The following is a 57671-nucleotide window of genomic DNA, read 5'->3' on the forward strand; positions in this document are numbered from 1 at the left end:
CTAGATAATCGCGCGCTACGGGGATCAGCGTTCGTTGGTCCATTTGACTTAGGTAGAGACTTGTCCTGGACCGTTTGGGGAATCATTTAGCCCCATCGGAGTCGGAACAATGCTCGCCAACTTGGCAAGAGTGGTCTGTAGGGGCGGTTTTTTATGCCGCCTGCCTCACGGGCCCTTTAACTGGCCGTTGGTTTTTTGATCTGTTTTCGGCGAGGGTTGCTCGTGATTGTTAGTCCCTGTAATGCACCAAAATTGTCTGCCAAACGGTTACGAAGCGCACTGGTAGCAGGCTCTGCACTGCTCTGCCTGTTCAGCGCCGGCCAGCTTTGGGCATTCGATCTGGATGATGTGTCGGCCAAGGCAAAAGAGCTGGCCGGGCAGAAATACGAAGCCCCGCGCAGTAACCTGCCGAACGAATTCCGTGAGATGAAATTCGCGGACTATCAAAAAATTCGCTTCCTGACCGAAAAAGCCGAGTGGGCCGATCAGAAAACCCCGTTCAAGCTGTCGTTCTATCACCAGGGTATGCATTTCGATACACCGGTGAAAATCAACGAAATCACGGCTAACACCGTCGAAGAGATCAAGTACGACCCAAGTCGTTTCGATTTCGGCGACCTGAAGTTCGATCCTAAAGCCACCGAACAACTGGGTTATGCCGGTTTCCGTGTGCTGTTCCCGATCAACAAGGCCGACAAGCAAGACGAAGTCATGACCATGCTCGGCGCGAGTTACTTCCGCGTTGTCGGTAAAGGCCAAACGTATGGTTTGTCCGCTCGCGGCATGGCCATCGACACCGCATTACCGTCTGGCGAAGAATTCCCGCGTTTCACCGAGTTCTGGATTCAACAGCCAAAACCGGGCGACAAGCACCTGGTGATTTTCGCCCTGCTGGATTCGCCTCGCGCTACCGGTGCCTATCGTCTGACCCTGCGTCCGGGCAGCGACACCGTTGTCGACGTCAAAGCCCAGATGTTCCTGCGTGACAAAGTCACCAAGCTGGGTGTTGCACCGCTGACCAGCATGTACCTGTTCGGCGCCAACCAGCCGTCCAAGGTGCTGAACTATCGTCGCGAACTGCACGATTCCAGCGGTCTGTCGATCCATGCCGGCAACGGCGAGTGGATCTGGCGCCCACTGAACAACCCGAAACACCTGGCCGTGAGCAACTTCTCGATTGAAAATCCGCGCGGTTTTGGCCTGCTGCAACGTGGCCGTGACTTCAGCCACTACGAAGACCTCGACGACCGCTACGACATGCGTCCAAGTGCCTGGATCGAGCCAAGCGGCGATTGGGGCAAGGGCTCCGTCGATCTGGTAGAGATTCCGACCGCCGACGAAACCAACGACAATATCGTTGCGTTCTGGAGCCCGGAAAAGCTGCCTGAGCCTGGTCAGCCACTGGATGTCGCTTATCGCATGCACTGGACCATCGACGAAGCTGCTATCCACGCGCCGGACAGCGCTTGGGTCAAGCAAACGCTGCGTTCCACTGGTGACGTGAAGCAGTCCAACCTGATCCGTCAGCCGGACGGCACCGTCGCTTATTTGGTGGACTTCGAAGGCCCGTCCCTCGCGGCGTTGCCGCCAGAGGCGGACGTTCGCAGCCAGGTCAGCGTTGGCGACAATGCCGAACTGGTCGAGAACAGCGTGCGTTACAACCCTGAGACCAAGGGCTGGCGCCTGACGCTGCGCATGAAGATCAAAGACCCGGGCAAGTCCACCGAGATGCGTGCTGCACTGGTCCAGAATATCGTGCCAGCCGACCTCGCCAAGACCTCGCTACCGTTGTCCAGTTCTTCTGTTGCCAAGGCCGACAAGGTCGCTGCCAAGCAACAAGAGAAAGAGGACAAGGAAGCCAAGCAAGGTGAGGCCAAGCAGGCCGACGTTAAACCAGAAGCAGATGCCAAGGACAAGGCCAACAAAGACGCCAAGCAGCCTGCTGCTGCAAACGCGGCCCCAGCCACACCGGAATCGGCATCGACTGAAGAAGTCCTGACCGAGACCTGGAGCTATCAGTTGCCTGCCGATGAGTAATTCTCAAGTACAGCCAGAAACGCTTGCAGAGTATCTGGCGCATCTACCGATGACCGACGAGCAGCGCGCGGAACTCGCGGGCTGCAAGTCGTTCAGCGAACTGCACCAACGTCTGTCGTCCCAGGTGTTCGACGCCCCGACCGACGCCGCCCAGGCGTCGGTCGGCAAACGCCTGACCCTGAACACCGCCGAAGAGTTGCAGGACGCCGAAATGCTGGTGCTCGACACCCGCGGTCGCGTTTGTCTCAAGGCGACACCGCCGATCCGTCGGACCAAGGTCGTGCCGGAGCCGTGGCGCACCAACATTCTGGTGCGTGGCTGGCGTCGTCTGACCGGTCGCACCAACCCGCCGGCTCCGCCGAAGGATGAACGCGTATTGCCGGCAGCCCGCTGGCGCACCGTCGGTTCGATCCGTCGCTACATTCTGTTGATACTGATGCTCGGCCAGACCATCGTTGCCGGCTGGTACATGAAAGGCATCATGCCGTACCAGGGCTGGTCGTTCGTCGACCTGAACGAAGTCCTGCATCAACCGCTGACGCAAACGGCCACGCAAGTGCTGCCGTATGCACTGCAAACCAGCATCCTGATTCTGTTCGGGATTCTGTTCTGCTGGGTATCGGCCGGTTTCTGGACGGCCCTGATGGGCTTCCTCGAGCTGATCACGGGGCACGATAAATACCGTATTTCCGGTAAAAGCGCCGGCAACGAGCCCATCGCCAAGGACGCGCGTACCGCACTGGTGATGCCGATCTGCAACGAAGACGTGCCGCGTGTGTTTGCCGGTCTGCGGGCGACTTTTGAGTCGGTTGCGGCCACGGGTGATCTGGATCGCTTCGACTTTTTCGTACTCAGTGACAGCAACGACGCCGATATCTGTGTCGCCGAACAGCAGGCCTGGCTGGACGTTTGCCGCGAAGCCAAAGGCTTCGGCAAGATTTTCTATCGCCGCCGCCGTCGTCGTGTAAAACGTAAAAGCGGCAACCTCGACGATTTCTGCCGTCGCTGGGGTGGTGACTACAAATACATGGTCGTGCTCGATGCGGACTCCGTGATGAGCGGCGAATGCCTGACCAGTCTGGTGCGCTTGATGGAAGCCACCCCGGACGCCGGGATCATCCAGACCGCGCCACGTGCGTCGGGCATGGACACCCTATATGCGCGTATGCAGCAGTTCGCGACCCGTGTTTACGGTCCGCTGTTCACCGCCGGCCTGCACTTCTGGCAGTTGGGCGAATCCCACTACTGGGGCCACAACGCGATCATTCGGATGAAGCCGTTCATCGAGCATTGCGCCCTGGCGCCGTTGCCCGGTAAAGGCGCGTTCGCCGGTGCGATCCTGTCCCACGACTTCGTCGAAGCAGCGCTGATGCGCCGTGCGGGCTGGGGCGTGTGGATTGCCTACGACTTGCCGGGTAGCTATGAAGAATTGCCACCGAACCTGCTGGACGAACTCAAGCGTGACCGTCGCTGGTGCCACGGTAACCTGATGAACTTCCGGCTGTTCCTGGTCAAGGGCATGCACCCGGTGCACCGTGCGGTGTTTCTGACTGGCGTGATGTCTTACCTGTCGGCGCCGTTGTGGTTCTTCTTTCTGGTGCTGTCGACGGCGCTGCTGGCGGTCAACACACTGATGGAGCCGCAGTACTTCCTCGAACCCCGCCAGCTTTATCCGCTGTGGCCACAATGGCACCCGGACAAGGCGATTGCGCTGTTCTCGACCACGATCGTGTTGCTGTTCCTGCCGAAGTTGCTGAGCATCATCCTGATCTGGGCCAAGGGTGCAAAAGAGTTCGGCGGCAAGTTCAAGGTGACCTTGTCGATGCTGCTGGAGATGCTGTTCTCCATGCTGCTGGCGCCGGTGCGGATGATTTTCCACACCCGTTTCGTGCTCGCCGCCTTCCTCGGCTGGGCCGCAACCTGGAATTCGCCACAACGTGACGACGACTCCACGCCGTGGAGCGAAGCGGTCAAACGCCACGGTCCGCAAACCTTGCTGGGCTTCTTCTGGGCCTTGCTGGTGATCTGGCTGAATCCAAGCTTCCTCTGGTGGCTGGTGCCGATCGTCGGTTCGTTGATGCTGTCGATTCCGGTGTCGGTGATTTCCAGCCGTGTCGGTTTGGGCCTGAAGTCCCGTGATGAGAGCCTGTTCCTGATCCCTGAGGAATACAATCCGCCACAGGCGCTGCAGGCAACGGACCAATACACCCATGAAAACCGTTATCACGCACTGAAAGACGGCTTCATCCGCTCGGTGGTCGATCCACAGCAGAACGCCCTGGCGTGCTCGCTGGCGACTTCGCGCCATGGTCAGGCAGAGCCGATCGAATGGTTGCGGGTCGAACGGGTTCGCCATGCGCTGAAAGCCGGGCCTGACGGTCTGAACAACAATGAGCGTGTGCAACTGTTGAGCGACCCGGTGGCCTTGGCTCGCTTGCATGAGCAGGTCTGGAGCGAAGGCCACTCCGAGTGGCTGCAAGCCTGGCGTAAATCGGTGAAAGCCGATCCCCACGCGCCGCTGCTGCCGCTCAAGCCACTGGGCTCACAACCTCAGATGGCATGACAAAAAGCCCCGCTAAATTAGCGGGGCTTTTTTTGCCTGAACGTTGCCAAACACTTGTGCAAACGAATGAGTGCGTTAGGATCCGTCCCCGAATTGGTGCGCCCGGACAACTTTCTGTTCGTATCTGCCGGTTTCCAAAGGGAAATCTGCCGTTTGCGCGCCCCACAAAGCAATGGGTTTGGGGACATGATGATGAAGAAGTATCTCTCGATGCTGCTGGTTGGCGTCACGGCATTGGTTGCTGTCAGCACGGCACAGGCGGGTGCCATTGATGAAGCGGTCAAGCGTGGTACGTTGAAAGTCGGCATGGACCCGACCTACATGCCGTTCGAGATGACCAACAAGCGCGGCGAAATCATCGGCTTCGAAGTCGATATCCTCAAAGCCATGGCGAAAGCGATGGGCGTCAAACTGGAGCTGGTCTCCACTGGCTATGACGGCATCATCCCGGCCTTGTTGACCGACAAATTCGACATGATCGGCAGTGGCATGACCCTGACCCAGGAACGCAACCTGCGCCTGAACTTCAGCGAACCCTTCATCGTGGTCGGCCAGACCCTGCTGATCCGCAAGGAGCTGGAGGGCACCATCAAGTCCTATAAAGACCTGAACAGCGCCGACTATCGCATCACTTCCAAGCTCGGCACCACGGGCGAGATGGTCGCTAAAAAACTGATCTCCAAAGCCAAATACCATGGCTACGACAATGAGCAGGAAGCCGTGCTCGACGTGGTCAACGGCAAGGCCGACGCGTTCATCTACGACGCGCCTTACAACGTTGTGGCGGTTAACAAGGCCGGCGCTGGCAAACTGCTGTTCCTGGACAAGCCGTTCACCTACGAGCCATTGGCCTTCGGTCTGAAAAAAGGTGATTACGACAGCATCAACTTCATCAACAACTTCCTGCACCAGATCCACGAAGACGGCACCTACGATCGCATTCATGACAAGTGGTTCAAAGACACCGCTTGGCTCAAGGACATGGAATAAGGCCATTGGCGGCGGGGTGTCAGTAACACCGCGCCGCTCCAATCGCGAGCAAGCTCGCTCCCACAGTTGATCTGAGTGAACACAAATGTTGTGTCCGGCGCAGAAACCTGTGGGAGCGAGCTTGCTCGCGATGACGGCCTCCCAGGCAATACACCTCCCGGAACCTGCAATGAAACAGAAAAAAGCCCAATGGCCGTGGCACGTATTGACCGTGCTGCTGCTGATCGGCCTGGCCGGCGCGTTGTATTACGCCACCTCGCTGATGTCCTACGAATGGCGCTGGAACCGTGTGCCGCAGTACTTCGCCTACCACGCTGAGGAATCCCAGCGCGCCACGGATATTTCCACCGTCAGTGAGCTGGTGCGCAACGGCGATAAAGCCGAAGTGACCCTGCGCAATGAAGCGGGCGACGAGCAGCACCTGACCGTCGACGACAATAGCCTGCAAGTGGCCCGAGGCGACGATGTGGCCGAAGGTGATGTGATCGGCGTGACGCGGCATTGGGCCGCCGGGCCGCTGATGTGGGGACTGTGGACCACCTTGTGGTTGTCTGTAGTGTCCGGCGTGCTCGGGCTGCTGATCGGCCTGGCGACGGGCCTGTGCCGTCTCTCCAACAACCCGACCCTGCGCGACCTTTCGACGATTTATGTCGAGCTGGTACGCGGCACACCGCTGCTGGTGCAGATCTTCATTTTCTACTTTTTCATCGGCACCGTGATGAACCTGTCCCGGGAATTGGCCGGGATCGCCGCGTTGTCGCTGTTCACCGGTGCTTATGTGGCGGAAATCATCCGCTCCGGCGTGCAGTCGATTGCCCGTGGTCAGAACGAAGCGGCGCGCTCCCTTGGCTTGAGCGCAGGGCAGTCGATGCGCCACGTGGTGATGCCGCAAGCCTTGAAGCGTGTGCTACCGCCATTGGCCGGGCAGTTCATTAGCCTGGTCAAGGACACTTCGCTGGTGTCAGTGATCGCGATTACCGAGCTGCTCAAAAGCGGTCGCGAAGTCATCACCACGTCGTTCTCGCCGTTCGAAATCCTGTTCTGCGTGGCCGGCCTGTATTTGTTGATCAACCTGCCGCTGTCGAAAATCGCCAGCCGGCTTGAGCGGAGGCTCGCACAAAGTGATTGAAGTCCGCGATCTGGTAAAAGTCTTCGACACCCGCGGCCAGGTAGTGCGCGCGGTGGATAACGTGTCCACCCACGTCGCCAGGGGCGAAGTACTGGTGGTGATCGGCCCGTCCGGTTCCGGCAAGTCGACCTTCCTGCGTTGCCTGAATGGCCTGGAAGCGTTCGATTCTGGTTCGGTCAGCATCGATGGCCTGCAATTGGCCGATCCGAAAACCGACGTCAACGCCTACCGCCGCGAAGTCGGCATGGTGTTCCAGCATTTCAACCTGTTCCCGCACATGACGGTCCTGGAAAACCTCTGCCTGGCCCAGAAAGTCGTGCGCAAGCGTGGCAAGAAGGAGCGTGAGGCCAAGGCGCTGGCCTTGCTGGAGAAGGTCGGTATCGCGCAGAAGGCCAATGAGTTTCCATCGCGCCTGTCCGGTGGACAGCAACAGCGTGTGGCGATTGCCCGTGCATTGGCGATGGAACCCAAGGTCATGCTGTTCGACGAGCCGACCTCGGCCCTCGACCCGGAAATGGTCGGCGAAGTGCTGGACGTGATGAAGACCCTGGCCGTGGAAGGCATGACCATGGTCTGCGTCACCCACGAAATGGGCTTTGCGCGGGAAGTGGCCGATCGGGTGCTGTTCTTTGATCACGGCAAATTGCTGGAAGACGCCGCGCCGGCGGAGTTCTTCGATGCGCCGAAGGATCCGCGTGCGCAGGCCTTTTTGCGGCAGGTTCTCTAGCTTCAGCGCCTGTCAGGCCGCCATCGCGAGCAAGCTCGCTCCCACATTGGTTTTGTGATCGACACACATCCCCTGTGGGAGCGAGCTTGCTCGCGATGGCATCACCTCGGTCCGGTGTGAACCGAGGTATCCGCATCAAACCTTGAACTTGCCCACCAGCATCTGCAGATGCGTGCCCAATCGCGCCAGCTCAACACTGGAGGCCGCCGTTTCTTCGCTGGCGGCCGACGTCTGCTCGGACACATCACGCACGTTCAGCACGCTCCGGTTAATCTCTTCGGCCACGGCGCTCTGCTGCTCGGCCGCGGCGGCGATCTGCTGGTTCATCGACTGGATCGCCGACACGGTGCGGGTGATGCTTTCCAGCGAGCCGCCAGCGCGACGGGTCAGTTCGACGCTGCTGTCGGTGAGGCTGCGGCTGTTGTCCATGATGGTTGCGACCTGCTGGGTGCCGGTTTGCAAGCCGACGATGAGTTCTTCGATCTCTTCGGTCGACTTCTGGGTGCGCTGGGCCAGGCTGCGTACTTCGTCGGCCACCACCGCAAAACCGCGGCCGGCTTCGCCGGCACGCGCGGCTTCGATGGCGGCGTTGAGGGCCAGCAGGTTGGTTTGTTGGGCGACGGACTTGATCACGTCGAGCACGCTGCCGATCTTGTCGCTTTCGTGCTTGAGGTGCTCCATGGCTTCGGTGGAGTTGCCGACTTCCAGCGCCAGGCGTTCGATCTGGGCGATGGCTTCGCCTACCACTTTGTCGCCTTCTCGGGCCTGCTGGTCAGCGGCGACGGCAGCTTCGGAAGCTTCTTCGGCGTTGCGCGCGACTTCTTGCACGGTGGCCGTCATTTCGTTCATCGCAGTGGCCACCTGGTCGGTCTCGACTTTCTGGCTGTTGACCCCGGCGCTGGTTTGCTCAGTGACTGCCGACAACTCTTCGGCGGCGCTGGCGATTTGCGTAACGCCATTGCTGATGCCGCCGATCAGTTCACGCAAGCCCAGGGTCATGCCCTGCATGGCACGCTGGAGCTGACCGAGTTCGTCGCGGCGTTCGGAGACAAGGTTGTGGGTGAGGTCGCCCGCCGCGACACGCTCGGCGACTTTGAGGGTCTGGGTGAGGGGGATCACGATCTGGCGAGTGATGGCCCAGGCGGCGAGCATGCCAAAAGCGAGTGCCAGGGCCGTGGCCAGCAGCAGCATATCCCGGGCGCTGGCGGCATTGGTATCGCGAACGAGGGTTTGCGAGACGATCAGTTTTTTACTGACGTCGAGCAGGATGTCGCCTTGCTCGGCCATGCGTTTGAGGGCGGCGGCGTTCGCGACCTGGGAATCGCGGAATTGGCTGACAGCGGCGCGATAGGCCTTGAGCGAGTCGGTGGCCTGTTGCAGGTTGGCTAGATGCTGTTCCGGCAGTTTGGACGGCAGGCTTTCGAGGTTTTTCAGGGCGTTGTCGATGGCGTCCAGCGCCGGTTGTTCGGCCTCGGTCTTGTCGCTGTAGGTGTAGCCGCGGACCTGGAAGCGCGCTTGCTGGATCAGTTTGCTCAGGTCGATCACGCTGTTGAACTGGGCGACGCTGTCGCCTTGCAGCATGGCTTTCTCGACCTCAGCCACGCGTGCCACTGCGTTATCGGCGGTAGCGCCGAGTTTGTTGCGAGCATCTTCGCGGTTCGCACCGGCCTGGATCAAGGCGCTAAAGGCTTGTCTGTACTGAGCGACGGCGGCCAGTTGCTGGTCGATCTTCGCCACGTCGGCGGGTTGCTCGATCATCTTGCGGGCGGTTTGCAGGCCTGCATCGAGTTGGCCGAGCAGATCGTTGACGGCGCCGGGGCCCTGTTCGCCGCGACGCATTTCGTAATTGAGGCGGGCGATGCGCAGGTCTTTGGTCAGCTCGTTGACGCTGGAAATGAAGCCCAGCTTGTCGCCGCGATTGATCACGCCATTCAGGCCGGTCCAGCCGGTGAAGGTGATCAACAAGGTTAAAAGCAGCACCAGGCCAAAACCGATACCCAGTTTGCGATTGACGCTGATGTTTCCCAGATTCCCGGCTAGCCATCCGTACATGCTGCATCTCCCTCGGACCAAACATTGGTTTTATGGGAAGTGTATCGGCTGGGCGGCGACATTCTGTAGGAGCGAGCTTGCTCGCGAAGGACGTTAACGATAACGCGTCCTTCCTGAATAACCGCGTTGCCTCAAGTTTTTCGCGAGCGAGCTCGCTCCTACAGGGTTGTGCGGTGTTAGAAGAGGCGGGCCAGGAGTGCAGTGACCGCGGTTTCGACCCGCAGGATGCGCTCGCCGAGTTGCACCGGTTGCAGGCCGGCCTTGCCCAGCAGGTCGATCTCGTAGGGGATCCAGCCACCTTCCGGGCCGATGGCCAGGGTCACCGGTTCGTCCAGGCCGCGAGGGCAGGGCGGGTAATTGCCGGGGTGGCCGACCAGGCCGAGAGTGCCTTCGGTAATCGCTGGCAGACGGTCTTCCACGAAGGGTTTGAAACGCTTTTCGATGACGATGTCCGGCAGCACGCTGTCCCGCGCCTGTTCGAGGCCGAGAATCAGCTGCTCGCGGATGGCCTCGGGTTCGAGAAACGGGGTTTGCCAGAAGCTCTTCTCGACGCGATAGCTGTTCACCAGCACGATGCGCGGCACACCCATGGCCGCTACGGTCTGAAACACCCTGCGCAGCATTTTCGGCCTTGGCAGGGCCAGGACCAGGGTCAGCGGCAGCTTGGCCGGTGGCGGTTGGTCGAGTGTGACGCACAACTCGGCTTCATCGGCCTCCAGGCGCAGCAATTGGGCAGTGCCCATCAGTCCGCCAATACGTCCGACTCGCAGGCTATCGCCAACAACCGAACGGTGAACCTCCTGCATGTGGGTCAACCGGCGATCGCGCAGGATGACCCTGTCGGCCGCAATGAAGTCGGCCTCTTCCAGGAGCAACACATTCACGGCTGGGTCGCTGGCGGCTGGTCGTTGTGATCGTCGGCCGGTTGGTCATCCGGGTGTTCACCGCGTTTGCTGATCAAGCCGCCGAACAGCACGCCAATTTCAAACAGCAGCCACATCGGGACGGCCAGCAAGGTCTGCGAGAAGATGTCCGGAGGCGTCAGGATCATGCCGACCACAAAGCAACCGATCACTACATAGGGGCGGATTTTTTTCAGGTATTTGACATCGACCACGCCAATCCACACCAGCAGCACCACGGCCACCGGTATTTCGAACGCCACGCCGAAGGCAAAAAACAGCGTCATGACGAAATCGAGGTAACTGGTGATGTCGGTCATCATTTCCACGCCGGCCGGGGTGGCGGAGGCGAAGAATTTGAAGATCAGCGGGAACACCAGGTAATAGGCGAACGCCATGCCGGTGTAGAACAGCGCGATGCTGGATATCAGCAATGGCACCGCAATGCGCTTCTCATGCTTGTACAGGCCCGGTGCGATGAAGCCCCAGATTTGATGCAGGATCACCGGAATCGCCAGGAACAGCGAGACCATCATGGTCAACTTCAGTGGCGTCAGGAACGGCGACGACACGTCGGTGGCGATCATCGTCGCGCCGGCCGGCAAGTAGGCACGCAGTGGCGTGGAGACGAAGGTGTAGATCTGCTGGGTGAAAGCGAACAACCCGGCGAAGATGATGAAAATCGCCGCTACACAGCGCAGCAGGCGGGTACGCAACTCGGTGAGGTGCGAAACCAGCGGCATGTGCTGGTCGTTTTCAGGGAGATCGCTCATGGGGCTCGCGGCGGCAATGTTGGGTCGTTAGGGGCCGGCGCAACAGGCGCAGCCGCAGGTGTAGCAGGTTCAACCGGCGTCGTAGCAGCAGCGGGTACAGGCTGCGCAGCGGCTACAACAGGCGCAGGCTCGGCGGCTGGAGCATGAATTGCCTGCTCCGCCACCGGTTCGACCGTTTGGACCGGTGTGGCTTCCTGCTGAGTCGGCGAGAAGATCTTCCGCGCCTCCTGCTCCAAAGACAGGATGTGCTCGTTATGCAGTTGCCGACGAATCTCGTCGGCACCTATTTCACGTTCAACTTCCTGTTTGATTGCGTTGAAACTGCGCTTCAGACGCCCGATCCAAAGGCCGGCGGTGCGCGCAGCACCCGGCAGACGCTCGGGGCCCAGCACTAGCAGGGCAACGAGGCCGACGAGCAGCAGTTCAGAGAAGCTGATACCAAACATTAGTCAGTGCTCACACGTCTTTGCGGATCGGCTCTTCGACTTTTTGTGCCTGCACATCGATGGTGTGCGGCTGGTTCACGGACTGTGTGGCTTGTGGCTGAACAGGCGGAACTGGTTGGGCGGGGGTCACCGTCGGGTCGACTGGCTTTTCTTCATCGTTCATGGCTTTTTTGAAGCCCTTGATCGTCTCGCCCACATCAGTGCCGAGGTTTTTCAGTTTCTTGGTGCCGAACACCAGTACGACGACAACCAGGATGACGATCCAGTGTTTCCAGTCAAAAATGCCCATGTTGCTGCTCCTCTCTAATAATTGTTCAGGCGGACGGGCGCGAGGCTTTCTCGGCGTGTCCGGAGAGACCGAAACGACGGTCCAGTTCATCGAGTACAGCCTGTGGATGCTGCCCTAATTGGGCGAGCATGACCATGCTGTGGAACCACAAATCGGCGGTTTCGTAGATCACATCGCTGCAGTCACCGCTGATGGCGGCGTCCTTGGCGGCAATGATGGTCTCGACCGACTCTTCGCCGACTTTTTCCAGAATCTTGTTCAAGCCCTTGTGGTAAAGGCTGGCGACATACGAGCTGTCGGCGGCAGCGCCTTTACGCTCTTCCAGCACTTGGGCCAGACGGGTAAGAGTGTCACTCATGTGCGTGTCCTGGGGAATAGATAGCGTGCGGATCTTTCAGAACCGGGTCGACGGTTTTCCAGTCGCCGTTCTCGAAGACACGATAGAAGCAGCTCTGGCGGCCGGTATGGCAAGCGATGTCACCGATTTGCTCGACCATCAGGATGATCACGTCGGCGTCACAATCCAGGCGCATCTCATGCAAAACCTGCACGTGGCCGGATTCTTCGCCCTTGCGCCACAGCCTGCCACGGGAGCGCGACCAATAGATGGCGCGGTTCTCGGCAGCCGTCAGTTCCAGCGCTTCGCGGTTCATCCAGGCCATCATCAGGACGCGCCCGGTCTTGTGATCCTGGGCAATTGCCGGCACCAGGCCATCGGCGTCCCACTTGATCTCGTCCAGCCAGTTTTTCATCTTCGACTCCGCCAGCGGGCCCGACACTTCATTAGTCAGGTCCAACGTTGAAACAGTGTGCCAGTACGCAGCACAACTGGCTATCGGCGAACGACCAGATACAAACCAACGGCCATCATGATTCCGGCCGGCCAGTAAGCCAATTCGTTCAGCGGCCCGCCCACGGCCAGGATTGCACCGCCTGCCAGGTGAGCGGTGCCGAGCAGCCGCAGGAACCAGTCATCACGGCGCCGATGCCACGGTGGTGGCGGGTCGTAGGCATGGGGTTGGGACATGCGCTCGAGCAGGTCGCGGGCCATGTTCGCCAGGTGCGGCAGCTGTTCAAACTGGCTTTGCACGTTGCCGAGCAATGCTTTGGGGCTGACACGTTCACGCATCCAGCGTTCGAGGAACGGCTGGGCGGTGTTCCACAGATCGAGATCCGGGTACAGCTGACGGCCCAGACCTTCGATGTTCAGCAGGGTTTTTTGCAGCAGCACGAGTTGTGGCTGCACTTCCATATTGAAGCGTCTAGCGGTCTGGAACAGGCGCATGAGCACCTGGCCGAAGGAAATGTCTTTTAACGGTTTTTCGAAGATCGGCTCGCAGACTGTCCGGATGGCCGCTTCGAATTCGTTGAGTTTGGTTTCCGCTGGCACCCAGCCCGAGTCGATGTGCAACTGCGCAACGCGGCGGTAATCACGCTTGAAAAACGCGAACAGGTTGCGCGCCAGGTAATCCTGGTCTTCCGGGGTCAGGCTGCCAACGATGCCGCAGTCGATCGCAATGTATTGCGGGCTCCACGGGTTGACGGTGCTGACGAAGATGTTTCCGGGGTGCATGTCGGCGTGAAAGAAGCTGTCGCGGAACACTTGGGTGAAGAAAATTTCCACGCCACGCTCGGCGAGCATTTTCATGTCGGTGCGCTGGTCGGCCAGGGTGGTCAGATCGGTGACCTGTATCCCGTAGATGCGCTCCATCACCAGCACTTTGGGCCGGCACCAGTCCCAATAGACTTGTGGCACGTACAGCAGCGGCGAGCCTTCGAAGTTGCGCTTCAGCTGGCTGGCGTTGGCCGCCTCGCGCAGCAGATCGAGTTCGTCGTAGATGGTTTTTTCGTAGTCCTGGACCACGTCCACCGGGTGCAGCAGACGCGCGTCGGCCGAGAGTTTTTCGGCGGCGCGGGCGAGGATGAACAGCCACGCCAGGTCCTGGGCGATGATCGGTTTCAGGCCGGGGCGAATGACTTTCACCACCACTTCTTCGCCGGTTTTCAGTTGCGCGGCGTGCACCTGCGCCACCGAGGCCGAGGCCAGCGGTTCAACGTCGAAACGACTGAAGACCTCGCTGATCTTTTTGCCCAGCTGCTCTTCGATCAGCTTGACCGACACTTGCGAGTCGAACGGTGGTACCCGGTCCTGCAACTTCATCAGCTCATCGGCGATGTCTTCCGGCAGCAGATCGCGGCGGGTGGACAGAATCTGTCCGAACTTGATGAAAATCGGTCCCAAATCCTGCAATGCCAGGCGCAAACGCGCGCCACGGCTCAGGTCCAGCGTCTTGCGCGGGAACCAGCGCCACGGCAATACGTAGCGCAGCGCCAGCAAAAACCACGGCAGCGGCAGGGCGAACAACAGGTCATCGAGACGGTAGCGAATCACAACGCGCTGGATGCGCAATAAACGGCGGACGGCAAGCAGCTTCATGCGTTATCGCTTGGGTCGAGGGATCGGGAAAGGCGCTCGAAACGCGCCTCGAGACGTTCCAGATCAAGCTTGATCTGGTCCAGTTCACTGAAACGGGCTTCGGCTTCGCGCTGGCCGACGAGGGCGCGCGATTCTTCGGCCAGGTATTCGCCCAGATTTTGATTCAGGCTGGCGAAGCCCTGCTGGTACCAGCGTGCGCGGCTGCGCAGGTGACCGCCAACCAGTTGCGTAGCGACCGGGCCGAGCCAGCGTGCGAGTTCGTATTCCCAGTCCAGCTCAAGGTCCTGAAGGATCGCCGCCAGTTCCAGCAGCACGCCGCTGTCGCCGTCGAGTTCGACTTCTGGCGCGTGGAGAACCGACGTCTTGTCCTTGCTCATCGCCAGCTTCAACAGGCTTGAGGCCGGCGCACGCAAGGTGCAGTCGGCGCCGGTTTCCCACTGGGAGGCGAGCATCAAGCCTTCGTCGCTGGGCAGGATGAACAGCTGTAACGCCGGACTGCGGCAGTCGACGGCAATCACTTTGCCGCTCAAATGCGCCAGCCGCGGCAGCGCCGTGCTGTCGAGACGCAGCACCCGGTTCAGACCGAGCTCAACGCTGGCGAGCAGGCCGGCCAACAACATCAGGGTTTGATGCCGCGGTGCAAGGCGACAATGCCGGCGGTCATGTTGTGATAGGTCACCCGGTCGAAACCGGCTTCGACCATCATGGACTTCAGGGTTTCCTGATTCGGGTGCATGCGGATCGATTCGGCCAGGTAGCGATAGCTTTCCGAGTCGTTGGTGATCAGCTTGCCCATCAGCGGCATGAAGGCGAACGAGTAGGCGTCGTAGGCTTTGGACATCAGTGCGTTGGTCGGTTTGGAGAATTCCAGCACCAGCAAACGGCCGCCCGGTTTAAGCACGCGCAGCATCGAGCGCAGGGCGTCTTCTTTGTGGGTGACGTTGCGCAAGCCGAAGGCGATGGTCACGCAGTCGAAATGGTTGTCCGGGAACGGCAGCTTTTCAGCGTCGGCCTGAACGAACTCGACGTTGCCGGCGACACCCAGGTCCAGCAGGCGGTCACGACCGACCTTGAGCATGGATTCGTTGATGTCGGCCAACACCACCTGGCCAGTCGGGCCCACGAGGTGCGAGAACTTTTTGGTCAGGTCGCCCGTGCCACCAGCGATGTCCAGCACCCGGTTGCCCGTGCGCACGCCCGACAGTTCGATCGCGAAACGCTTCCACAGACGGTGCATGCCGCCCGACAGGAGGTCGTTCATCAAGTCGTACTTGGCGGCTACCGAGTGGAACACCTCGGCGACTTTTTCCGCTTTTTGGCTTTCCGGAACGTTTTTGAAACCGAAGTGAGTGGTGGGTTCGGCATCGCTGCCTTTGCGCTGATCAGTCATATCGCTGTCACCAGAAGAGAATGCGGGACATTCTAATCCCGGTGGCCTGCTTTGTCTTGGCAAGGCTGAAGGTAAGATAGGCAACCGCCGGGACGTTTTGCCGCACAGACGGTCAAGATGTTCAGGAAAGTATTCATAAAACAGGAGTCATTCGATGGCCCGTATTAGTGTTGAACGTGCCCACGGCCTGGGTAAGGAAGCGGCCCGCGAGAAGGCCGACAAGTTGGCGCAGAAACTGTCCGATCAATATGGCCTGGAGCCGCAGTGGTCCGGCGACACCCTGAACCTCAAGCGTTCAGGGGTTAAAGGTGCGGTGCATGTCAGCGAAAATTCGATCCGCGTCGATGTTGAGTTGGGCCTGATGATGTCGGCCATGAGCGGCATGATCAAATCGGAAATCGAAAAGGCCCTGGATAAAGCGTTGGTCTGATCTGGCCTTCGCATGAAATGGGATCAAATGTGGGAGCGAGCTTGCTCGCGATGAGGGCGTGTCAGTCGACATAAATGTTGTCTGATACACCGCCATCGCGAGCAAGCTCGCTCCCACAGTTTTTTGTGGTGTACCCGTGGGTTTATGTCAGTTGTTAGGGTGCCGTTTCTAATTTTTCTCCCTACTTTGTGCCTGAGCCCGACACTTCGCGGGCAGTTCCTCAAACCTTCTGCGCGTGAGGTGCACCATGGCCAAAGCTATTTTGAAGAAAAAAATCGACGCATCGACCACTGCTTTGGGCGACGTCAAATCCTACGCCCGCAAGATCTGGCTGGCAGGCCTGGGTGCCTACACCAAGGTCGGTCAAGAGGGTAGCGACTACTTTCAAGAGTTGATCAAGGCGGGGCAAGCGGTTGAAACGAAAGGCAAAAAAGTAGTTGCCGAGAAACTTGAAGCCGCTAATGCCGAGATCGACGAAGCGAAGAGCGAAGTGAGCACTTTCAAAGGCAGGGTCGAAGTTCAACTCGACAAGGTCGAGAAGGCTTTTGACTCGCGTGTTGCAAGTACCTTGAATCGTATCGGCATTCCGTCTAAACATGACGTTGAGACACTCTCTGCCAAGCTCGATGAGCTGACGGCATTGCTCGAACGCGTCGCGCGTAAATCTTAAGGAGAACGGGATGGCTGGTAAAAAGAACACCGAAAAAGAAGGCAGCTCGTGGATCGGGAAAGTCGAAGACTACTCCCGCAAAATCTGGCTGGCTGGTTTAGGCGTGTACTCGAAGATCGACACTGACGGCAGCAAGCTCTTCGATACATTGGTTAAAGACGGCGAGAAAGCCGAGAAGCTCACCAAGAGCGCTGTGAGCAAAAAAGTCGATGCCGCCAAGGACTCCGCTTCGTCGGCCAAGTCGCGCATCTCTGGCGTGAAAGATCGTGCGTTGGGCAAGTGGGATGAGTTGGAAGGGGCTTTCGATAAGCGCCTGAACAGCGCCATTTCGCGCCTGGGCGTACCGAGCCGCAACGAAGTCAAAGAGCTGCACAGCAAAGTCGATACCCTGACCAGGCAAATTGAAAAACTCACCGGTGCCAAGGTTGCGCCTGTTGCGGCTAAAACCGCGGCGGCCAAACCGGCGGCTGCTAAACCAGCCACCAAAAGCGCCGCCAAGCCACTGGCCAAAGCTGCCGCTAAACCAGCAGCCAAAACTGCCGCAGCTAAACCTGCAGTAGCCAAGCCAGCGGCCAAACCGGTTGCGGCTAAAGCAGCGGCTAAACCCGCAGCAGCCAAACCGGCGGCAGCGAAGAAGCCAGCGGTGAAAAAGCCGGCAGCGCCGAAAGCTGCTGCACCAAAACCAGTAGTGGCTGCCGCCAAACCGGCACCAACCCCGGTCAGCACAACGAACTCCGCTGCTGCTCCGACCCCTGCTGTTACCCCGACTGCCGCGCCAGCTCCATCGGCGCCAACCAGTCAGTCCTGATTTCAGGGCTCAAAAAAACGCCCGGCCTGCAAAGGTCGGGCGTTTTTGTTTGCGCACGAATTTGCGACCGCCACAGATCCACTGTGGGAGTGAGCCTGCTCGCGAAGGCGGGGTATCAGACGACATCAACGCTGAATGACACACCGCCTTCGCGAGCAGGCTCGCTCCCACAGTGGAATTTGTTTATCCAGTGGCATTGTCACTCGTGTTCTTCGAGGTATTGAAGTGCCAACCGCTCGGTCGCCACCTTGATCGGCGGCAGCAAGTGCGGCGCCACCAGCATCATGATCTGGTAAACCACCAACCTTACCTCGCCTTCACGATCCAGAATTCGCTGATAGTCCAATGAGAACAGCAGCGTCATGGTGATCTGTTCCACCAATTGCCCCAACGCCTGGGTGTCGCTGACCAACTGCTCCTGGGCCTTCAGCTGTGCCAGCAATGACGCCAGTGTGCGCTTCAGGGCATTGAGCAGATTGCGTATGCCCTTGGCCAGTTTCGGCAGGCGCCCGGCAAGGTTCGACAAGTCCTGGAACAGAAATCGGTAGTGGGCCAGGCGCTCGACGATCAGGTGCAGAAACAGCCAGTAATCTTCCGGTGCCAATTCCACGTCGGATGGTGGATCAAGCAGTGGCGTCAGTTCGCTCTGGAAGCGCTCGAACAGCCCCAGAATCAGCGGTTCCTTGCCGTGGAAGTGGTAGTAAAGATTGCCCGGGCTGATGCCCATTTCGTTAGCAACTTCCATGGTGGAAACGTTCGGTTCGCCCTTCTGGTTGAACAACTGCAGGGCACATTCGAGGATCCGGTCGCGGGTTTTCATCCAGTCTTCTTAGTAGTCATGCCAGGCCAACCCCGTCCCTGTAGGAGCGAGCTTGCTCGCGAAAAACGTTAACGATAACGCGTGCTGTCTGTTTTACCGCGTTGTCTTTTCGTTTCTCGCGAGCAAGCTCGCTCCTACAGTGTATGAGTGCTGGCCGTAGCGCATTGGGTATCAGCGCACGCGCACGTAAGTACCGGGTGCCGCCTCCATTGGTGGATAGTTCTGGTTGCCGAGGGCCATGTGGGTTTCTTTCTGTGCGCCTGAACGCTCCTGAATCCAGCTCAGCCATTGCGTCCACCAGCTACCGTCGACTTGCTTGGCGTCGTAGTACCAGGCCCGTGGATCGCCGCTCAGTTTCGTGCTTTCGACGTAATTGGCTTTTGGGTTGGTGGGCGGGTTGAGAATGCTCTGCACATGGCCGCTGTTGGACAGCACGAAGCGCCGCTCGCCCCCTAACAGCAGCGTCGAGCGATACACCGCATCCCATGGCGTGATGTGGTCGTTGATGCCGGCCACGCTGAAGCTGTCAACCGTGACCTTCTGCAAGTCGATCGGCGTGCCACACACTTCAAGTCCGCCAGGATGGCTCAACGGGTTGTGCTTGAAGAAGTCCAGCAGATCGCCGTGGAACGCTGCCGGCAGACGCGTGCTGTCGTTGTTCCAGTAGAGGATGTCGAACGCCGGAGGCTCCTTGCCGAGCAGGTAGTTGTTGACGAAGTAGCTCCAGATCAAATCGTTGGGGCGCATCCAGGCGAAGACCTTGGCCATGTCCCGCCCGTCCAGCACGCCCTTCTGATAGGAGCGGCGCTTGGCCGCCTCCAGGGTTTGTTCGTCGGCGAAGAGCGTTGCGGGGCTGTCCATCTGGCTGTCGAGCAGGCTCACCAGGTACGTCGCGCTGGACACCCGTCGCAGTTGGCGCTTGGCCTGCAAATGGCCTTGCAGCGCGGCAATGGTCAGCCCGCCAGCGCAGGCGCCCATCAAATTCACTTCCCGGGCGCCGGTGATCGCCCGGCACACGTTCATCGCTTCTTCCACGGCTTCAACGTACGTCGACAGACCCCATTCACGGTGTCGTACATCCGGGTTGCGCCAACTGATAATGAAGGTTTGCAGGCCGTTTTTCAGGGCGAACTGGACGAAGCTATTGCCGGGGCTCAGGTCGAAAATGTAGTACTTGTTGATCTGTGGCGGCACCACCAACAGGGGTTTTGAATACTGCTTTTCGCTCATCGGCTTGTACTGGATCAACTCCAGAAGCTCATTGCGAAACACGACGGAACCAGTAGTGGTTGCAACCGTTTTGCCGACTTCGAAGGCATGTTTGGTGACTTGTCGCGGCAAGCCGTCGTTGTGCAGGAAGTCGTCCACCAGATGGCCGAGTCCGCGCACCAGGCTGTTGCCGCCAGAGTTGAAGATCTCCTTGATCGCCAGGGGATTGAGCAGGCTGTTGGACGGCGATACCGCGTCATTGAGCAAGGCGAAGGCGAAGTGGGCGCGGGCGCGATCTTCCGGGCTCATGGTGCTCTCGTCGATCCAGCTTTTTACCTGTTTCTGCCAGCTAAGGTAGGCCTGCAGACTGCGGCGATAAAAAGGGTTGAGGCTCCACGCCGGGTCGGCAAAGCGATTGTCCTGCGGGTTGGTCGGGTGCAGGGTTTCGCCCAACAGCACGCGGCCCAATTGACCGCCGAGCTTCAGGGCGTGTCGGGCACTGAGCACCGGGTTGCGCAAACCATGGGCGGCAACACTGCGCAGGGTTGAAAACAGATCCCGACCATTCAAGCCGGTAATCGCACTCTGTGCGTTGATGAACGCGGCGGGAGTGGGTAATAACTCCCTCGCTGGTTTTTCGCGCATGACTCAACACTCCTTCGTCTTCAGGCCAAATACAAATACACCGAACCAGAACACCATAGACGTTGTAACGGGTTGTTGCGCGGCGTTGCGTCCTGCCGAGCGATATAGGGTCGATTACCGGCCCAATGGCGCCGGATGCGGATGCATCACCGCGCGCTGCCGTTCTTCCTCAAGGAATTTCATGATGATCGGCGCCACCGCTTCGGCCCGGGTAATCAGGAACAGATGCCCGTCGTCGATAATATGTAACTGAGCATTGGGAATCCGCCAGGCCAGCAGGCGCATGTTGATCAACGGGATCAGCGGATCATCGTCGCCGGCGAGTACCAGCGTCGGCTGATTTATCTTGTGCAGCCAGTGAATGCTGGTCCAGCCGAGGCCGGCGAACAGCTGCCAGTAGTAACCGAGCTTGCCTGCCGAGCGCACTTTTGCCGCGTGGCTCGCTGCCAGGGTCGGATCACGACGGAACGCCCCCCCATAAATCATCGGCGCAATGCGGATCACATGGGAGGGCTGGATGTAGCGCCGTGGGCTGGCCATCATCCACAGCACCTTGGGTTTGCCCGGCACCATCACCGCACCGGCCGCGGTGGCCGCCAGCACCAGCTTCTTGCAGCGCTCGGGATAGTCGTAAGCGAACTGCTGAGCGAGGGCGCCACCCCAGGACACGCCAATCACGTTGACTTGCCCGTAGTCGAGATAGTCGAGCATCCGCGCCGTGAGTTTCGCCAGGCCCGGAAAGCGATACGGTAGATTCGGCGTCGATGAACCGCCGACACCGGGTACGTCGAAAGCAATGACCTCCAGGTCCGGGTCCAGCGCCGCGATGAACGGAAACACCAGCTCCAGGTTGGCGCCGATGCCGTTGAAAATCAGCAAGGGCGTCAAGTGAGGCTTGCCGGGGCGTACTGCCGTGCGGAGGGTCTGGCCATCCAGGTCGACGGTACGAAATATGAAAGGTTGCGGCATGCTTCAAGCCCTGTGGGTTAATTCATCCCTGCCCCCCTGTAGGAGCGAGCTTGCTCCGGGCGGCGTTCCGACGATGGTGTGTCAGTTGAAATCAATACAGCTGAGACTCCATCGTCGGAACGCCGCCCGGAGCAAGCTCGCTCCTACAGGGGGGTGGGTGTGTCAGTTACCGCTCATGTACGTAGGTGCCCGGTGCAGCTTCACCTGCTGGATAAGCCTTGTTGCCCAAACTGGCTGGGGATTTTTTCAGCTTGCCCGAACGTTCGGCTTGCCATGCCTGCCAATGCAGCCACCAGGAGTCGGTGTGTTTGGTAGAGTTTTCTTGCCACTCCTCGGCCTTGACCGGCATATCGACGCTGGTCATGTAGCGTGATTTCGGGTTGCCCGGCGGGTTCAGAATGCTCTGGATATGCCCACTGGTGGACAGCACGAATTCGACCTTGCCGCCAAACAGTTGCGCCGACTTGTAGCAGGACTTCCACGGGGTAATGTGGTCTGTGGTGCCCGCCAGGGAAAAGATGTCGGCGGTGACCTGTTTCAGGTCGATCGGCGTGCCGCACACTTCCAGTGCATTGGGACGAATCAGTGGATTGTTTTTGAACATCTCGACCAGGTCGCCGTGGAAGGCGGCGGGCAATCGCGTGGTGTCGTTGTTCCAGAACAGGATGTCGAAAACCGGCGGCTCGTTGCCGAGCAGGTAGTTGTTGACCCAGTAATTCCAGATCAGGTCGTTGGGGCGCATCCAGGCAAAGACTTTCGCCATGTCGCGGCCTTCCAGCACGCCGGCCTGGTAGGAGTGGCGCTTGGCGGCTTCGAGCGTTTGTTCATCGATGAACAGCGCGACGTCGCTGTCCAGGGTGGTGTCCAGCACGCTCACCAGCAGCGTCAGGGCGTTGACCTTCTTCTCGCCGATTGCGGCGTAGTGGCCCAGCAGCGCGGTGCAGGTGATGCCACCGGAGCAGGCCCCGAGCATGTTCACGTCTTTGCTGCCGGTGATTGCGGTGACCACGTCGACCGCTTCCTTGAGCGCCTCGATGTAGGTCGACAGGCCCCACTCACGCTGCTCCTTGGTCGGGTTGCGCCAGCTGACGATGAACGTCTGCACGTTGCTGCGCAGGCAGAAGCGCGCCAGGCTCTTCTCAGGGCTCAGGTCGAAAACATAGAATTTATTAATCTGCGGCGGCACCACCAGCAATGGGCGCTCGTGCACCTGCTCGGTGATTGGCCGGTATTGGATCAGCTCCAGTACATCGTTGCGGAACACCACCGCGCCTTCGGTCACGCCCAGGGTTTTGCCGACCTCGAACGCGCCCATGTTGACCTGGCTCGGCATGCCACCGTTGTGCACCAGATCCTTGGCCAGGTGCGAGAGTCCATCGAGCAGGCTTTTGCCGCCGGTTTCGAAGAAGCGTTTGACCGCCGCCGGATTGGCCGCACTGTTGGTCGGGGCCATGGCTTCGGTCATGAGGTTGATCACGAAGTGCCCGCGACTGACGTCTTTGGGCGACAGATTGCTGTCATCGATCCAGTCGTGGAGTTCCTTGCGCCACGCCAGGTAGGTTTGCAAATAACGTTTGTAGAGCGGGTTCTGGCTCCAGGCCGGATCGGAAAAACGACGGTCCTCACTGGTCGGTTGCAGCTCGGATTTACCGAATAGCACGTTCTTCAGTTCAAGGCCGAAATGGGCGACATGCCTGGCACTGTGAATCGGTTGTTTGATGGCCTGCCTGAGCACCATTCGAGCAGAAGCCAGTAGATCCTTTCCACGCAATCCAACGACAGGATTCAGCCCCAAGGTGTGTTCCGAGGCTTGATACTTCAAGTCATCGTTATTCTTGTTACTCATCTACGACGCTCCATTGTCCTGAGACGAGTACCTGGGTTCAGCTGTGCAGTCACACAGCCAATGCCAGGTACTACTGCTCGGGTGACCGTTAATTCTGCATCGCTGCTTTTCTATCGCAGAGAGCACTGCAGGGAACTTGCCAGTTCCATTGGTTACCCGACTTTAATTTTTTTCGCAAGCGGGCCAATCAACGGCCCCGAAGCGGAGCATTCAAACAGATGAAATTAGAAAATGCCCTCTAAAGAGCAAGAGGCCCGAGCTAGAGCATCAGCTTGACGATGGACTGGTTGGGGTCGCGGGTTTTTCCGGCGGCTTTGAGTTCGGCAAGATAATCGTTCCACAGATCTTCCTGGCGCACGCCCAACTGGTACAAATACTCCCAGGTGAACAGGCCGCTGTCATGGCCGTCATCGAAGGTCAATTTCAGCGCGTACTGACCGGCCGGTTCTACCTTGGTCAGTCCTACGTCGATCTTGCCAAATTGCAGGATAGGTTTGCCGTGGCCCTGGACCTCGGCGGAAGGAGAGTGCACGCGCAGGAACTCGGCGGGCAGGTGATGTTCTTCGCCGGACGCGTATTTCAGCGACAGGGTCTTCGAGGCTTTGTGCAGTTTGATATCGGTGGGGAGTTGGGTCATGGCCTGAGTTCCGTTTAAGGATGGAACCCTGTAGGAGCGAGCTTGCTCGCGATGGTGGGTCAGCTGCATCGATGTCGACTGACCCACCTTCGCGAGCAAGCTCGCTCCTACAAGTATGGCTTACAGGATATAACGGGACAGGTCTTCGTTCTGCGCCAATTCGCCGAGGTGGCTGTTGACGTAGTCGGCGTCAATCAGGATCGCCTTGTCGTCGTGGACACTGGCCAGGTCGCCGGCGCTGAACGACACCTCTTCGAGCAGACGCTCAAGCAAGGTGTGCAGGCGACGGGCGCCGATGTTCTCGGTCTTCTCGTTGACCTGCCAGGCGATCTCGGCAATGCGCTTGATGCCGTCCGGCTGGAACTCGATGGTCAAGCCTTCGGTTTTCAGCAGTGCGCAATATTGTTCGGTGAGCGACGCGTGCGGCTCACTGAGAATGCGCTCGAAGTCTTCCGGGGTCAGGGCCTTGAGTTCAACACGAATCGGCAGGCGACCTTGCAGTTCAGGCACCAGATCGCTCGGCTTGCTCAAGTGGAACGCACCTGAGGCGATGAACAGGATGTGGTCGGTTTTGACCATGCCCAGTTTGGTGTTGACGGTGCAGCCTTCGATCAGCGGCAGCAAGTCGCGCTGTACGCCTTCACGAGACACGTCGATGCCACCTGAATTGCCGCGCTTGGCGACCTTGTCGATCTCGTCGATGAACACGATGCCGTGCTGCTCGACTGCTTCCAGCGCCTTGGCCTTCAACTCTTCTTCGTTGACCAGGCGACCGGCTTCTTCGTCACGGACCAGTTTCAGCGCTTCCTTGACCTTGAGCTTGCGGCTCTTGCGTTTGCCCTTGCCCATGTTGGCGAACAGGCTTTGCAACTGGTTGGTCATTTCTTCCATGCCTGGCGGCGCGGAGATATCGACGCCAGTGACTTCAGCGACTTCGATTTCAATTTCTTTGTCGTCCAGCTGACCTTCGCGCAGGCGCTTGCGGAACAGCTGACGGGTGTTTGAATCGGCGGACGGGGCAGCGTCTTCGTTGCTGAAGCCCATGCGTGCGGGCGGTAGCAGCGCGTCGAGGATGCGCTCTTCGGCGGCGTCTTCGGCGCGGTGGCGAACCTTGGTTATTTCCTGTTCGCGCAGCAACTTGATCGCGGCGTCCGCCAAGTCACGAATGATCGACTCGACGTCGCGGCCGACATAGCCGACTTCGGTGAACTTGGTCGCTTCGACTTTGATGAACGGCGCGTTGGCGAGTTTTGCCAGGCGACGGGCGATCTCGGTTTTACCGACACCGGTCGGGCCGATCATCAGGATGTTCTTCGGGGTGACTTCAACGCGCAGCTCTTCAGGCAGCTGCATCCGGCGCCAGCGGTTACGCAGCGCGATGGCGACGGCGCGCTTGGCATCGTCCTGGCCGATGATATGGCGATTGAGTTCGTGGACGATTTCACGGGGAGTCATGGGCATAGTAATTGGCGGTCCTCAAGCAGCAGTGAGCCGTGGCGCAAAGGCCGAAACGGGCTTACTCAGCGAGGTCCTGCTCCTCAATGGTGAAGGTGTGGTTGGTGAATACGCAGATGTCGCCGGCAATGCCAAGCGCGGTTTCGACGATTTCGCGGGCCGACAAGTCGGTTTTCTTCAGCAGTGCGCTGGCGGCGGCCTGGGCGTAACCGCCACCGGAACCCATGGCGATCAGGCCTTCTTCGGGCTCAACCACATCGCCGTTGCCAGTGATGATCAGGGACGCGTCTTTGTTGGCGACCGCGAGCATGGCTTCAAGACGGCTGAGGGAGCGATCGGTGCGCCATTCTTTGGCGAGTTCGACGGCGGCGCGAACCAGGTGGCCCTGATGTTTCTCAAGCTGACCTTCGAAACGTTCGAAGAGGGTGAAGGCGTCGGCGGTAGCCCCGGCAAAACCGGCGATGACCTGGCCGTGGTACAGGCGACGAACTTTCTTCGCATTGCCTTTCATCACGGTATTGCCGAGCGAAACCTGGCCGTCGCCGCCCATGACGACTTTGCCATGGCGGCGAACTGAAACGATGGTGGTCAAGGGAGAGTCTCCACGCAGGGGGGCGAAAATGCCTTATGGCAACTCATATGGGGGTGGTGGAGCGTTTTTCAACTGTGGTGCGGGAGAGGGGACGAGCGGTGCGAGCTGAATCAGAGGTGTGGTGTTTGTAAGGACGCCATCGCGAGCAGGCTCGCTCCCACAGGGTTGGCGCATATTCTGTGGGAGCGAGCCTGCTCGCGATGAACGATGACGCGGTGTTGCTGACAGGGTCAGCGGTTCTGGCGTTGTTGTAACAACAGATTGCTGAATCCTGCGCCGGCCAGTTGTTTCTGGGCCGTGGTCAGTTGTTCACGGTTGCTGAACGGCCCGACCAAAACCCGATACCAGGTTTCATCTTTAACCGTGCCGGACTCAACCGCCACCGCCTGACCGAGCAAAATGATCTGCGCGCGAACCTTGTCGGCATCCGCTTGCTTGCGGAACGAGCCGGCTTGCAGGAAGAACTTGGTCACTGGTGCCGCTTTGGAAACCGGAGGCGCCGGTGGCGGCGTAATCCCGGCCAGCGCAGCCTGCGCCCGTGCGGTGTCGATCTTCGCCGCTTGTTCTGGCGACACCGGTGTGGTCGGCACCGCCGGCACTTGTGGCGTCGGCAGGGTTTTCTCCGGCACCGCATCCGGCGGCACGATCACTTCCGATTCCGGCAGCAGGGTGTAGAAGTCGTACTTCGGCTTCACCGGTTGCGTCGGGCTCGGCGGGGTCTTGTTGGCCTCGGCGACCTTGGTGGCTTTCTGCTGCTCGATCTTCTCGCGCTTGACGCTCTCGCTGCCCTTGCCCGGCTCCAGCTTCATCAGGAACACAACGAACGCGCCGACCGTCAGGCCGATGGCCATCCACAGCCAGCCCGGAATCGGTTTCTTTGCAGGAGCTTGGTAACGGCTGGCGCCACGCTTGGGTGCAGGTTTTTTCTTGGCAGCCAACTTACATACGCTCCAGAGTTTCCAGACCCAAGAGTTCCAGGCCTTGCTTGAGAGTGCGGCCGGTCAGCGCGGCAAGGCGCAGGCGGCTCTGCATTTGCGCCGGGGTGTCGGCGCCGAGGATCGGACAGTTCTCGTAGAAGCTGGAGAACAGGCCGGCGACATCGTACAGGTACGTGCAAAGGATGTGCGGCGTCCCTTTGTCGCAAACGTTGTTCAGCACTTCACCAAACTGCGCGAGCTTCGCCGCCAGCTCGTGCTCGTGCGCGGCTTCGAGGGTGATCTGGCCTTCGACTTCGCTGAAGTCCTTGCCGAGTTTGCGGAACACGCCAGCCACGCGGGTGTAGGCGTACAGCAGATACGGCGCGGTGTTGCCTTCGAAGTTCAGCATCAGGTCGAAGTTGAAGCTGTAGTCGCTGGTGCGGTGCTTGGACAGGTCGGCGTACTTCACCGCGCCAATGCCCACGACCTTGGCGATGTTGCGCAGTTCATCATCGGCCAACTCCGGGTTCTTCTCTTTCACCAGGGTATAGGCGCGTTCCTGGGCTTCGGTCAGCAGGTCGATCAACTTCACTGTGCCGCCATCACGCGTCTTGAACGGACGGCCATCTTTACCGTTCATGGTGCCAAAGCCCATGTGTTCCATTTCCATCGGGTGCGTCACGAAGCCGGCCTTGCGGGCAACCGCGAACACTTGCTGGAAGTGCAGCGCCTGACGCTGGTCGACAAAGTACAGCGCGCGATCTGCCTTCAGCTTGCCGCTGCGATAACGCACGGCCGCCAGGTCGGTGGTGGCATAGAGATAGCCACCGTCGGCCTTGACGATGATCACCGGCAGCGGGTCGCCGTCGGCGTTCTTGAATTCATCGAGGAACACGCACTGAGCGCCGTTGCTCTCGACCAGCATGCCCGCAGCCTTGAGGTCGTTGACCACGTTGATCAGGTCGTCGTTGTAGGCGCTTTCGCCCATCACGTCGGCCATGGTCAGTTTGACGTTCAGCAGCTCGTAGATTTTCTGGCAATGCGACAGCGAAATGTCTTTGAACTTGGTCCACAGCGCCAGGCAGTCCGGGTCGCCGGCTTGCAGCTTGACCACCAGGCCGCGAGCGCGATCAGCGAACTCTTCGGATTCGTCGAAGCGTTGCTTGGCCGCGCGGTAGAAGTTTTCCAGGTCCGACAGCTCGTCGCTGGTGATCGGGTTTTCTTGCAGATACGCCATCAGCATGCCGAACTGGGTGCCCCAGTCGCCGACGTGGTTCTGACGGATGACGGTGTCGCCGAGGAATTCCAGAACGCGAGCCACGCCGTCGCCGATGATGGTCGAACGCAGGTGGCCGACGTGCATCTCTTTGGCCAGGTTCGGCGCCGACAGGTCAACGACAGTGCGCTGCACCGGGCCGGCCTTGCGCACGCCGATGTGGTCATCGGCCAGGGCGGCGTCCAGGCGCGTGGCCAGGGCCTGAGTGTTCTGGAAGAAGTTCAAGAAGCCAGGGCCGGCGATTTCGGTCTTGGTGACATTCTCGTCGACCGGCAGCGCGGCGATGATTTTTTCGGCCAGATCGCGCGGCTTCATGCCGGCCGGCTTGGCGAGCATCATCGCGATGTTGCTGGCGAAGTCGCCGTGCGTCTTGTCGCGGGAGTTTTCCACCTGGATCGCCGGCGACAGGCCTTCAGGCAACACACCTTCGTTGACGAGTTGGGTGATGGCTTGTTGGATCAGCTGGCGAATGGTGTCTTTCATGGTCTTCTCTTTCGACGCAAGCGCGGCGGCGCATCAATGCGCTGGTGGAAAAACTGGGCATTATCCGTTGCGAAGGCGGGCTTGCCAACTATAGCGGGCAGGTTATGGATATGTGGTGACTATTCGGGCCTCTTCGCGAGCAGGCTCGCTCCCACAATGTTTAGGTGAGCGACATAGATCCCTGTGGGAGCGAGCCTGCTCGCGAAGGCGACCTTCCAATCAATACAAATCGACCGGATCGACATCCAGCGACCAGCGCACCGCGCGCCCGCTCGGCATTTGTTCCAGCACCAACAACCAGTTGCTCAATAGTCGATGCAACGGCGCCCGCGCCGTGGCCTGCAGCAACAACTGCGCACGATAGCGCCCGGCTCGACGCTCCATCGGCGCGGGCACCGGGCCCAGCAACTCGATCCCACTCAGATTCTGCTCGGCCAGCAATCGTTCCGCCTCACTGCACGCCTCATCGAGAAAGCCTTCAGCCTGCCCGGGTTTGTGCGCTTCGGCCCGCAGCAGCGCCAGGTGTGCAAACGGCGGCAGGCCCGCAGAGCGCCGTTCGCTCAATGCCTGCTCGGCAAAAGCGAAATAACCCTGTTCCGTCAGTTGCACCAGCAGCGGATGGTCGGCCAGGTGTGTCTGGATAATCACTTTGCCCGGCTCTTCAGCCCGGCCCGCGCGGCCTGCAACCTGGACGATCAATTGCGCCATGCGCTCGCTGGCGCGGAAGTCGCCGGAGAATAGTCCACCGTCGGCATCGAGAATCGATACCAGCGTCACCCGTGGAAAGTGATGCCCTTTAGCAAGCATCTGCGTGCCCACCAGAATGCACGGCTGTCCCTTTTGGATGGTCGCAAATAGCTGATTCATCGCGTCCTTGCGTGAAGTGCTGTCGCGGTCGACCCGCAACACCGGGACGTCCGGGAACAGAATCGCCAATCGCTCCTCGGCCCGCTCGGTGCCAGCGCCTACGGGGCGTAAATCGACCTTGCCGCATTTCGGACAATTGCGGGGCACGCGTTCGACGTAGCCGCAGTGGTGGCAGCGCAGTTCGCCGGAACGTTGATGCACCGTCATCCGCGCATCGCAGCGTTGACACTCGGACATCCAGCCGCAGTCGTGGCAGAGCAAGGTTGGGGCAAAGCCACGACGGTTAAGGAACACCAATACTTGCTGGCCGGCTGCCAGCGTCTGACCGATGGCTTGTTGCATCGGCCCGGAAATGCCGCTATCCAGCGGACGGCTTTTCACGTCCAGGCGCAGGAAGCGTGGTTGTTTGGCGCCACCGGCTCGTTCGTTTAATCGCAGGAGGCCGTAACGACCGGTGTAGGCGTTTTGCAGGCTTTCCAGCGAAGGCGTGGCGGACCCGAGGACAATCGGGATGTTTTCCTGTCGGGCACGCACCAATGCCAGATCACGGGCGTGATAGCGCAAGCCTTCCTGCTGCTTATAGGAGCCGTCGTGCTCTTCGTCGATGATGATCAGGCCGGGGTTTTTCATCGGCGTGAACAGCGCCGAACGGGTGCCGATAATGATGTCGGCATCGCCGTCCCGGGCGGCGAGCCAGGCTTCGAGGCGTTCGCGATCGTTGACGGCAGAATGGATTAAAGCGATGCGTGCATTAAAACGTTGTTCGAAGCGTGCCAGGGTTTGTGGGCCGAGGTTGATCTCCGGGATCAACACCAGCGCCTGCTTGCCGGCCTCAAGGGTTTCGCGGATCAGTTGCAAATAGACTTCGGTCTTGCCGCTGCCGGTGACGCCCGCCAGCAGGAACGCGTGATAACTGTCGAACCCGGCGCGAATCGCTTCATAGGCTGCGCGCTGCTCCGGGTTGAGCGGCAGTTCCGGTTGTGCCAGCCAGTGTTCGTGACGCGCCCCGGGGGCGTGCTTGCGAATTTCCACCTGCACCAGGTCCTTGGCCAGCAGCAAATCCAGGCTGTCCTTGCTCAGCATCAATTTGCTCAGCAATTGATGGGCGACGCCGTGGGGGTGCTGGGCCAGCGTTGCCAGGGCTTCACGCTGGCGCGGGGCGCGGGCGATGCGCGGGTCATCAAGGCTGGCGCCGGGCGCGGCGGACCAGAAGCGTTCCTGACGCGCTTCGGCCAGTTCGCCCTGGCGCAGCAATACCGGCAGCGCCCAACTCAATGTGTCGCCGAGGCTGTGCTGGTAATACTGGGACGTCCACAGGCACAGTTTGAACAGCGCTGGCGGTAGAGGCGGTGTTGCATCGAGCAGAGCCAACGCCGGTTTGAGTTTTTCAATCGGCACTTCGCTGTGGTCGGTCACCTCCACCAGAATCCCGATCATCTCCCGTCGGCCGAACGGTACCCGCAGGCGCATGCCGGGGTGCAACTGGGCGCGCAGGACACCGGCCGGGGCACGGTAATCGAACAGGCGGCGCAGGGGCGAAGGCAGGGCGAGGCGCAAAATGGCGTCGGGCACGCGGGGGGGTCTCAATCAGCGGAAAATAAACAGCAGGCTCGCTCCCACAGGGGCGGCGCTTTGGGTCGGGAGCCTAGCAGACGGTCGGTGTAAGGGACAGCTTGCGCGATTGCCAAGGTCTGGTAGAATCCGCGGCCTAATTATGTGCGGTATTCAACAATAGTGTTGAGTGGCGGCACACTAGCCTGAGGAATACACCATGAAAGCCGATATCCATCCAGCGTACGAAACCATCGAAGTAACTTGCAGCTGCGGCAACAAGTTCGAAACTCGTTCGAACCTGTGCAAGCCACTGGGTACTGACGTATGCAACGAGTGCCACCCGTTCTACACCGGTAAGCAGAAGACTCTGGATACTGGCGGCCGTGTACAGCGCTTCGCAGACCGTTTCGGTGCTTTCGGCAAGAAAGCTTCTGCTGCTGCAGAGTAAGGTTGAAGGGCCCGATGGGCTTTTCCTTGCTGTTGAAAAAGGCGTCCCTGGTGGGCGCCTTTTTTGTGTCTGCGATTTGGCTTTCCGGCGCCCAGGCTTTCTGCCCGGCGCCGAGCGGTCTGACGTCGGTCGCGGTGCAGCGAGTGGTGGATGGTGACACGCTTCGGCTGAGTGATGGCCGCAGTGTGCGCATGATCGGCTTGAATACGCCGGAATTGGGCAAGAACGGTCGATCCGATGAGCCGTTCGCGGTGGCTGCGCGCAAACGCCTGGAAGCGCTGGTCGCCGCCAGCGATGGGCGAGTCAGCTTGTTGCCGGGTAAAGAAGCCAAGGATCGCTATGGCCGAACCCTCGCCCATGTCTACGGCGCCGATGGCGCTAATGTCGAAGCGCAGATGCTCGCCGAAGGCCTCGGCTTCCAGGTGGGAATCGCGCCGAATGTCGATCTGATCACCTGTCAGCAAGCGGCGGAGCGCAGTGCCCGGCAAGCCGGCTTGGGGGTGTGGCGTCAATCACCTGTACTGAAAGCAGGGCAGATCAACGCTTCCGGTTTTGCCGTGCTCAGCGGTCGTGTGAGCAAGGTTCAGCGTAATCGCGGCGGGATCTGGATTGAGTTGCAGGACTCGGTTGTACTGCGCGTTGCACCCAATCTGTCAGGGCAGTTCGATGTCTCGTCTCTTGAGCGGCTGAAGGGCAAGCAAATCGAGGCGCGCGGCTGGGTGCTGGATCGTTCGCGACGAGGCGGACTGAAAGGGGGGCAAGCACGCTGGCTCCTGCCAATAACTGACCCGGCGATGCTTCAAGCGGCACAGTAATGAAAAATTGTAGACATTTTTTCTGTTGATTGTGAACACTCTATCCCTTGTGTTCCGTGGCTCTTGGTCCAAAGTCGTAGGGAGGGGCGCTTGACAGGGGTGACTGGTCAGTCTTGTGGGGACTTTGCGACACGCGTATCCTCGGCGGTCCGTCTGTCCCACAGTAAAAAGCGGAATGCCCACATGTCTGATTTGAAAACTGCCGCTCTCGAATATCACGCCCATCCTCGTCCAGGGAAGCTGAGTGTCGAGCTCACCAAGGCCACCGCTACCGCTCGCGACCTGTCGCTGGCCTACAGCCCCGGCGTAGCCGAACCAGTACGCGAAATCGCTCGCGATCCTGAACTGGCCTACAAATACACCGGCAAAGGCAACCTGGTTGCAGTCATTTCCGATGGCACCGCAATTCTCGGCCTGGGTAACCTCGGCCCATTGGCTTCCAAGCCTGTGATGGAAGGTAAAGGCGTGCTGTTCAAGCGCTTCGCCGGCATCGACGTTTTCGACATCGAAGTCGACTCCGAAAGCCCGCAAGCCTTTATCGACACCGTTAAACGCATCTCCATCACCTTCGGTGGCATCAACCTGGAAGACATCAAGGCGCCTGAGTGCTTTGAGATCGAACGTGCTCTGATCGAGCAGTGCGATATTCCGGTGTTCCACGATGACCAGCACGGCACCGCGATCGTTACGGCGGCCGGCATGATCAACGCCCTGGAAATCGCTGGCAAAACCCTCGCTGACGCCAGGATCGTCTGCCTGGGCGCCGGTGCTGCCGCCATCTCCTGCATGAAATTGCTGGTGAGCATGGGTGCCAACATCGAAAACATCTTCATGGTTGATCGTACCGGCGTGATCCACTCCGGCCGTGACGACCTGAACCAGTACAAGGCTGTCTTCGCTCACGCGACCGACAAGCGCACCCTGGCAGACGCCCTGACCGGTGCAGACGTGTTCGTTGGCCTGTCCGGCCCGAACCTGCTGAGCGCCGAAGGCCTGAAATCCATGGCGGCCAACCCGATCGTGTTCGCGTGCTCGAATCCGGATCCGGAAATCTCCCCGGAACTGGCTCACGCCACCCGTGACGACGTGATCATGGCGACCGGCCGTTCGGACTACCCGAACCAGGTCAATAACGTACTGGGCTTCCCGTTCATTTTCCGCGGTGCTCTGGACGTTCGCGCCAAGCGCATCAACGAAGAAATGAAAGTCGCGGCGGCCAACGCCCTGCGTGAACTGGCCAAGCTGCCGGTTCCTCAGGAAGTGTGCGACGCCTACGGCGGCATCAAGCTGGAATTCGGTCGTGAGTACATCATTCCGAAGCCAATGGATGCACGTCTGATCACCGTGATCTCCGATGCAGTGGCCAAGGCTGCCATCGAGACCGGCGTAGCGACCCTGCCGTATCCGAAGAACTACCCGCTGAAAAGCGTGGATGACGTGTTCAACGGCTAAGCCGTTGTAGCGCTTCAACAGAAAGCCCCGGCTCTTGTGAGTCGGGGCTTTTTTTTGCCTGTGGTTTTTGTGGTGTTTGTCAGGCCGTCATCGCGAGCAAGCTCGCTCCCACAGGGTTTTGTGCTGTTCGTAGAACTTGTGCAGGCCACCGATCCATTGTGGGAGCGAGCTTGCTCGCGATGGCGGTCTGACAGGAGGCACGGAAGCTAAAAAGCCCCGCCTTCTTAAGAAGATCGGGGCTTTTGGGTGTTCCTATACGATCAGAACAGGTCGATCGGCGCCGCCTCATCTGCTGGCAACGGGCTGCCGGGCGCAGTGCCGTTACCCAGCTCAGTCCCCGACGGTGGCGAATCTTCGGCCTTGAACAGCTCGAAGTAGGCACCTGGCGTGCCTGGAGAGGCGGCGCGGCCGCTGACCGGGTCGACTCGCAGGCTGAGGATGCCTTCCGGCTCAGGCTGCGTATGGGGTGGCAAGCCTTTGAGGGCTGCGCCCATGTAGTCCATCCAGATCGGCAGGGCGACCGTGCCACCAAACTCGCGTTTGCCCAGGCTCTCTGGCTGGTCGAAACCGGTCCAGACAGTGGTCACGTAATCGGCATTGTAGCCGGAGAACCAGGCGTCCTTGGATTCGTTGGTGGTACCGGTTTTACCGGCAATGTCAGGGCGACCCAGGGCCAGGGCGCGGCGGCCGGTGCCGAGTTTGATGACGTCCTCAAGCATGCTGTTGAGGATGTACGTGGTGCGGCCATCGATGATGCGTTCGGCTACGGCCGGCGTTTGCGGTGTTGGCTGGGCGGTCGGCGCTTCGCCAGGTGTTGCATTGACTGTGAAGGTGTTGGCGGCCGGAGCCGCAATACCGCTGCTGGCTACCTCACCTTTGGGTACGCTCGCCGGATTGGCGACGAACAGCGTGTCACCATTGCGGCTTTCGATCTTGTCGATGATGTACGGGCTGATCTTATAGCCGCCGTTGGCGAAGGTGCTCCAGCCGGTGGCAATTTCCATGGGCGTCAGGGTTGCAGTGCCCAGGGCCAGGGACAGGTTGCGCGGCAGGTCCTGCTTGTTGAAGCCGAACTTGCTGATGTAGTCGATGGTGCGATCAACGCCCAGCGCCTGCACTAGTCGGATCGACACCAGGTTACGCGACTTGTAGAGCCCTTCACGGAGGCGGATCGGGCCGAGGAAGGTGTTGGTGTCGTTCTTCGGGCGCCAGACTTTATCCAGGTACTCGTCGACGAACACGATAGGCGCGTCGTTCACCAGGGTCGCGGCGGTGTAGCCATTATCCAGCGCGGCGCTGTAGACGAACGGCTTGAAGCTCGATCCCGGCTGACGCTTGGCCTGCAGGGCGCGGTTGTAGTTGCTTTGCTCGAAGGCAAAACCACCCACCAGCGATCGAATGGCACCGTTCTGTGGGTCAAGGGAAACCAGTGCACCCTGGGCCTGTGGAATCTGGCTGAACTTCAGCGAGTTGTCCGGCTGGCGCTGCACGCGAATCAAATCACCGACCTGTGCGACGTCCGATGGCTGCTTCGGATTGGCGCCCATGCTGTTGGTGTTCAGAAACGGGCGCGCCCATTTCATGCTGTCCCAGCTGACGTGTTCGTCACCGACGCGGGTCATGACTTGCAGGCCGTTCTTGTCGACCTGGGTGACGATGGCCGGTTCAAGGCTGCTGATGATGCGTTGCTTGGTCAGCTCGGTGCTCCAGGCTTCGCGAGTCTTGCCCGGCAAGCGTGACTCGGGGCCTCGGTAGCCATGCCGCTGATCGTAGGTCATCAAGCCTTCGTGGACTGCCGTGTTGGCCAACTCCTGCAGATTGCTCGGCACGGTGGTGGTCACGCGAAAGCCCTCGGTGTACGCGTCGCTGCCATAGCGACCGACCATTTCGGCGCGGGCCATTTCGGCGATGTACGGTGCATTCACTTCAGGTGTCGGCACGTGATAGCTGGCGTTCAGCGGCTCGTTGATCGCGGCGGTGTAGTCGGCTTCGGTGATCTTGCCCAGCTTGTACATGCGCCCCAGGATCCAGTCGCGACGCTCTTTGCTGCGCGCCGGATTGGCCAGCGGGTTGAAGCGGGACGGGGCTTTGGGGAGGCCGGCAATCATCGCCATTTGCGCCAGGCTGATGTCACGAATCGACTTGCCGTAATAAACCTGCGCGGCGGCCTCGATGCCGTAGGCGCGGTTGCCCAGGTAGATCTTGTTGACGTACAGCTCCAGGATCTCGTCCTTGGTCAGTTGTCGTTCGATCTGCAGGGCCAGGAGGATTTCAGTGGTCTTGCGCGAGAAGCTGCGTTCGCTGCTCAGGAAGAAGTTCTTCGCCACCTGCATGGTGATGGTGCTGCCGCCGGACTGGATGTGCCCGCTTTTTACCAGTTGGGTCGCGGCACGCATCAGGCTGCTGGGATCGACGCCGTAGTGGTTGGCGAAATTGTCGTCTTCAGCACTTAGTAACGCATTAATGAAATTGGGGGGAATGTCGGCGAAACGGATCGGCGTGCGGCGCATTTCGCCAAACTCTGCGATCAACTTGTTGTCGCTGCTGTAAACCCGCAGGGGAATCTGCAACTGGATGCTTCTCAGCGCCTCTACTGAGGGTAATCCAGGGCTAAGGTAAAGATACGCGCCGCTGAGACCTAAGAGCAGTCCGCAGAAAACGGCGACGATGGACCAACCGAAAAACTTCAGCAGACGAATCAAGGCTTTTGGATATCCAGGGCAAAGAATGAATGAGGCATCAGGGTCCAGGCTAAAAGGAGAATGACCCGCAAAACCGGAAAAAAACGCTGGGCATTATAAGCATTTTTCTGTCGCAAGCGTCATTTGCGCTGCTGTCAAGACGGATGAATGGAACGCAATGGACATTAGAGAGTCCGTAACTCACGGATAGTCATAGGGAATTGGTAGTGTCAGGACTCTTCAATAAAAAGGCCAAAACGCTTCTGGGGATCGACATCAGCTCCACATCGGTGAAGCTTCTGGAGTTAAGTCGCCAGGGCAACCGTTACAGGGTCGAGGCCTACGCGGTTGAGCTTCTGCCCGCCAGCGCTGTCATCGAGAAAAACATTGCCGAGCTCGAAGGCGTGGGTCAGGCACTCGAGCGTGTGCTGATAAAGGCCAAAACCCATCTCAAGAACGTCGCTGTGGCCGTTGCCGGTTCGGCGGTAATCACCAAGACCATCGAGATGGATGCCGGGCTTTCCGACGACGAGATGGAAAACCAGCTGAAGATCGAGGCCGATCAATATATCCCTTATCCCTTGGATGAAGTCGCCATCGACTTCGAAGTCCAGGGTGCCTCGGCGCGCAATCCCGAGCGCGTCACTGTGCTGCTGGCGGCCTGTCGTAAAGAAAACGTCGAAGTCCGTGAGGCCGCCCTGGCACTGGCCGGCCTGACGGCTCGCGTGGTCGACGTCGAGGCCTACGCGCTGGAGCGTTCGTTCGGGTTGCTGGCGACCCGGCTGGCGTCTTCTCAGGCGCGTTTGACGGTGGCGGTGGTCGATATCGGCGCGACCATGACCACTCTGAGCGTGTTGTACGACGGGAAAATCATCTATACCCGTGAACAATTGTTCGGTGGTCGCCAACTGACGGAGGAAATACAGCGGCGTTATGGCCTGACCCTTGAGCAGGCCGGGCTTGCGAAGAAGCAGGGCGGCTTGCCGGACGATTACGTCAGCGAAGTGTTGCAGCCGTTTCGCGATGCGCTGGTGCAACAGGTGTCGCGTTCCTTGCAGTTTTTCTTCGCCTCCGGTCAGTACCACTCGGTCGATCACATTCTGTTGGCGGGCGGTACCGCTTCGGTCCCGGGGCTGGACCGGTTGATCGAACAACGGCTGGACACGCCGACGCAGGTGGCCAATCCCTTCTCCGACATGACCCTGAGCAGCAAAGTCAACGCTGGCGCCTTGGCCAGTGACGCGCCGGCACTGATGATCGCCTGCGGACTGGCTCTCAGGAGTTTCGACTGATGGCGCGGATCAACCTTTTACCCTGGCGCGAAGAGCAGCGAGATAAACGCCGAAAGCGCTTTCTACTGACGCTGGTCGGTGTGTTGGTGGGGTCAGTAGTTGCGGTGTTGATTGTGAACCAGGCCATAAACAGTGCCATTGATCGACAAGTGGCCCGCAACAATTACATGGGCCAGCAGATTGCCATGGTCGACGAGCGGATCAAGCAGATCAGCGACCTGAAAGCCCGTCGCCAGCAACTGGTCGAGCGCATGCGCATCATTCAGGACCTGCAAGGCAACCGCTCGATCAACGGGCGGATTTTTGATCAATTGGCGCGCACCTTGCCCGACGGGGTGTATTTCACCGAGGTGAAAATGGTCGGCAAGACCTTGTCCATCGCCGGCGCCGCAGAATCTAACAATCGTGTTTCAGACTTGATGCGCAATCTGGATGCGTCCGACTGGTTCGACGCGCCCAGCCTCACGGAAGTCAAAGCGACCACGGCAGGCCAGCTGGACCAGACCAACGTATTTCAGTTGACTGTTCGTCAGACTCAGCCTGGCGCTGTGGAGGGCGGCCAATGAGCCTCTCCACTGGGTTTGAAGCGCTGCGCAAGATCGACATCAACGATCTGGATACCAACAACCTCGGCTCCTGGCCACCGTTGATCAAAGCGTTGGCAGGCGTTCTGCTGATGATTCTGGTATTGGCGCTGGGCTACAGCTTTTCCACCCGCGACCTTGAGAGCCAGCTCGATCAAAAGCGCGAGGAAGAGTCGACCCTCAAGGAACAGTTTGCCAACAAAGCGCATGTTGCGGCGAGTCTGGAGCTGTATACCCAGCAGATGAAGGAGATGGAAAACGCCTTCGGCGTGCTGCTGCGGCAACTGCCCAGTGACACCGAAGTGCCCGGGCTGCTGGAGGACATCACGCGTACGGGCCTGGGCAGTGGCCTGGAGTTCGAAGAGATCAAACTGCTACCGGAGGTCACCCAGCCGTTCTACATCGAACTGCCGATCCAGATCACCGTCACCGGTGCCTATCACGACTTGGCGACGTTCGTCAGCGGCGTGGCGGGGCTGCCTCGGATCGTTACCCTGCATGACTTCGATATTGGGCCGGCCAGTCCCGACGGTGGTCCGAAGTTGCGCATGAGCATTCTGGCCAAGACCTACCGTTACAACGACAAGGGGCTGTAAAAATGAGCCCGGGTCGTCGTTTTTCCTTGGTCGTGTTGTGCACCTGCCTGGCAAGTTGTGGCGGCGGCAATGACTTCAGTGACCTGGACGCGTACATGAATGAAATGCGTGTGCGTGCGCCCGGCAAGATTGAACCGACGCCGACATTCCGGTCATACCCAACGTTCACCTACAACGCCGCCAATCTGCGAAGTCCGTTTTCCCGGCAGGTCAGGGTCGACCTTGCCGGCCAGAAACACGGCTCGCGCAACGTCAAGCCCGACACCAGTCGGGTCAAGCAGTACCTCGAAGGTTTCAACATCGAGCAGTTTGAAATGGTCGGCACGATCTCCAATGCAACCGGCTCCTTTGCGCTGTTGCGCGGGGCGGGCGGCGTGCATCGGCTGAAAGTCGGCGATTACCTGGGGCGCAATGATGGACGGATCGTCGCCATTAGCGGCTCGCAAGTCGATGTGGTCGAAATCGTTCCCGATGGCGAAGGCGCCTGGCTGGAGCGGCCGCGGACCCTACCTTTGAAAGAGCACTCATAGTGGGACTCGAATAATGAACAGGATTTTCTCAACCTTCGGTATTTCGCTATGGATAGCGATGCTGTCGCCGATGGTTCAAGCAGCCACCCTCAAAGCGCTGGATGTAGCGGCGCTGCCGGGTGATCGCGTCGAGTTGAAGTTATCGTTTGATGCGCCACCGCCCGTGCCTCATGGGTACACGACAGAGCAGCCGGCACGGATTGCACTGGACCTGCCCGGTGTTGTCAGTCAGTTGGCGAGCAAAAATCGTGACCTTGGAGGTGGCAACGCGCGCAGTGCGACGGTTGTCGAAGCCAAGGACCGTACGCGGCTGATCATCAACCTGACCCAATTGACCCCGTATAACGAGCGGGTCGAGGGTAACAACCTGATCGTGGTGGTCGGGCAGGGGGTCAATATCGATGGGTCCAAACCCACCGCCAGTGAGCCGCGTGCAGCCAGTCCAAAACCCGCGCTAGCGAAAACCTATGCGCCGGTGGGCAAAGCGATCCGTGGCGTGGATTTCCAGCGCGGCACTCAGGGTGAAGGCAATGTGGTCATTGATCTGTCGGACCCCTCCATCGCCCCGGACATTCAGGAGCACGACGGCAAAATAATCCTCGGTTTCGCCAGGACTCAATTGCCCGAGCCGCTGCGTGTGCGCCTGGACGTCAAGGATTTCGCGACGCCAGTGCAGTTCGTCAGCGCCAGCGCCACGGGGGATCGGGCCACGATCAGCATTGAGCCCAGCGGTGCTTTCGATTATTCGACCTACCAGACCGATAACAAACTGACCGTCAGCATCCGGCCGATGACCGTCGACGACCTGCACAAGCGCAATGCCGAACGTGTCGCCTATAGCGGTGAAAAGCTTTCGCTGAATTTCCAGGACATCGATGTGCGTTCGGTGCTGCAACTGATCGCCGATTTCACCAACCTCAATCTGGTGGCCAGCGACACGGTTCAGGGAGGCATTACCCTGCGTTTGCAAAACGTTCCCTGGGATCAGGCGCTGGACCTGGTGCTGAAAACCAAGGGGTTGGACAAACGCAAAATCGGTAACGTGTTGTTGGTGGCGCCGGCCGATGAAATCGCGGCTCGCGAGCGCCAGGAACTGGAGTCGCAAAAACAAATCGCCGAACTTGCGCCGCTGCGTCGCGAGCTGTTGCAGGTGAACTACGCCAAGGCTGCCGATATCGCCAAGCTGTTCACTTCGGTGACCAGTGCCGAGGCAAAAATCGACGAGCGGGGCTCGATCACCGTGGATGAGCGGACCAACAACATCATTGCCTATCAAACACAGGACCGGCTCGACGAGCTTCGCCGTATCGTTGCGCAGCTGGATATTCCGGTACGCCAGGTCATGATCGAGGCGCGCATCGTCGAAGCCAACGTCGACTATGACAAAAGCCTTGGCGTGCGCTGGGGCGGATCTATCCAGAACAAGGGCAACTGGAACACGTCGGGCGTCAGTAACGGTGTAAATGCATCGTCGACCATCGGTACGCCGGGCAGCACCAGCACCAACTCGCCATTCGTCGACATGGGGACTGCCGGCAATACGTCGGGTCTCGGCATTGCCTTCATCACCGACAACGTATTGCTCGACCTGGAGCTGACGGCGATGGAGAAAACCGGCAACGGTGAAATCGTCTCGCAACCTAAAGTGGTCACGTCCGATAAGGAGACCGCGAAAATCCTCAAGGGCACCGAAATTCCCTACCAGGAAGCCAGCTCCAGCGGCGCTACCTCGGTATCGTTCAAGGAGGCCTCGCTGTCTCTGGAAGTGACGCCCCAGATCACCCCGGACAACCGGATCATCATGGAGGTCAAGGTCACCAAGGATGAGCCGGACTACCTGAACAAGGTGCAGGATGTGCCGCCGATCAAGAAGAACGAGGTCAACGCCAAGGTCCTGGTCAATGACGGCGAGACCATCGTGATTGGCGGAGTTTTTTCAAATACTCAGAGCAAGGTTGTAGATAAGGTGCCATTTCTTGGCGATGTGCCGTATCTTGGCCGCCTTTTCCGGCGTGACGTGGTTTCGGAGAAAAAATCCGAGCTGTTGGTGTTTCTCACTCCGCGTATCATGAATAACCAGGCGATTGCTGTGAGTCGTTGATTCTGTGCGAAATTTGATTCTTGTAGGACCGATGGGGGCTGGAAAAAGCACCATCGGCCGATTGCTGGCCAAAGAGCTGCGCCTGCCGTTCAAAGATTCCGATAAGGAAATTGAATTGCGCACCGGCGCCAATATCCCATGGATCTTCGATAAGGAAGGCGAACCGGGCTTTCGTGATCGCGAGCAGGCAATGATTGCCGAGCTGTGCGAATGCGATGGCGTGGTATTGGCGACCGGCGGCGGGGCGGTCATGCGCGAAGCCAATCGACGGGCACTGCACGCCGGGGGTCGGGTGGTTTACCTGCACGCCTCTGTCGAGCAGCAGGTCGGTCGCACCGCCCGTGACCGCAACCGCCCCTTGTTGCGCACCGCCGACCCGGCCAAGACCCTTCGGGATCTGCTGGCGATCCGCGATCCGCTGTATCGGGAAATCGCCGACCTGGTGGTGGAAACCGATGAGCGGCCACCGCGAATGGTGGTGCTCGATATCCTGGAACGGTTGCAGCAGCTACCTCCCCGTTAATGCGCAGCGCGAAATGCGCTATCCTCGGCGTGCCGTCATGGCCGCTCAAGGTTGTGGCGGATGGCTACCGAGCGGCGTCACAACAGCAGGCGCCATGGACATTCGATAACTCAAGGCAGGACGCCTGATTCCATCTTCACTGTGGGGACACATGCAGACACTCAAGGTCGATCTGGGCGAGCGCAGCTACCCGATTCATATTGGCGAAGGTTTGTTGGATCAGCCTGAGCTGCTGGCCCCGCATATACGCGGACGGCAAGTGGCGATCATCTCCAACGAAACCGTTGCGCCGCTCTATCTCGAACGTCTGACCCGCAGCCTCGCGCAGTTTTCGGTGATCTCCGTCATCCTGCCCGACGGCGAAGCCTTCAAGACCTGGGAAACGCTGCAACTGATTTTCGACGGCCTGCTGACCGCCCGGCACGACCGCCGCACGACGGTGATCGCCCTCGGTGGCGGCGTCATTGGTGACATGGCCGGTTTTGCTGCGGCCTGCTATCAGCGCGGTGTCGATTTCATTCAGATCCCGACCACACTGCTGTCGCAAGTCGACTCCTCGGTGGGTGGCAAGACGGGCATCAATCACCCGCTGGGCAAGAACATGGTCGGCGCGTTCTATCAGCCGAACGTGGTGCTGATCGATACCGCCTCCCTCAATACCCTGCCGGCCCGCGAACTGTCCGCCGGGCTTGCTGAAGTTATCAAATACGGGCTGATCTGCGATGAGCCGTTCCTGACCTGGCTCGAAGAGAACGTCAATCGCCTGCGTGCTCTGGATCAAGTTGCCCTGACGTACGCCATTGAACGCTCTTGCGCCGCCAAGGCTGCGGTGGTCGGTGCCGACGAGCGGGAAACCGGTGTTCGCGCCACGCTTAACCTGGGTCATACCTTCGGCCACGCCATTGAAACCCATATGGGCTATGGTGTCTGGCTTCATGGAGAAGCGGTGGCTGCTGGCACTGTGATGGCTTTGGAAATGTCCGCACGCCTGGGCTGGATCAGCGAGCAAGAACGCGATCGCGGTATTCGCCTGTTCCAGCGCGCCGGCCTGCCGGTCATCCCGCCTGAAGAGATGACTGAAGCCGATTTTCTCGAACACATGGCAATTGACAAGAAAGTGATCGACGGTCGTTTGCGCCTGGTGCTGCTGCGCCGCATGGGCGAAGCAGTGGTGACCGACGATTATCCGAAAGAGGTTCTACAGGCCACGCTGGGAGCGGATTACCGCGCCCTGGCTCAGCTTAAAGGTTAATAAGATCCCGATGACTAGTTTGCATGCCGACGAGGCTTTCCTCGGCCATTACCAGTTAAGTCACGACCCTTTCGCTCCACGGGTGCCTGGCTTCAAATTCTTCCCGGCCCAGCGCAAGCCGGTGCTGGGGCAACTGCATCATCTGGCACGCTACAGCCAGTTGCTGCTGGTGGTCACTGGCCCTGAGGGCAGCGGCAAAACCCTGCTGCGCCAGGCCCTGGTGGCCAGTACCAACAAGCAATCAGTTCAGAGCGTAGTGGTTTCCGCGCGGGGTGCCGGCGATGCGTCCGGCCTGCTGCGTCAGATAGCCCAGGCGCTGAACGTCGCCCAAGCCGAGATCGGCGCGATTCTGGCTCAGGTGGTGCAACTCGCGCTGACCGGTCAGGAAGTTTATTTGCTGGTGGATGACGCCGAGCAGCTTGATGAATCCGCACTTGAAGCCTTGATGGCTCTGGCAGCCGGCGCACCGGAAGGTCGCCCGCACGTATTCCTGTTCGGCGAGTCCTCGCTGATCGCTCAGCTTGAGGCGCTCAGCCTCGAGGAAGAGCGTTTCCACGTCATCGAGTTACAGCCCTACACCGAAGAAGAAACCCGCGAATATCTGGACCAGCGACTTGAAGGCGCCGGTCGGGGTATCGAACTTTTCACCGCAGATCAGATCTCTGATATTCACGAAAGCTCCGACGGTTGGCCTGGCACCATCAACCAGGTTGCCCGCGATGCGATGATCGAAGCCATGATAGCCAGCCGCTCAGCGGTGAAGCGTCCAAGTATGGGGTTCAAGATGCCGAAAAAACACGTATTGGCGATTTCCGCCGTCGTCGTGGTCGCGGTAGCCGCCGCCTGGTTGATGCCGGGTCGCAGCAAAGCACCGACCACCGGCGCACCTGCGAATGAGCAGGCGCAATTACCGCTCGGCCAGGGCACACCAAAACCTAACAGTGGTGGTGCGCCATCCGTTGAGTTCGCCGGTAACACGCAGCCGATGCCGTTGCCGCTGGTCGGCAACTCGCAGCCGGTCATGCGCAAGCCTTTGGCCGAAGCTGCCGGTGGCATCACTGAAGGTGATGACGGTGTGCCGGTCGAGGGCTCCAGCGCCAAACCGCCGACCGTAACCACGACTGCGCCGCCTGCCGGTATCCAGCCAGGTCCGGTGCCGACACCGACTCCGGCACCGACTCCAGCCGCCAAGCCGACGCCAGCGCCGACTCAGGTCGCGACGGCCAAGCCAGTTCCGGCTGCGCCTGCCGTCAAGCCCGCTCCAGCGCCAGCCAAGCCTGCCGCCGCTGTTGCTGCCGCCAAACCTGTCGAGAAACCAGTGACCGTGGCCAAAGCCGCCGGTGGCACCTGGTACGCAGGGCAATCGCCAGGTAATTACGTGGTGCAGATCCTCGGCACCAGCTCCGAAACTGCCGCGCAAAACTTCGTGAAAGAGCAGGGCGGCGAGTACCGTTATTTCAAGAAAGTGCTTAACGGCAAGCCGCTCTACGTGATCACCTACGGTAGCTTCGCCAATCGCGATGCAGCCGTTACCGCCATCAAGGCCTTGCCAGCGAAGGTTCAGGCTGGTAAACCTTGGCCTCGCACTGTCGCCAGCGTCCAACAGGAACTGGCTACAACTCGCTGAAGATTCGGCGGCCTTACCCAGGCCGCCTCTCCCGGCACCTCAAAATTTCTGCAAGCGCATGCTGCCTCCAGGCCGCGTGCCTTGTGGTGTCTGCGTCACAGTAGTCTTTGAGTCGTTGCGGTCAAAATTAAAAAAGTTTTGACTAGCACAGCATATCCCTTTAAACCTTTCACAAATGCGACATAGATTTGCGACAGATCGTCGTCAAATTTGTGAGCCTCTGTGTCGGTGTGTACAATGACCTCCCTTTTGCCCCCGCAAAGCCGGCGCACGTCCGGCGCGGATGGTAAGTGGTTGAATTGAAAAGAAATTTGCCTCGATAAGAGGCAGCCTGGTGAGAAAGTGTCTATGAAAGCAGGTCTGTACCAACCAGATGAATTCAAGGATAACTGCGGTTTCGGCCTGATAGCCCACATGCAGGGCGAGCCCAGTCATACCCTTTTGCAAACGGCCATCGAGGCCCTGACCTGCATGACCCACCGCGGTGGGATCAACGCCGACGGCAAGACCGGTGACGGTTGCGGTCTGCTGATTCAGAAGCCGGATGTGTTCCTGCGAGCGATTGCCCAGGAAACCTTTGGCGTCGAAATGCCCAAGCAATATGCGGTGGGCATGGTCTTCTTCAACCAGGACCCGGTCAAAGCCGAGGCCGCTCGCGAGAACATGAACCGCGAGATCCTGGCCGCTGGCCTGCAGCTGATCGGCTGGCGCAAAGTGCCAATCGACACCAGCGTCCTCGGCCGCCTGGCCCTTGAGCGCCTGCCACAGATCGAACAGGTGTTCATCGGTGGTGAAGGCCTGAGCGATCAGGACATGGCCGTCAAGCTGTTCACTTCCCGACGTCGCTCGTCCGTGGCCAACGCCGCCGACGCCGATCACTACGTCTGCAGCTTTTCGCACAAAACCATCATTTATAAAGGCCTGATGATGCCGGCGGATTTGACCGCCTTCTATCCAGACCTCAGCGACCAGCGCCTGCAAACCTCGATTTGCGTGTTCCACCAGCGCTTCTCCACCAACACACTGCCGAAATGGCCGCTGGCTCAACCGTTCCGCTTCCTGGCGCACAACGGCGAGATCAACACCATCACCGGCAACCGCAACTGGGCCGTGGCCCGTCGCACCAAGTTCACCAACGATCTGATGGACCTGGAAGAACTCGGCCCGCTGGTCAACCGTGTCGGTTCCGACTCCTCCAGCATGGACAACATGCTCGAGCTGATGGTTACCGGTGGCATCGACCTGTTCCGTGGCGTGCGGATGATCATTCCGCCAGCGTGGCAGAACGTCGAAACCATGGACCCGGATCTGCGGGCGTTCTACGAATACAACTCGATGCACATGGAACCGTGGGACGGCCCGGCCGGCGTGGTAATGACCGACGGTCGCTACGCGGTGTGCCTGCTCGACCGTAACGGTCTGCGTCCGGCGCGTTGGGTCACCACCAAGAACGGTTTCATTACCCTGGCCTCGGAAATCGGTGTCTGGAACTACCAGCCTGAAGACGTGATCGCCAAGGGCCGCGTGGGCCCGGGCCAGATCTTTGCCGTGGACACCGAAACCGGCCAGATCCTCGACACCGACGCCATCGACAACCGCTTGAAGTCTCGTCATCCGTACAAGCAATGGCTGCGCAAGAATGCCCTGCGCATCCAGGCGACCATGGAAGACAACGACCACGGTTCGGCGTTCTATGACGTCGATCAGCTCAAGCAATACATGAAGATGTACCAGGTCACTTTCGAAGAACGTGATCAGGTGCTGCGTCCGCTCGGCGAGCAAGGCTACGAAGCCGTGGGCTCGATGGGCGACGATACGCCGATGGCCGTGCTGTCCCAGCGCGTGCGCACGCCGTACGACTATTTCCGCCAGCAGTTCGCGCAGGTCACCAACCCGCCGATCGACCCGCTGCGTGAAGCCATCGTCATGTCGCTGGAGATCTGCCTCGGTGCCGAGCGCAACATCTTCCAGGAGTCGCCGGAACACGCCTCGCGCGTGATCCTCAGCTCGCCGGTCATTTCGCCGGCCAAGTGGCGCTCGCTGATGAACCTCGATCGTCCGGGCTTCGAGCGCGCGATCATCGATCTGAACTACGACGAAAGCGTCGGCCTCGAAGCGGCGATCCGCAACGTGGCCGATCAGGCTGAAGAAGCCGTGCGCAGCGGTCGTACCCAGGTCGTGCTAAGTGACCGTCGCATTGCTCCGGGCAAGTTGCCGATCCACGCTTCGCTCGCCACCGGCGCGGTGCACCACCGTCTGACCGAAAAGGGCCTGCGTTGCGACTCCAACATTCTCGTTGAAACCGCGACTGCCCGTGATCCACACCACTTCGCGGTGTTGATCGGTTTCGGCGCCTCGGCGGTCTATCCGTTCCTGGCCTACGAAGTGCTGGGCGACCTGATCCGTACCGGTGAAGTGCTGGGCGACCTCTATGAGGTGTTCAAGAACTACCGCAAAGGCATCACCAAAGGTCTGCTGAAGATCCTGTCGAAGATGGGCATCTCGACCATTACGTCGTACCGCGGTGCGCAGTTGTTCGAAGCCATCGGCCTGTCCGAAGAAGTCTGCGAACTGAGCTTCCGTGGCGTGCCAAGCCGCATCAAGGGTGCGCGTTTCGTCGACATCGAAGCCGAACAGAAAGCCCTGGCGGCCGAAGCCTGGAGCCCGCGCAAGCCGATCCAGCAAGGCGGCCTGCTGAAGTTCGTCCACGGTGGCGAATATCATGCGTACAACCCGGACGTGGTCAACACCTTGCAAGCCGCAGTGCAGCAGGGCGACTACAGCAAGTTCAAGGAATACACGTCGCTGGTGGACAACCGTCCGGTGTCGATGATCCGCGACCTGTTCAAGGTCAAAACCCTGGACACGCCGCTGGACATCAGCGAGATCGAACCGCTGGAATCGGTGCTCAAGCGCTTCGACTCCGCCGGCATCTCCCTCGGTGCCCTGTCGCCGGAAGCCCACGAAGCCCTGGCCGAAGCCATGAACCGCCTCGGTGCGCGTTCCAACTCCGGCGAAGGCGGCGAAGACCCGGCGCGCTACGGCACCATCAAGAGCTCGAAAATTAAGCAAGTCGCGACGGGCCGTTTCGGTGTCACCCCCGAATACCTGGTCAACGCTGAAGTGCTGCAGATCAAAGTCGCTCAGGGCGCCAAGCCCGGCGAAGGTGGCCAGCTGCCTGGCGGCAAGGTCAACGGCCTGATCGCCAAGCTGCGTTACGCGGTACCGGGCGTGACCCTGATTTCGCCGCCGCCGCACCACGATATCTACTCGATCGAAGACCTGTCGCAGCTGATTTTCGACCTGAAACAAGTCAATCCGAAGGCACTGGTCTCGGTGAAACTGGTCGCAGAAGCAGGCGTCGGCACCATCGCCGCCGGTGTGGCCAAGGCCTATGCGGACTTGATCACCATTTCCGGTTACGACGGCGGCACCGGCGCATCGCCGCTGACGTCGATCAAATACGCGGGCGCCCCGTGGGAACTCGGCCTGGCCGAAACCCACCAGACCCTGCGCGGCAACGACCTGCGCGGCAAAGTCCGGGTGCAGACCGACGGCGGCCTGAAAACCGGCCTCGACGTGATCAAGGCGGCGATCCTCGGCGCCGAAAGCTTCGGCTTCGGCACCGCGCCAATGATCGCACTGGGCTGCAAATACCTGCGTATCTGCCACCTGAACAACTGCGCCACCGGCGTTGCGACTCAGAACGAGAAGCTGCGTAAGGATCACTACATCGGGACCGTCGACATGGTGGTGAATTTCTTCACCTACGTCGCTGAAGAAACCCGTGAGTGGCTGGCCAGGCTGGGCGTGCGCTCTCTCGAAGAGCTGATCGGTCGTACCGATCTGCTGGAGATCCTGGAGGGCCAGACCGCCAAGCAGAATCACCTCGACCTGACGCCGTTACTGGGCAGCGATCACATCCCGGCAGACAAGCCTCAATTCTGCCAGGTAGACCGCAACCCGCCGTTCGACAAAGGCCTGTTGGCCGAGAAAATGGTCGACATGGCCACGTCGGCCATCAACGACATGAGCGGCGCCGATTTCGCCCTGGATATCTGCAACTGCGACCGTTCCATCGGTGCGCGGATCTCCGGTGAAATCGCTCGCAAGCACGGTAACCAAGGCATGGCGAATGCGCCGATCACCTTCCGCTTCAAAGGGACGGCCGGTCAGAGCTTCGGTGTGTGGAACGCCGGCGGCCTGAACATGTACCTGGAAGGCGATGCTAACGACTACGTCGGCAAAGGCATGACTGGCGGCAAACTGGTCATCGTTCCGCCGAAGGGCAGCGCCTACAAGACCCAGGACAGTGCCATCATCGGTAACACCTGCCTTTACGGCGCCACGGGCGGCAAGCTGTTCGCCGCCGGTACCGCGGGCGAGCGTTTTGCGGTGCGTAACTCCGGTGCCCACACAGTGGTGGAGGGCACTGGCGATCACTGCTGCGAATACATGACGGGTGGTTTTGTCTGCGTGTTGGGCAAGACCGGTTACAACTTCGGCTCAGGCATGACCGGTGGTTTCGCCTACGTGCTCGACCAGGACAACACCTTCGTTGACCGGGTCAACCACGAACTGGTGGAAATCCAGCGGATCAGCGGCGAAGCGATGGAAGCCTATCGCAGCCACCTGCAACGCGTGCTGAATGAATACGTCGAGGAAACCGACAGCGAATGGGGTCGTAACCTCGCTGAAAACCTTGACGACTACCTGCGTCGTTTCTGGCTGGTCAAGCCTAAGGCTGCCAACCTGAAATCGTTGCTTTCCAGCACCCGTGCCAACCCGCAGTGATATGCGCCTGAAGAGTTTGATGAGGTTTTAACAATGGCTGAACGTCTGAATAACGACTTCCAGTTCATCGATGTCGGGCGCAAAGATCCGAAGAAGAAACTGTTGCGTCAACGCAAGAAAGAGTTCGTAGAGATCTATGAACCCTTCAAACCCCAGCATTCGGCCGATCAGGCTCACCGCTGCCTGGGTTGCGGTAACCCGTATTGCGAATGGAAGTGCCCGGTGCACAACTTCATTCCGAACTGGCTGAAGCTGGTGGCCGAGGGCAACATCCTCCAGGCCGCCGAGCTGTCGCACCAGACCAACACCCTGCCGGAAGTCTGCGGCCGGGTGTGCCCGCAGGATCGTCTGTGCGAGGGTGCCTGCACCCTCAACGACGGTTTCGGCGCGGTGACCATTGGTTCGGTCGAGAAGTACATCACCGACACCGCGTTCGCCATGGGCTGGCGCCCGGACATGTCCAAGGTCAAGCCGACCGGCAAACGTGTCGCGGTGATCGGCGCGGGCCCTGCCGGCCTGGGCTGTGCCGACGTGCTGGTACGCGGCGGCGTGACCCCGGTGGTGTTCGACAAGAACCCGGAAATCGGCGGTCTGCTGACCTTCGGCATCCCTGAGTTCAAGCTGGAAAAGACCGTGCTGAGCAATCGTCGCGAAGTCTTCACCGGTATGGGCATCGAGTTCCGCCTGAACACCGAAGTGGGTAAGGACGTGACTGTCGAGCAACTGCTCGAAGAATACGATGCCGTGTTCATGGGCATGGGCACCTACACCTACATGAAGGGCGGCTTTGCCGGCGAGGACCTGCCGGGCGTGCATGACGCGCTCGATTTCCTGATCGCCAACGTCAACCGCAACCTGGGCTTTGAAAAGTCGCCGGAAGACTTCGTCGACATGAAAGGCAAGAAGGTAGTGGTGCTGGGCGGTGGCGACACGGCAATGGACTGCAACCGTACCTCGATTCGCCAGGGCGCCAAGTCGGTGACCTGTGCTTATCGTCGTGACGAAGCGAACATGCCGGGCTCGCGCAAAGAGGTGAAGAACGCCAAGGAAGAAGGCGTGAAATTCCTCTACAACCGCCAGCCGATCGCCATCGTCGGTGAAGACCGCGTCGAAGGCGTGAAAGTGGTCGAGACCCGTCTCGGCGAACCGGATGCCCGTGGCCGTCGCAGCCCTGAGCCGATTCCGGGTTCTGAAGAGATCATCCCGGCTGATGCCGTGGTCATCGCTTTCGGTTTCCGCCCAAGCCCGGCACCGTGGTTCGAACAGTTCAGCATCCAGACCGACAGCCAGGGCCGCGTTGTGGCGCCGGAACAAGGTCAGTACAAGCACCAGACCAGCAACCCGAAAATCTTCGCCGGTGGCGACATGGTTCGCGGTTCTGATCTGGTGGTCACGGCGATCTTCGAAGGCCGCAACGCCGCCGAAGGGATCCTGGATTACCTGGGCGTCTAAACCCCGATTCCGATCTGGAATGGGATCAATTGTGGGAGCGAGCCTGCTCGCGATAGTGGTAGATCAATCAACAGAGATGTTGAATGTGAAGCCGTCATCGCGAGCAGGCTCGCTCCCACATTGGTTTCCGGGTGTTGCGAAAACCGGGATTCCACCGCGACAAATTGACCCGATAGACAAAAGGCGCGGCTCTTGCCGTGCCTTTTGCGTCGCGCTCTGAGAAAATGCCCGCACTTTTTTTCCGGATGCCGACATGACTGCCCTGAAGAACGACCGTTTCCTTCGCGCCCTGCTCAAGCAACCCGTAGACGTCACCCCTGTGTGGATGATGCGTCAGGCCGGTCGCTACCTGCCTGAATACCGCGCCAGCCGTGCCAAGGCCGGTGACTTCATGAGCCTGTGCATGAACCCGGCGTTCGCGTGCGAAGTCACGATGCAACCGCTCGACCGCTACCCGCAGCTGGACGCGGCGATCCTGTTCTCCGACATCCTCACCATCCCCGATGCAATGGGCCAGGGCCTGTACTTCGAAACCGGTGAAGGTCCACGCTTCAAGAAAGTCGTCAGCACCCTGGCCGACATCGAAGCCCTGCCGATTCCTGATCCGCACAAAGACCTCGGCTACGTCATGGACGCGGTCAGCACCATCCGCCGCGAACTGAACGGCCGTGTGCCGCTGATCGGCTTTGCCGGCAGCCCATGGACCTTGGCCACTTACATGGTCGAAGGCGGCTCGTCGAAAGACTACCGCAAGACCAAAACCATGCTCTACGACAACCCGCAAGCCTTGCACCTGCTGCTGGACAAGCTCGCGCAGTCGGTCACCAGCTACCTCAATGGCCAGATCATGGCCGGCGCACAAGCGGTGCAGATCTTCGACAGTTGGGGCGGCAGCCTCTCGGCGGCGGCGTACCAGGAATTCTCCCTGACTTACATGCGCAAAATCGTCAGCGGCCTGATCCGCGAACACGAAGGTCGCAAAGTGCCGGTGATCCTGTTCACCAAGAACGGCGGCCTGTGGCTGGAAAGCATCGCCGACGCTGGCGCTGATGCACTGGGCCTGGACTGGACCTGCGACATCGGCAGCGCCCGTGATCGCGTCGGTAGCAAAGTCGCGCTGCAAGGCAACATGGACCCGACCGTGCTCTACGCCAAGCCGGAAGCCATTCGCGCCGAAGTCGGGCGGATCCTCGCCAGCTACGGCAAAGGCAGCGGCCACGTATTCAACCTCGGCCATGGCATCACGCCGGAAGTTGATCCGGAGCACGCGGGTGCTTTCTTGCGCGCGGTGCATGAGCTGTCGGCGCAGTATCACTAGTAATCGTGACGGGTTAACCAACACCCTGCTTTAGGTGGGAGCGAGCCTGCTCGCGAAGGCGGTCTGTCAGCCAACGTTTCTGTTGGATGTGCCGGCCTCTTCGCGAGCAGGCTCGCTCCCACAATTGTTTTTGGCTGACTGGAAACTGTGTTCAAGCCTTTACACCGCCAAGCGGTGGCAACTTCGCCAGCTTCAACGCGGTCAGCAGCGCAATCACCAGCAACGCGCCGATAAACAACCCGATCCCGTTCCACCCACCCAAGTGCCAGAACACCCCGCCCGCCGTGCCTGCAATGCTCGACCCGGCATAATAGCTGAACAGATAAAGCGACGATGCCTGCCCCTTGGCCTTGATCGCGCGACGCCCGATCCAGCTGCTTGCTACCGAATGCGCACCAAAGAAACCAAACGTAAAGATCAGCATGCCGATGATCACCAGCGGCAGCGGCGTGAACATCGTCAGCGCAAGGCCGGCAATCATCAACACAATCGTCGCCCAAAGCACTTTACGCCGGCCCAGCTTATCGGCCAGCGAACCGATTTTCGCCGAGCTGTAGATGCCCGACAGGTAGACCACCGACAGCAAGCCGACGAAGACCTGGTCCATGTGGTACGGCTCGGCGAGCAGGCGATAGCCGATGTAGTTGAACAGCGTGACAAATGCGCCCATCAGCACGAACGCTTCAAGGAACAGCAGCGGCAAGCCTGCGTCGCGAAAGTGCATGGTGAAGCCGTCGAGCAGGCTGCGTGGGTGCAGCGAGCGAGCGCGGAAGTTGCGTGATTCAGGAAGAATCTTCCAGAACACCGTCGCCGCGATCAGCGCCAGGCCGCCGATCACCAGCATCGCCGTGTGCCAGCTGACGAAGTCGATCAACACGCCCGTGATCAGGCGTCCGCTCATCCCGCCAATCGCGTTGCCGCCGATGTACAGGCCCATGGCGAGACCAATGTGCTGCGGGTGGATCTCTTCGCTCAGGTAAGTCATGGCGACCGCTGCCAGGCCGCTCAACGACAACCCGATCAGCGCACGCATTACCAACACGCCTTGCCAGCTCGGCATCATCGCGCTGGCCATGGTGCACAGGGCGGCGGCAAACAAGGCCGCAACCATCACCGGCTTGCGTCCGACACGGTCGGAGATCGGGCCGGTGATCAGCAGACCAATGGCCAGCATGCCGGTGGCCACTGACAGGATAAGACTGCTCTGCGCCGCGTTGATCGAGTACTCGTGGGACAGCAGCGGCATCATCGGCTGCACACAGTAAAGCAGCGCGAAGGTCGCGAAGCCGCCGGAGAACAGCGCCAGCACCGTGCGCATGAACATCGGCGTGCCTTTTTCGATGTAGATCTCCTTCAACTCAGAGACGTGATCATCCACGGCGGCGGGTGGAACTTCATGGGCGAGTGGGGCGACAGCTGTTTTCACTTCAGACCTCGGGAGGCGCAGCCGGACAGGCAATGAAAAAAGCATATAGCTGCCTAATGATTCAATCCAATATATTGTTCGACCTGTTTGAGAGGTTTTGCGACCTAATGGGGTTTTCATGGAATTGCGTCACTTGCGCTACTTCATCGCTGTCGCCGAAGAACTGCACTTCGGCCGCGCCGCTCAGGTGCTCGGCATCTCGCAACCGCCGCTGAGCCAGCAGATTCAGGCGCTGGAGCAAGAGGTCGGCGCGCGATTGTTCGAACGTACCAATCGTCGGGTCGAGCTCAGTGAAGCCGGTCGATTGTTTCTGGAAGAGGCACGGCTGGTGCTGGCGCAGGTCGATAAAGCGGCGGATGTGGCACGGCGGGCGCAGCTCGGCGAATTGGGCGAGCTGAAGATTGGCTTCACTTCGTCGGCGCCGTTCAACTCGACCATTCCCCAGGCGATTTTCTCGTTTCGCCAGCGCTTCCCGGCGGTGCACCTGAACCTGCGAGAAATGAGCAGCACCCAGGTCGCCGATGCGCTGGTGGATGAGTCGATTGAAGTCGGGATCATGCGGCCGCTGGGATTGCCCGACTCGCTTAGCGTGGTCGAACTGATGCGTGAGCCGCTGGTGGCCGTCCTCAGCTCCAAACATCCGCTGGTCAAGGACACTGAAGAGGGATTGTTTCTGTCGGCATTGGCCCTCGAACCTTTCGTATTTTTCCCACGTAGCTATGGCAGTGGTCTTTACGCACAATTACTCAGCTTGGCCCGGGATGCCGGCTTCAGCCCACACTTTGCTCAGGAGGCCGGCGAGGCGATGACCATCATTGGCTTGGTGGCAGCGGGATTGGGGGTGTCGGTGCTACCGGCCTCTTATCAGCGGATGCGCATTGATGGCGTGGTCTATCGGCCCCTGCTCGATCCTGAGGCGGTTTCGGCGGTGTGGCTGGTGCAGCGCAAGGATCAGAAGTCGCCGATGGCCAAGGCGTTTGTGGAGTTGTTGACGCGCAAGGTTGAGGGGATGTAAGCAAGTCGCTGAGCCGAGGACATTTCAAGTAATGGATCCGACTTAGTTATTTATCCGGTTGTTGCGCAGAATCGATTTCTTTCGACGAGTGCCACGGATGCCACTTCTCTATCAACCCAAGGAAGGCAGTGTACTGATTTGCGATTTCAGGGGGTATGAAGTCCCCGAGATGATCAAGGTCAGGCCTGTTGTTGTGATACGCAAGCACAGAACCAACAGCTTACTGGTGACGGTAGTGCCGCTGAGCACCACCGCTCCGGATCGAATACTTGAACACCATCTGGAGCTTCAAAGTCATCTTCAGGGTGCCAGTCCGACCTGCTGGGCAAAATGCGACATGGTTGCGACAGTAAGTCTCTCAAGGCTGGACCGGATCAAAAGCCGAGACCGTCAGGGGAAGCGTATTTATGTCATTTCACAACTTGAAACAGATGAGTTCTGCGCTATCAAAGTCGCGGTACGCAGTGCCCTCGGCCTGTGATGGCATGAGATGTGGCGCAATCGGGCAAACCGCCAGCCGTTGCCCTCGGTGCAGTTTCAAGCAATACTGCCCGCGTTCCCGAAAGGGGCTTGTGAGACTCTGAGGATCCTGGGCAACCAGCCGTCGCAGAGCCAGACAGGTACAGGGCGATGACAAGCCGACCTGTTTGTGAAGGGGCGCCGAAAGGCGCCCTTTGTCGTTGTGCGCCAGGCATGGCGCGTGTTCTTCCCGCGCAAGGTTGAGTTGCTGAAAGCGTGACTGCTGCGCAGTCATTCGCGAGCAGGCTCGCTCCCACAGGATTTTGCGGTGTGAACACGATTTCTGCTCCACCACCCATCCACTGTGGGAGCGAGCCTGCTCGCGAAAGCGTCCACAAATTCACCAGAAAGGGTGCAGTTGCCTATGCCAAAGCGGACGCTTCGCTGAAGGGCGTAGGACATTTCCGAACTGCCTCGAACAGGCCACAGCGCCTTGCGGCATTGCCTACAACTAATCCAGAATCCGCCGGCTTGTGCGCTTTTGGGGGCGTCGGTAACTTGATTCGCATCACTGATTTCCAGTGATCGGGTTTAGTAGCCCGGTTTCCTTCCCAAACGGCTGCACAAGCATCATTCAGTCAGGCATTCGCCTGCACTTGATGGTAGCTGTGCGCATGGCGCCCCAGGGCGCGCCGGATTTGGGTCGGTGTCCGGTCTACTAACTTGCGCACAGCTGCCACCCTTCCGTTTAGTAGCGAGACAGGTTGCGGCACTACTAGCAGGAAGACCTTCCCAATGTTTAAGTCAACTCCGAACCCACCGGACTCTGATCCGGTCACTCCATCCGAATCAACCGATTCTGAAACACGCCTACCGAGCAACATCTTCCTCATTGCCCCCGATATCGACAACCAGACCCTGCTGGAATACGCCTGTGAATCCCTGGCATCAGCAAATGTCATGGCGAGCGATTTCGCGAGGTATCTGGAGGGATCGCAGTGCAACACGCTGCTGGGGATTCAACAGTCGATCATGTTGGGGGAGCTGGCAGTAAACCGTGTGTTGGATAACCTCGATCCACCCTAATGCGTCAGGGCATTAGGACTCCCGAAAGGGGCTTGTGAGACTCTGAGGATCCTGGGCAACCAGCCATCGCAGAGCCAGACAGGTACAGAGCGATAACACGCTGACCTGCTTGTGAAGGGGCGCCGAAAGGCGCCCTTTGTCGTTCCGGCGTTACTGGTTGACTGACTCAATGTATGTCCAGCGCAGAAAAGTCAGCGGGGCGGTTACATTGATTGAATGGCTGATGCGCAAGCTAACGCCATAGCTTCAAGGTTTTGTTGGGTATGGCCGATAACTGTCACTGGACTCATCACAAACTATGGAGATACAGGATGTTCAAGCAGTTAACGCTCACCGCATTGTTGGCACTGACAGCTCTGACCGGTGGTTGTGCTTCGGTAAAGATGGCTGATGATAGCCAGGACGCTCAGGCCAAGACGTTCCAGGCCTCTCCCGACAAAGCCAATATCTACGTTTATCGCAATGAGAGCATGGGCGCCGGGGTGAAAATGCCGGTGACGCTCAATGGCAAGCCTGTCGGGCAAACTGTCGCCAAGTCCTATCTGATGCTGGCAGTCCCAGCGGGCCAGCAGATCCTGGTGTCTTCGGCAGAAAACGATTCAGAACTGAAACTCACCGCAGAAGCCGGCAAGAACTACTTTGTGTGGCAGGAAGTGAAAATGGGTTTCATCAAGGCGCGAAACAGTCTGCAAGTCGTCGACGACAAGACAGGTCGCGCTGGCGTTAATGAAAGCAAGTTGATTCAAGCTCAGTACAGCCCCTGTGCGCAGTGCGGGGGCTTCTTTAATCAGTTCGAAAAACTCGCCCGCTTTGTACTCTGACAGAGTGCTTTTGAGTGCGATCATTTCGGACACGTAATTGTTACGTCCGCTGAGTAATCGCCTTTCGGCGACGGCATGGAACCATCCATTGAAGTTTCGCAGCCCATTACTGAGTATTAGATAACGTATCTAAATCAGGGTAGGCTCGAAATATTCGGGTGGCCACTATTTCCTGTCACGCCATCGACTTCGTGCGTGGAGATAAGCAGTCAAATCACTGTAGCCCAATTGAGCTGCAATTTCCGTCAACGACTCTCCCTGCATTTCTAGATGCAGTTCCAGTTCTGCGCGAATCTGATCGAGTAATTGTCTGAAGGTCGTGCCCTGCTCTTCCAGACGCCTGCGTAATGTTCTGGGCGTCTGGTGCAGCGTCTTTGCCAGATGGTCCAGATTTGGCGTTTCACCTCTCGCCAGAGACCGTCGCGCACCTTCAGCAACCTTGGCTGACCAACCGCTGAAATTACGGTGTGCGGCAATCCTTCGATC

Annotated in this window: 49 protein-coding genes (1 of these 49 running past the window's edge); 26 read left to right on the top strand and 23 right to left on the bottom strand. The window is 59.5% G+C overall.

Annotation, left to right across the window (positions count from 1 at the left end; translation table 11 throughout):
- Positions 1-222 precede the first annotated feature (222 nt).
- The 5 genes from AC1MDT_RS23670 (at position 223) to AC1MDT_RS23690 (ending at position 7446) form a co-directional block, all read left to right on the top strand.
- Entirely contained in the window at positions 223-2037 is a 1815-nt protein-coding gene (locus AC1MDT_RS23670; protein ID WP_480419197.1) for a glucan biosynthesis protein G, read from the top strand.
- A complete protein-coding gene (mdoH, locus tag AC1MDT_RS23675; RefSeq protein ID WP_480419198.1) occupies positions 2030-4600 on the top strand; it encodes a glucans biosynthesis glucosyltransferase MdoH in 2571 nt (856 codons plus the stop codon). Before AC1MDT_RS23670 ends, mdoH begins: the two co-directional genes overlap by 8 nt.
- Before the next feature lie 192 nt (positions 4601-4792).
- The gene (locus AC1MDT_RS23680; protein WP_480422858.1) at positions 4793-5590 is read left to right on the top strand and encodes a transporter substrate-binding domain-containing protein; all 798 of its coding nucleotides are present in this window, start codon (positions 4793-4795) and stop codon (positions 5588-5590) included.
- Between the two features lie 169 nt (positions 5591-5759).
- Positions 5760-6719 carry an amino acid ABC transporter permease gene (locus AC1MDT_RS23685; RefSeq protein WP_480419199.1) on the top strand — a complete coding sequence of 320 codons (960 nt, stop codon included), beginning with the start codon at positions 5760-5762 and terminating at the stop codon, positions 6717-6719.
- Positions 6712-7446, top strand: coding sequence for an amino acid ABC transporter ATP-binding protein (locus AC1MDT_RS23690; RefSeq protein ID WP_480419200.1), 735 nt, complete (start codon positions 6712-6714; stop codon positions 7444-7446). Before AC1MDT_RS23685 ends, AC1MDT_RS23690 begins: the two co-directional genes overlap by 8 nt.
- Positions 7447-7581: 135 nt before the next feature.
- Here AC1MDT_RS23690 and AC1MDT_RS23695 read toward each other — a convergent pair whose 3' ends face one another.
- From AC1MDT_RS23695 to ubiE, 10 genes are all read right to left on the bottom strand, one after another.
- On the bottom strand, positions 7582-9498 hold the full coding sequence (locus AC1MDT_RS23695; RefSeq protein WP_480419201.1) for a methyl-accepting chemotaxis protein: 1917 nt from the start codon (positions 9496-9498) through the stop codon (positions 7582-7584).
- Positions 9499-9674: 176 nt separating this feature from the next.
- The gene (locus tag AC1MDT_RS23700) at positions 9675-10382 is read right to left on the bottom strand and encodes a 16S rRNA (uracil(1498)-N(3))-methyltransferase (RefSeq protein WP_480419202.1); all 708 of its coding nucleotides are present in this window, start codon (positions 10380-10382) and stop codon (positions 9675-9677) included.
- Positions 10379-11173, bottom strand: a complete 795-nt coding sequence (gene tatC, locus AC1MDT_RS23705) for a twin-arginine translocase subunit TatC (RefSeq protein ID WP_480419203.1) — start codon at positions 11171-11173, stop codon at positions 10379-10381. Before tatC ends, AC1MDT_RS23700 begins: the two co-directional genes overlap by 4 nt.
- Complete coding sequence (tatB, locus tag AC1MDT_RS23710; protein WP_480419204.1) at positions 11170-11619, bottom strand: Sec-independent protein translocase protein TatB; 450 nt, start codon at positions 11617-11619, stop codon at positions 11170-11172. The genes tatC and tatB overlap by 4 nt, the downstream gene beginning before the upstream one ends.
- Positions 11620-11629: 10 nt before the next feature.
- Complete coding sequence (locus AC1MDT_RS23715; protein ID WP_480419205.1) at positions 11630-11908, bottom strand: twin-arginine translocase TatA/TatE family subunit; 279 nt, start codon at positions 11906-11908, stop codon at positions 11630-11632.
- A 25-nt stretch (positions 11909-11933) separates the two neighbouring features.
- Positions 11934-12266 carry a phosphoribosyl-ATP diphosphatase gene (locus AC1MDT_RS23720; RefSeq protein WP_007899279.1) on the bottom strand — a complete coding sequence of 111 codons (333 nt, stop codon included), beginning with the start codon at positions 12264-12266 and terminating at the stop codon, positions 11934-11936.
- Positions 12259-12660 carry a phosphoribosyl-AMP cyclohydrolase gene (hisI, locus tag AC1MDT_RS23725; protein ID WP_480419206.1) on the bottom strand — a complete coding sequence of 134 codons (402 nt, stop codon included), beginning with the start codon at positions 12658-12660 and terminating at the stop codon, positions 12259-12261. The genes AC1MDT_RS23720 and hisI overlap by 8 nt, the downstream gene beginning before the upstream one ends.
- Positions 12661-12740: 80 nt before the next feature.
- Positions 12741-14345, bottom strand: a complete 1605-nt coding sequence (gene ubiB / locus AC1MDT_RS23730) for a ubiquinone biosynthesis regulatory protein kinase UbiB (protein WP_480419207.1) — start codon at positions 14343-14345, stop codon at positions 12741-12743.
- Positions 14342-14965 (bottom strand): ubiquinone biosynthesis accessory factor UbiJ, encoded by a 624-nt coding sequence (locus AC1MDT_RS23735; protein ID WP_480419208.1) that lies wholly within the window; start codon positions 14963-14965, stop codon positions 14342-14344. Before AC1MDT_RS23735 ends, ubiB begins: the two co-directional genes overlap by 4 nt.
- The gene (ubiE, locus tag AC1MDT_RS23740) at positions 14965-15735 is read right to left on the bottom strand and encodes a bifunctional demethylmenaquinone methyltransferase/2-methoxy-6-polyprenyl-1,4-benzoquinol methylase UbiE (protein WP_007948968.1); all 771 of its coding nucleotides are present in this window, start codon (positions 15733-15735) and stop codon (positions 14965-14967) included. The genes AC1MDT_RS23735 and ubiE overlap by 1 nt, the downstream gene beginning before the upstream one ends.
- A gap of 154 nt (positions 15736-15889) precedes the next feature.
- Here ubiE and AC1MDT_RS23745 point away from each other — a divergent pair, with 154 nt between their 5' ends.
- From AC1MDT_RS23745 to AC1MDT_RS23755, 3 genes are all read left to right on the top strand, one after another.
- Positions 15890-16165, top strand: a complete 276-nt coding sequence (locus AC1MDT_RS23745; RefSeq protein WP_480419209.1) for a polyhydroxyalkanoic acid system family protein — start codon at positions 15890-15892, stop codon at positions 16163-16165.
- 247 nt (positions 16166-16412) lie between these two features.
- Complete coding sequence (locus tag AC1MDT_RS23750) at positions 16413-16835, top strand: phasin family protein (RefSeq protein ID WP_480419210.1); 423 nt, start codon at positions 16413-16415, stop codon at positions 16833-16835.
- 10 nt (positions 16836-16845) lie between these two features.
- Complete coding sequence (locus AC1MDT_RS23755; protein ID WP_480419211.1) at positions 16846-17643, top strand: phasin family protein; 798 nt, start codon at positions 16846-16848, stop codon at positions 17641-17643.
- Between the two features lie 199 nt (positions 17644-17842).
- Here the strand turns inward: AC1MDT_RS23755 and AC1MDT_RS23760 are convergent, their stop codons facing one another.
- From AC1MDT_RS23760 to AC1MDT_RS23805, 10 genes are all read right to left on the bottom strand, one after another.
- Complete coding sequence (locus tag AC1MDT_RS23760; RefSeq protein ID WP_480419212.1) at positions 17843-18463, bottom strand: TetR/AcrR family transcriptional regulator; 621 nt, start codon at positions 18461-18463, stop codon at positions 17843-17845.
- Between the two features lie 171 nt (positions 18464-18634).
- A complete protein-coding gene (phaC, locus tag AC1MDT_RS23765) occupies positions 18635-20317 on the bottom strand; it encodes a class II poly(R)-hydroxyalkanoic acid synthase (protein WP_480419213.1) in 1683 nt (560 codons plus the stop codon).
- A gap of 114 nt (positions 20318-20431) precedes the next feature.
- Complete coding sequence (gene phaZ, locus AC1MDT_RS23770) at positions 20432-21286, bottom strand: poly(3-hydroxyalkanoate) depolymerase (protein ID WP_480419214.1); 855 nt, start codon at positions 21284-21286, stop codon at positions 20432-20434.
- 166 nt (positions 21287-21452) lie between these two features.
- On the bottom strand, positions 21453-23132 hold the full coding sequence (phaC, locus tag AC1MDT_RS23775; RefSeq protein ID WP_480419215.1) for a class II poly(R)-hydroxyalkanoic acid synthase: 1680 nt from the start codon (positions 23130-23132) through the stop codon (positions 21453-21455).
- Positions 23133-23391: 259 nt separating this feature from the next.
- Positions 23392-23769, bottom strand: coding sequence for a gamma-butyrobetaine hydroxylase family protein (locus tag AC1MDT_RS23780; RefSeq protein ID WP_480419216.1), 378 nt, complete (start codon positions 23767-23769; stop codon positions 23392-23394).
- Between the two features lie 120 nt (positions 23770-23889).
- Entirely contained in the window at positions 23890-25230 is a 1341-nt protein-coding gene (hslU, locus tag AC1MDT_RS23785; RefSeq protein ID WP_480419217.1) for an ATP-dependent protease ATPase subunit HslU, read from the bottom strand.
- Between the two features lie 55 nt (positions 25231-25285).
- Positions 25286-25816: an ATP-dependent protease subunit HslV gene (gene hslV, locus AC1MDT_RS23790; protein WP_007899242.1), complete on the bottom strand. Its 531-nt coding sequence runs from the start codon at positions 25814-25816 to the stop codon at positions 25286-25288.
- A gap of 230 nt (positions 25817-26046) precedes the next feature.
- Positions 26047-26754 (bottom strand): SPOR domain-containing protein, encoded by a 708-nt coding sequence (locus AC1MDT_RS23795; protein ID WP_480419218.1) that lies wholly within the window; start codon positions 26752-26754, stop codon positions 26047-26049.
- Between the two features lies 1 nt (position 26755).
- Complete coding sequence (gene argS / locus AC1MDT_RS23800) at positions 26756-28492, bottom strand: arginine--tRNA ligase (RefSeq protein ID WP_480419219.1); 1737 nt, start codon at positions 28490-28492, stop codon at positions 26756-26758.
- Positions 28493-28711: 219 nt separating this feature from the next.
- Positions 28712-30931: a primosomal protein N' gene (locus tag AC1MDT_RS23805; protein ID WP_480419220.1), complete on the bottom strand. Its 2220-nt coding sequence runs from the start codon at positions 30929-30931 to the stop codon at positions 28712-28714.
- 199 nt (positions 30932-31130) lie between these two features.
- Between AC1MDT_RS23805 and rpmE the strand changes: the two genes are divergently transcribed.
- The 3 genes from rpmE to AC1MDT_RS23820 all read left to right on the top strand — a co-directional run bounded on the left by rpmE (position 31131) and on the right by AC1MDT_RS23820 (position 33628).
- Entirely contained in the window at positions 31131-31361 is a 231-nt protein-coding gene (rpmE, locus tag AC1MDT_RS23810) for a 50S ribosomal protein L31 (RefSeq protein ID WP_480419221.1), read from the top strand.
- Positions 31362-31375: 14 nt separating this feature from the next.
- Complete coding sequence (locus AC1MDT_RS23815) at positions 31376-32176, top strand: thermonuclease family protein (protein ID WP_480419222.1); 801 nt, start codon at positions 31376-31378, stop codon at positions 32174-32176.
- 183 nt (positions 32177-32359) lie between these two features.
- Positions 32360-33628, top strand: a complete 1269-nt coding sequence (locus AC1MDT_RS23820) for a malic enzyme-like NAD(P)-binding protein (protein ID WP_480419223.1) — start codon at positions 32360-32362, stop codon at positions 33626-33628.
- Positions 33629-33888: 260 nt separating this feature from the next.
- Here the strand turns inward: AC1MDT_RS23820 and AC1MDT_RS23825 are convergent, their stop codons facing one another.
- On the bottom strand, positions 33889-36327 hold the full coding sequence (locus AC1MDT_RS23825) for a penicillin-binding protein 1A (RefSeq protein WP_480422859.1): 2439 nt from the start codon (positions 36325-36327) through the stop codon (positions 33889-33891).
- Between the two features lie 209 nt (positions 36328-36536).
- On the opposite strand from AC1MDT_RS23825, the gene AC1MDT_RS23830 reads away from it, so the two are divergent.
- From AC1MDT_RS23830 to hemE, 11 genes are all read left to right on the top strand, one after another.
- The gene (locus AC1MDT_RS23830) at positions 36537-37601 is read left to right on the top strand and encodes a pilus assembly protein PilM (protein WP_480419224.1); all 1065 of its coding nucleotides are present in this window, start codon (positions 36537-36539) and stop codon (positions 37599-37601) included.
- The gene (locus AC1MDT_RS23835) at positions 37601-38167 is read left to right on the top strand and encodes a PilN domain-containing protein (protein WP_480419225.1); all 567 of its coding nucleotides are present in this window, start codon (positions 37601-37603) and stop codon (positions 38165-38167) included. The genes AC1MDT_RS23830 and AC1MDT_RS23835 overlap by 1 nt, the downstream gene beginning before the upstream one ends.
- On the top strand, positions 38164-38781 hold the full coding sequence (gene pilO, locus AC1MDT_RS23840; RefSeq protein ID WP_480419226.1) for a type 4a pilus biogenesis protein PilO: 618 nt from the start codon (positions 38164-38166) through the stop codon (positions 38779-38781). Before AC1MDT_RS23835 ends, pilO begins: the two co-directional genes overlap by 4 nt.
- A gap of 2 nt (positions 38782-38783) precedes the next feature.
- Positions 38784-39311, top strand: a complete 528-nt coding sequence (locus AC1MDT_RS23845) for a pilus assembly protein PilP (RefSeq protein ID WP_480419227.1) — start codon at positions 38784-38786, stop codon at positions 39309-39311.
- A gap of 13 nt (positions 39312-39324) precedes the next feature.
- On the top strand, positions 39325-41412 hold the full coding sequence (locus AC1MDT_RS23850) for a type IV pilus secretin PilQ (RefSeq protein WP_480419228.1): 2088 nt from the start codon (positions 39325-39327) through the stop codon (positions 41410-41412).
- A gap of 4 nt (positions 41413-41416) precedes the next feature.
- Positions 41417-41935 (top strand): shikimate kinase AroK, encoded by a 519-nt coding sequence (gene aroK, locus AC1MDT_RS23855; RefSeq protein ID WP_414905955.1) that lies wholly within the window; start codon positions 41417-41419, stop codon positions 41933-41935.
- A gap of 151 nt (positions 41936-42086) precedes the next feature.
- Complete coding sequence (gene aroB, locus AC1MDT_RS23860) at positions 42087-43187, top strand: 3-dehydroquinate synthase (protein ID WP_480419229.1); 1101 nt, start codon at positions 42087-42089, stop codon at positions 43185-43187.
- 10 nt (positions 43188-43197) lie between these two features.
- Positions 43198-44814 (top strand): AAA family ATPase, encoded by a 1617-nt coding sequence (locus AC1MDT_RS23865; RefSeq protein WP_480419230.1) that lies wholly within the window; start codon positions 43198-43200, stop codon positions 44812-44814.
- Between the two features lie 348 nt (positions 44815-45162).
- The gene (gene gltB / locus AC1MDT_RS23870; protein ID WP_480419231.1) at positions 45163-49608 is read left to right on the top strand and encodes a glutamate synthase large subunit; all 4446 of its coding nucleotides are present in this window, start codon (positions 45163-45165) and stop codon (positions 49606-49608) included.
- 33 nt (positions 49609-49641) lie between these two features.
- Complete coding sequence (locus AC1MDT_RS23875; protein WP_201115259.1) at positions 49642-51060, top strand: FAD-dependent oxidoreductase; 1419 nt, start codon at positions 49642-49644, stop codon at positions 51058-51060.
- 253 nt (positions 51061-51313) lie between these two features.
- Positions 51314-52378: a uroporphyrinogen decarboxylase gene (gene hemE / locus AC1MDT_RS23880; protein ID WP_480419232.1), complete on the top strand. Its 1065-nt coding sequence runs from the start codon at positions 51314-51316 to the stop codon at positions 52376-52378.
- Positions 52379-52529: 151 nt separating this feature from the next.
- Here hemE and AC1MDT_RS23885 read toward each other — a convergent pair whose 3' ends face one another.
- Entirely contained in the window at positions 52530-53756 is a 1227-nt protein-coding gene (locus AC1MDT_RS23885) for an MFS transporter (RefSeq protein WP_480422860.1), read from the bottom strand.
- A 166-nt stretch (positions 53757-53922) separates the two neighbouring features.
- Here AC1MDT_RS23885 and AC1MDT_RS23890 point away from each other — a divergent pair, with 166 nt between their 5' ends.
- The 4 genes from AC1MDT_RS23890 to AC1MDT_RS23905 all read left to right on the top strand — a co-directional run bounded on the left by AC1MDT_RS23890 (position 53923) and on the right by AC1MDT_RS23905 (position 57185).
- Entirely contained in the window at positions 53923-54819 is an 897-nt protein-coding gene (locus tag AC1MDT_RS23890) for a LysR family transcriptional regulator (protein WP_480419233.1), read from the top strand.
- 97 nt (positions 54820-54916) lie between these two features.
- Positions 54917-55300: a type II toxin-antitoxin system PemK/MazF family toxin gene (locus AC1MDT_RS23895; protein ID WP_480419234.1), complete on the top strand. Its 384-nt coding sequence runs from the start codon at positions 54917-54919 to the stop codon at positions 55298-55300.
- Between the two features lie 773 nt (positions 55301-56073).
- On the top strand, positions 56074-56364 hold the full coding sequence (locus AC1MDT_RS23900; protein WP_480419235.1) for a DUF6124 family protein: 291 nt from the start codon (positions 56074-56076) through the stop codon (positions 56362-56364).
- Positions 56365-56675: 311 nt separating this feature from the next.
- Entirely contained in the window at positions 56676-57185 is a 510-nt protein-coding gene (locus AC1MDT_RS23905) for a DUF2846 domain-containing protein (RefSeq protein ID WP_480419236.1), read from the top strand.
- Between the two features lie 165 nt (positions 57186-57350).
- Here the strand turns inward: AC1MDT_RS23905 and AC1MDT_RS23910 are convergent, their stop codons facing one another.
- Positions 57351-57671 carry the end of an AraC family transcriptional regulator gene (locus AC1MDT_RS23910; RefSeq protein ID WP_480419237.1) on the bottom strand. The gene runs 642 nt beyond the window's last position, so only the last 321 of its 963 coding nucleotides appear in the window; its start codon lies off the right edge, out of view; the stop codon is at positions 57351-57353.

This window comes from Pseudomonas sp. ASL7 (assembly GCF_056680375.1).

What these genes read in the sequence shown, in the direction of transcription:
- mdoH (WP_480419198.1), top strand. Translation starts at nt 2,030, where the DNA reads ATGAGTAATTCTCAAGTACAGCCAGAAACGCTTGCAGAGTATCTGGCG.
- AC1MDT_RS23680 (WP_480422858.1), top strand. Translation starts at nt 4,793, where the DNA reads ATGAAGAAGTATCTCTCGATGCTGCTGGTTGGCGTCACGGCATTGGTT.
- AC1MDT_RS23685 (WP_480419199.1), top strand. Translation starts at nt 5,760, where the DNA reads ATGAAACAGAAAAAAGCCCAATGGCCGTGGCACGTATTGACCGTGCTG.
- AC1MDT_RS23695 (WP_480419201.1), bottom strand. Translation starts at nt 9,498, where the DNA reads ATGTACGGATGGCTAGCCGGGAATCTGGGAAACATCAGCGTCAATCGC.
- tatC (WP_480419203.1), bottom strand. Translation starts at nt 11,173, where the DNA reads ATGAGCGATCTCCCTGAAAACGACCAGCACATGCCGCTGGTTTCGCAC.
- tatB (WP_480419204.1), bottom strand. Translation starts at nt 11,619, where the DNA reads ATGTTTGGTATCAGCTTCTCTGAACTGCTGCTCGTCGGCCTCGTTGCC.
- AC1MDT_RS23715 (WP_480419205.1), bottom strand. Translation starts at nt 11,908, where the DNA reads ATGGGCATTTTTGACTGGAAACACTGGATCGTCATCCTGGTTGTCGTC.
- AC1MDT_RS23720 (WP_007899279.1), bottom strand. Translation starts at nt 12,266, where the DNA reads ATGAGTGACACTCTTACCCGTCTGGCCCAAGTGCTGGAAGAGCGTAAA.
- hisI (WP_480419206.1), bottom strand. Translation starts at nt 12,660, where the DNA reads ATGAAAAACTGGCTGGACGAGATCAAGTGGGACGCCGATGGCCTGGTG.
- ubiB (WP_480419207.1), bottom strand. Translation starts at nt 14,345, where the DNA reads ATGAAGCTGCTTGCCGTCCGCCGTTTATTGCGCATCCAGCGCGTTGTG.
- AC1MDT_RS23735 (WP_480419208.1), bottom strand. Translation starts at nt 14,965, where the DNA reads ATGTTGTTGGCCGGCCTGCTCGCCAGCGTTGAGCTCGGTCTGAACCGG.
- ubiE (WP_007948968.1), bottom strand. Translation starts at nt 15,735, where the DNA reads ATGACTGATCAGCGCAAAGGCAGCGATGCCGAACCCACCACTCACTTC.
- AC1MDT_RS23745 (WP_480419209.1), top strand. Translation starts at nt 15,890, where the DNA reads ATGGCCCGTATTAGTGTTGAACGTGCCCACGGCCTGGGTAAGGAAGCG.
- AC1MDT_RS23750 (WP_480419210.1), top strand. Translation starts at nt 16,413, where the DNA reads ATGGCCAAAGCTATTTTGAAGAAAAAAATCGACGCATCGACCACTGCT.
- AC1MDT_RS23755 (WP_480419211.1), top strand. Translation starts at nt 16,846, where the DNA reads ATGGCTGGTAAAAAGAACACCGAAAAAGAAGGCAGCTCGTGGATCGGG.
- AC1MDT_RS23760 (WP_480419212.1), bottom strand. Translation starts at nt 18,463, where the DNA reads ATGAAAACCCGCGACCGGATCCTCGAATGTGCCCTGCAGTTGTTCAAC.
- phaC (WP_480419213.1), bottom strand. Translation starts at nt 20,317, where the DNA reads ATGCGCGAAAAACCAGCGAGGGAGTTATTACCCACTCCCGCCGCGTTC.
- phaZ (WP_480419214.1), bottom strand. Translation starts at nt 21,286, where the DNA reads ATGCCGCAACCTTTCATATTTCGTACCGTCGACCTGGATGGCCAGACC.
- phaC (WP_480419215.1), bottom strand. Translation starts at nt 23,132, where the DNA reads ATGAGTAACAAGAATAACGATGACTTGAAGTATCAAGCCTCGGAACAC.
- AC1MDT_RS23780 (WP_480419216.1), bottom strand. Translation starts at nt 23,769, where the DNA reads ATGACCCAACTCCCCACCGATATCAAACTGCACAAAGCCTCGAAGACC.
- hslU (WP_480419217.1), bottom strand. Translation starts at nt 25,230, where the DNA reads ATGCCCATGACTCCCCGTGAAATCGTCCACGAACTCAATCGCCATATC.
- argS (WP_480419219.1), bottom strand. Translation starts at nt 28,492, where the DNA reads ATGAAAGACACCATTCGCCAGCTGATCCAACAAGCCATCACCCAACTC.
- rpmE (WP_480419221.1), top strand. Translation starts at nt 31,131, where the DNA reads ATGAAAGCCGATATCCATCCAGCGTACGAAACCATCGAAGTAACTTGC.
- AC1MDT_RS23815 (WP_480419222.1), top strand. Translation starts at nt 31,376, where the DNA reads ATGGGCTTTTCCTTGCTGTTGAAAAAGGCGTCCCTGGTGGGCGCCTTT.
- AC1MDT_RS23820 (WP_480419223.1), top strand. Translation starts at nt 32,360, where the DNA reads ATGTCTGATTTGAAAACTGCCGCTCTCGAATATCACGCCCATCCTCGT.
- AC1MDT_RS23835 (WP_480419225.1), top strand. Translation starts at nt 37,601, where the DNA reads ATGGCGCGGATCAACCTTTTACCCTGGCGCGAAGAGCAGCGAGATAAA.
- pilO (WP_480419226.1), top strand. Translation starts at nt 38,164, where the DNA reads ATGAGCCTCTCCACTGGGTTTGAAGCGCTGCGCAAGATCGACATCAAC.
- AC1MDT_RS23845 (WP_480419227.1), top strand. Translation starts at nt 38,784, where the DNA reads ATGAGCCCGGGTCGTCGTTTTTCCTTGGTCGTGTTGTGCACCTGCCTG.
- AC1MDT_RS23850 (WP_480419228.1), top strand. Translation starts at nt 39,325, where the DNA reads ATGAACAGGATTTTCTCAACCTTCGGTATTTCGCTATGGATAGCGATG.
- aroB (WP_480419229.1), top strand. Translation starts at nt 42,087, where the DNA reads ATGCAGACACTCAAGGTCGATCTGGGCGAGCGCAGCTACCCGATTCAT.
- AC1MDT_RS23865 (WP_480419230.1), top strand. Translation starts at nt 43,198, where the DNA reads ATGACTAGTTTGCATGCCGACGAGGCTTTCCTCGGCCATTACCAGTTA.
- gltB (WP_480419231.1), top strand. Translation starts at nt 45,163, where the DNA reads ATGAAAGCAGGTCTGTACCAACCAGATGAATTCAAGGATAACTGCGGT.
- AC1MDT_RS23875 (WP_201115259.1), top strand. Translation starts at nt 49,642, where the DNA reads ATGGCTGAACGTCTGAATAACGACTTCCAGTTCATCGATGTCGGGCGC.
- hemE (WP_480419232.1), top strand. Translation starts at nt 51,314, where the DNA reads ATGACTGCCCTGAAGAACGACCGTTTCCTTCGCGCCCTGCTCAAGCAA.
- AC1MDT_RS23890 (WP_480419233.1), top strand. Translation starts at nt 53,923, where the DNA reads ATGGAATTGCGTCACTTGCGCTACTTCATCGCTGTCGCCGAAGAACTG.
- AC1MDT_RS23895 (WP_480419234.1), top strand. Translation starts at nt 54,917, where the DNA reads ATGCCACTTCTCTATCAACCCAAGGAAGGCAGTGTACTGATTTGCGAT.
- AC1MDT_RS23900 (WP_480419235.1), top strand. Translation starts at nt 56,074, where the DNA reads ATGTTTAAGTCAACTCCGAACCCACCGGACTCTGATCCGGTCACTCCA.
- AC1MDT_RS23905 (WP_480419236.1), top strand. Translation starts at nt 56,676, where the DNA reads ATGTTCAAGCAGTTAACGCTCACCGCATTGTTGGCACTGACAGCTCTG.